This window comes from Streptococcus sp. k-628, assembly GCF_013277475.1.
GTDB lineage: Bacteria > Bacillota > Bacilli > Lactobacillales > Streptococcaceae > Streptococcus.
This window is the reverse complement of record NZ_VMMZ01000008.1, coordinates 57,672-115,342: the sequence shown is the minus strand read 5'-3', so window position 1 is coordinate 115,342 and position 57,671 is coordinate 57,672. Positions and strand designations below refer to the sequence as shown.

The 57,671-nt window shown below is 37.4% G+C and carries 53 protein-coding genes, 3 tRNA genes and 1 riboswitch (2 of these 57 cut by a window edge); of the genes, 41 read left to right on the top strand and 15 right to left on the bottom strand.

The window, feature by feature from the left end; genetic code table 11:
• The 3 genes from dnaA to HT730_RS01345 all read right to left on the bottom strand — a co-directional run.
• A protein-coding gene (gene dnaA / locus HT730_RS01355; RefSeq protein ID WP_173306575.1) for a chromosomal replication initiator protein DnaA crosses the window boundary here: on the bottom strand, positions 1-432 show its 5' portion. 930 nt of this gene lie to the left of the window's left edge; the window shows 432 of its 1,362 coding nt (coding positions 1-432); its start codon is at positions 430-432; the stop codon falls past the left edge of the window.
• Positions 433-644: 212 nt separating this feature from the next.
• Complete coding sequence (locus HT730_RS01350; RefSeq protein ID WP_173306574.1) at positions 645-1,403, bottom strand: ParB/RepB/Spo0J family partition protein; 759 nt, start codon at positions 1,401-1,403, stop codon at positions 645-647.
• 57 nt (positions 1,404-1,460) lie between these two features.
• Complete coding sequence (locus tag HT730_RS01345) at positions 1,461-2,642, bottom strand: S1C family serine protease (RefSeq protein WP_173306573.1); 1,182 nt, start codon at positions 2,640-2,642, stop codon at positions 1,461-1,463.
• A 183-nt stretch (positions 2,643-2,825) separates the two neighbouring features.
• Between HT730_RS01345 and rlmH the strand changes: the two genes are divergently transcribed.
• The 7 genes from rlmH (at position 2,826) to HT730_RS01310 (ending at position 6,003) form a co-directional block, all read left to right on the top strand.
• A complete protein-coding gene (gene rlmH / locus HT730_RS01340) occupies positions 2,826-3,305 on the top strand; it encodes a 23S rRNA (pseudouridine(1915)-N(3))-methyltransferase RlmH (protein WP_050252625.1) in 480 nt (159 codons plus the stop codon).
• A 40-nt stretch (positions 3,306-3,345) separates the two neighbouring features.
• Positions 3,346-3,419: transfer RNA gene (locus HT730_RS01335), tRNA-Arg, on the top strand.
• A gap of 163 nt (positions 3,420-3,582) precedes the next feature.
• A complete protein-coding gene (comC, locus tag HT730_RS01330; protein WP_061451077.1) occupies positions 3,583-3,714 on the top strand; it encodes a competence-stimulating peptide ComC in 132 nt (43 codons plus the stop codon).
• A 12-nt stretch (positions 3,715-3,726) separates the two neighbouring features.
• Positions 3,727-5,052, top strand: coding sequence for a competence system sensor histidine kinase ComD (gene comD, locus HT730_RS01325; protein WP_173306572.1), 1,326 nt, complete (start codon positions 3,727-3,729; stop codon positions 5,050-5,052).
• Positions 5,049-5,801, top strand: a complete 753-nt coding sequence (gene comE / locus HT730_RS01320) for a competence system response regulator transcription factor ComE (RefSeq protein WP_000866065.1) — start codon at positions 5,049-5,051, stop codon at positions 5,799-5,801. Before comD ends, comE begins: the two co-directional genes overlap by 4 nt.
• A gap of 51 nt (positions 5,802-5,852) precedes the next feature.
• A tRNA-Glu gene (locus tag HT730_RS01315) sits at positions 5,853-5,924 on the top strand.
• 5 nt (positions 5,925-5,929) lie between these two features.
• Positions 5,930-6,003, top strand: a tRNA-Asn gene (locus tag HT730_RS01310).
• A 40-nt stretch (positions 6,004-6,043) separates the two neighbouring features.
• On the opposite strand, the gene HT730_RS01305 is transcribed toward HT730_RS01310, so the two are convergent.
• Positions 6,044-6,586: a TetR-like C-terminal domain-containing protein gene (locus HT730_RS01305; RefSeq protein WP_001158275.1), complete on the bottom strand. Its 543-nt coding sequence runs from the start codon at positions 6,584-6,586 to the stop codon at positions 6,044-6,046.
• Between the two features lie 128 nt (positions 6,587-6,714).
• On the opposite strand from HT730_RS01305, the gene HT730_RS01300 reads away from it, so the two are divergent.
• Entirely contained in the window at positions 6,715-9,357 is a 2,643-nt protein-coding gene (locus tag HT730_RS01300) for a YhgE/Pip domain-containing protein (protein WP_173306571.1), read from the top strand.
• 28 nt (positions 9,358-9,385) lie between these two features.
• Here HT730_RS01300 and HT730_RS01295 read toward each other — a convergent pair whose 3' ends face one another.
• A complete protein-coding gene (locus HT730_RS01295; RefSeq protein ID WP_173306570.1) occupies positions 9,386-11,929 on the bottom strand; it encodes a YfhO family protein in 2,544 nt (847 codons plus the stop codon).
• A 61-nt stretch (positions 11,930-11,990) separates the two neighbouring features.
• On the bottom strand, positions 11,991-13,613 hold the full coding sequence (locus tag HT730_RS01290) for an ATP-binding cassette domain-containing protein (RefSeq protein ID WP_000958774.1): 1,623 nt from the start codon (positions 13,611-13,613) through the stop codon (positions 11,991-11,993).
• Between the two features lie 205 nt (positions 13,614-13,818).
• Between HT730_RS01290 and trpS the strand changes: the two genes are divergently transcribed.
• On the top strand, positions 13,819-14,844 hold the full coding sequence (gene trpS, locus HT730_RS01285; RefSeq protein ID WP_000165450.1) for a tryptophan--tRNA ligase: 1,026 nt from the start codon (positions 13,819-13,821) through the stop codon (positions 14,842-14,844).
• A 151-nt stretch (positions 14,845-14,995) separates the two neighbouring features.
• The gene (gene guaB, locus HT730_RS01280; RefSeq protein WP_000073418.1) at positions 14,996-16,474 is read left to right on the top strand and encodes an IMP dehydrogenase; all 1,479 of its coding nucleotides are present in this window, start codon (positions 14,996-14,998) and stop codon (positions 16,472-16,474) included.
• Between the two features lie 55 nt (positions 16,475-16,529).
• Here guaB and recF read toward each other — a convergent pair whose 3' ends face one another.
• Both recF and yaaA read right to left on the bottom strand, forming a co-directional pair.
• Entirely contained in the window at positions 16,530-17,621 is a 1,092-nt protein-coding gene (gene recF, locus HT730_RS01275; RefSeq protein WP_173306569.1) for a DNA replication/repair protein RecF, read from the bottom strand.
• A gap of 2 nt (positions 17,622-17,623) precedes the next feature.
• Positions 17,624-17,992, bottom strand: coding sequence for a S4 domain-containing protein YaaA (gene yaaA / locus HT730_RS01270; RefSeq protein WP_000455897.1), 369 nt, complete (start codon positions 17,990-17,992; stop codon positions 17,624-17,626).
• 158 nt (positions 17,993-18,150) lie between these two features.
• On the opposite strand from yaaA, the gene HT730_RS01265 reads away from it, so the two are divergent.
• The 12 genes from HT730_RS01265 to tsf all read left to right on the top strand — a co-directional run bounded on the left by HT730_RS01265 (position 18,151) and on the right by tsf (position 29,324).
• Complete coding sequence (locus HT730_RS01265) at positions 18,151-19,401, top strand: pitrilysin family protein (protein ID WP_173306568.1); 1,251 nt, start codon at positions 18,151-18,153, stop codon at positions 19,399-19,401.
• Positions 19,398-20,681 carry a pitrilysin family protein gene (locus tag HT730_RS01260; protein ID WP_173306567.1) on the top strand — a complete coding sequence of 428 codons (1,284 nt, stop codon included), beginning with the start codon at positions 19,398-19,400 and terminating at the stop codon, positions 20,679-20,681. The genes HT730_RS01265 and HT730_RS01260 overlap by 4 nt, the downstream gene beginning before the upstream one ends.
• 41 nt (positions 20,682-20,722) lie before the next feature.
• On the top strand, positions 20,723-21,565 hold the full coding sequence (rodZ, locus tag HT730_RS01255; RefSeq protein ID WP_173306566.1) for a cytoskeleton protein RodZ: 843 nt from the start codon (positions 20,723-20,725) through the stop codon (positions 21,563-21,565).
• Between the two features lie 10 nt (positions 21,566-21,575).
• Complete coding sequence (pgsA, locus tag HT730_RS01250) at positions 21,576-22,121, top strand: CDP-diacylglycerol--glycerol-3-phosphate 3-phosphatidyltransferase (RefSeq protein WP_000712138.1); 546 nt, start codon at positions 21,576-21,578, stop codon at positions 22,119-22,121.
• Complete coding sequence (locus tag HT730_RS01245) at positions 22,118-22,945, top strand: energy-coupling factor ABC transporter ATP-binding protein (RefSeq protein ID WP_173306565.1); 828 nt, start codon at positions 22,118-22,120, stop codon at positions 22,943-22,945. The genes pgsA and HT730_RS01245 overlap by 4 nt, the downstream gene beginning before the upstream one ends.
• Positions 22,930-23,769 (top strand): energy-coupling factor transporter ATPase, encoded by an 840-nt coding sequence (locus HT730_RS01240; RefSeq protein ID WP_173306564.1) that lies wholly within the window; start codon positions 22,930-22,932, stop codon positions 23,767-23,769. The genes HT730_RS01245 and HT730_RS01240 overlap by 16 nt, the downstream gene beginning before the upstream one ends.
• Positions 23,762-24,556 carry an energy-coupling factor transporter transmembrane protein EcfT gene (locus HT730_RS01235; RefSeq protein ID WP_042751848.1) on the top strand — a complete coding sequence of 265 codons (795 nt, stop codon included), beginning with the start codon at positions 23,762-23,764 and terminating at the stop codon, positions 24,554-24,556. Before HT730_RS01240 ends, HT730_RS01235 begins: the two co-directional genes overlap by 8 nt.
• 59 nt (positions 24,557-24,615) lie before the next feature.
• On the top strand, positions 24,616-25,434 hold the full coding sequence (gene mreC / locus HT730_RS01230) for a rod shape-determining protein MreC (RefSeq protein ID WP_173306563.1): 819 nt from the start codon (positions 24,616-24,618) through the stop codon (positions 25,432-25,434).
• A complete protein-coding gene (gene mreD, locus HT730_RS01225) occupies positions 25,434-25,928 on the top strand; it encodes a rod shape-determining protein MreD (RefSeq protein ID WP_083977808.1) in 495 nt (164 codons plus the stop codon). Before mreC ends, mreD begins: the two co-directional genes overlap by 1 nt.
• 93 nt (positions 25,929-26,021) lie before the next feature.
• Positions 26,022-27,200, top strand: a complete 1,179-nt coding sequence (locus HT730_RS01220) for a CHAP domain-containing protein (protein ID WP_173306562.1) — start codon at positions 26,022-26,024, stop codon at positions 27,198-27,200.
• A gap of 224 nt (positions 27,201-27,424) precedes the next feature.
• Entirely contained in the window at positions 27,425-28,204 is a 780-nt protein-coding gene (gene rpsB / locus HT730_RS01215) for a 30S ribosomal protein S2 (protein WP_000268466.1), read from the top strand.
• Positions 28,205-28,283: 79 nt separating this feature from the next.
• Positions 28,284-29,324, top strand: coding sequence for a translation elongation factor Ts (tsf, locus tag HT730_RS01210; protein WP_173234333.1), 1,041 nt, complete (start codon positions 28,284-28,286; stop codon positions 29,322-29,324).
• A gap of 121 nt (positions 29,325-29,445) precedes the next feature.
• Here tsf and cysK read toward each other — a convergent pair whose 3' ends face one another.
• Positions 29,446-30,372 (bottom strand): cysteine synthase A, encoded by a 927-nt coding sequence (gene cysK / locus HT730_RS01205; protein WP_050223248.1) that lies wholly within the window; start codon positions 30,370-30,372, stop codon positions 29,446-29,448.
• A 284-nt stretch (positions 30,373-30,656) separates the two neighbouring features.
• Positions 30,657-31,292, bottom strand: coding sequence for a YigZ family protein (locus HT730_RS01200; RefSeq protein WP_173228965.1), 636 nt, complete (start codon positions 31,290-31,292; stop codon positions 30,657-30,659).
• A 56-nt stretch (positions 31,293-31,348) separates the two neighbouring features.
• Between HT730_RS01200 and HT730_RS01195 the strand changes: the two genes are divergently transcribed.
• From HT730_RS01195 to HT730_RS01110, 18 genes are all read left to right on the top strand, one after another.
• The gene (locus HT730_RS01195; protein WP_173306561.1) at positions 31,349-32,647 is read left to right on the top strand and encodes a DEAD/DEAH box helicase; all 1,299 of its coding nucleotides are present in this window, start codon (positions 31,349-31,351) and stop codon (positions 32,645-32,647) included.
• Positions 32,644-33,306 (top strand): ComF family protein, encoded by a 663-nt coding sequence (locus HT730_RS01190; protein WP_173306560.1) that lies wholly within the window; start codon positions 32,644-32,646, stop codon positions 33,304-33,306. Before HT730_RS01195 ends, HT730_RS01190 begins: the two co-directional genes overlap by 4 nt.
• Before the next feature lie 79 nt (positions 33,307-33,385).
• A complete protein-coding gene (gene raiA / locus HT730_RS01185; RefSeq protein ID WP_050073478.1) occupies positions 33,386-33,934 on the top strand; it encodes a ribosome-associated translation inhibitor RaiA in 549 nt (182 codons plus the stop codon).
• 135 nt (positions 33,935-34,069) lie between these two features.
• Positions 34,070-36,043, top strand: coding sequence for a DHH family phosphoesterase (locus HT730_RS01180; protein ID WP_173306559.1), 1,974 nt, complete (start codon positions 34,070-34,072; stop codon positions 36,041-36,043).
• Complete coding sequence (gene rplI, locus HT730_RS01175) at positions 36,040-36,492, top strand: 50S ribosomal protein L9 (protein ID WP_000864214.1); 453 nt, start codon at positions 36,040-36,042, stop codon at positions 36,490-36,492. Before HT730_RS01180 ends, rplI begins: the two co-directional genes overlap by 4 nt.
• 43 nt (positions 36,493-36,535) lie before the next feature.
• Complete coding sequence (gene dnaB, locus HT730_RS01170; protein ID WP_000852490.1) at positions 36,536-37,888, top strand: replicative DNA helicase; 1,353 nt, start codon at positions 36,536-36,538, stop codon at positions 37,886-37,888.
• 1 nt (position 37,889) lies between these two features.
• On the top strand, positions 37,890-38,156 hold the full coding sequence (locus HT730_RS01165; RefSeq protein WP_001278169.1) for a Veg family protein: 267 nt from the start codon (positions 37,890-37,892) through the stop codon (positions 38,154-38,156).
• Between the two features lie 192 nt (positions 38,157-38,348).
• On the top strand, positions 38,349-39,467 hold the full coding sequence (gene cbpD, locus HT730_RS01160) for a choline binding-anchored murein hydrolase CbpD (protein WP_173306558.1): 1,119 nt from the start codon (positions 38,349-38,351) through the stop codon (positions 39,465-39,467).
• 82 nt (positions 39,468-39,549) lie between these two features.
• Positions 39,550-39,652, top strand: a riboswitch (TPP riboswitch).
• Between the two features lie 68 nt (positions 39,653-39,720).
• The gene (locus HT730_RS01155; RefSeq protein WP_173306557.1) at positions 39,721-40,011 is read left to right on the top strand and encodes a thiamine-binding protein; all 291 of its coding nucleotides are present in this window, start codon (positions 39,721-39,723) and stop codon (positions 40,009-40,011) included.
• A complete protein-coding gene (locus HT730_RS01150) occupies positions 39,974-40,732 on the top strand; it encodes an ABC transporter permease (protein WP_173306556.1) in 759 nt (252 codons plus the stop codon). The genes HT730_RS01155 and HT730_RS01150 overlap by 38 nt, the downstream gene beginning before the upstream one ends.
• A gap of 38 nt (positions 40,733-40,770) precedes the next feature.
• A complete protein-coding gene (locus tag HT730_RS01145; protein WP_173306555.1) occupies positions 40,771-41,778 on the top strand; it encodes an ABC transporter substrate-binding protein in 1,008 nt (335 codons plus the stop codon).
• Positions 41,778-42,506, top strand: coding sequence for an ABC transporter ATP-binding protein (locus HT730_RS01140; RefSeq protein WP_173306554.1), 729 nt, complete (start codon positions 41,778-41,780; stop codon positions 42,504-42,506). Before HT730_RS01145 ends, HT730_RS01140 begins: the two co-directional genes overlap by 1 nt.
• 118 nt (positions 42,507-42,624) lie before the next feature.
• Positions 42,625-43,083, top strand: a complete 459-nt coding sequence (locus tag HT730_RS01135; RefSeq protein WP_033689565.1) for a CtsR family transcriptional regulator — start codon at positions 42,625-42,627, stop codon at positions 43,081-43,083.
• A 1-nt stretch (position 43,084) separates the two neighbouring features.
• Entirely contained in the window at positions 43,085-45,517 is a 2,433-nt protein-coding gene (locus tag HT730_RS01130; RefSeq protein ID WP_173306553.1) for an ATP-dependent Clp protease ATP-binding subunit, read from the top strand.
• Positions 45,518-46,044: 527 nt separating this feature from the next.
• On the top strand, positions 46,045-46,698 hold the full coding sequence (gene rr06, locus HT730_RS01125; RefSeq protein WP_049513297.1) for a two-component system response regulator RR06: 654 nt from the start codon (positions 46,045-46,047) through the stop codon (positions 46,696-46,698).
• The gene (locus tag HT730_RS01120; protein ID WP_173306552.1) at positions 46,695-48,038 is read left to right on the top strand and encodes a HAMP domain-containing sensor histidine kinase; all 1,344 of its coding nucleotides are present in this window, start codon (positions 46,695-46,697) and stop codon (positions 48,036-48,038) included. Before rr06 ends, HT730_RS01120 begins: the two co-directional genes overlap by 4 nt.
• 167 nt (positions 48,039-48,205) lie before the next feature.
• A complete protein-coding gene (locus tag HT730_RS01115) occupies positions 48,206-48,733 on the top strand; it encodes an isoprenylcysteine carboxyl methyltransferase family protein (protein ID WP_173306551.1) in 528 nt (175 codons plus the stop codon).
• A 76-nt stretch (positions 48,734-48,809) separates the two neighbouring features.
• Positions 48,810-51,221, top strand: coding sequence for an RICH domain-containing protein (locus tag HT730_RS01110; RefSeq protein ID WP_173306584.1), 2,412 nt, complete (start codon positions 48,810-48,812; stop codon positions 51,219-51,221).
• Between the two features lie 75 nt (positions 51,222-51,296).
• Here HT730_RS01110 and dusB read toward each other — a convergent pair whose 3' ends face one another.
• Both dusB and hslO read right to left on the bottom strand, forming a co-directional pair.
• On the bottom strand, positions 51,297-52,277 hold the full coding sequence (gene dusB / locus HT730_RS01105) for a tRNA dihydrouridine synthase DusB (RefSeq protein ID WP_033678731.1): 981 nt from the start codon (positions 52,275-52,277) through the stop codon (positions 51,297-51,299).
• Positions 52,264-53,136 (bottom strand): Hsp33 family molecular chaperone HslO, encoded by an 873-nt coding sequence (gene hslO, locus HT730_RS01100; RefSeq protein ID WP_173306550.1) that lies wholly within the window; start codon positions 53,134-53,136, stop codon positions 52,264-52,266. The genes dusB and hslO overlap by 14 nt, the downstream gene beginning before the upstream one ends.
• Before the next feature lie 164 nt (positions 53,137-53,300).
• Between hslO and HT730_RS01095 the strand changes: the two genes are divergently transcribed.
• The gene (locus HT730_RS01095) at positions 53,301-54,728 is read left to right on the top strand and encodes a helix-turn-helix domain-containing protein (protein ID WP_173306549.1); all 1,428 of its coding nucleotides are present in this window, start codon (positions 53,301-53,303) and stop codon (positions 54,726-54,728) included.
• Positions 54,729-54,862: 134 nt separating this feature from the next.
• Here HT730_RS01095 and HT730_RS01090 read toward each other — a convergent pair whose 3' ends face one another.
• The 3 genes in view from HT730_RS01090 to HT730_RS01080 are tightly spaced (at most 12 nt apart) and all read right to left on the bottom strand, a layout consistent with a single transcriptional unit that may run on beyond the window.
• Positions 54,863-56,149 (bottom strand): DUF6161 domain-containing protein, encoded by a 1,287-nt coding sequence (locus HT730_RS01090; RefSeq protein WP_023941169.1) that lies wholly within the window; start codon positions 56,147-56,149, stop codon positions 54,863-54,865.
• Positions 56,150-56,161: 12 nt separating this feature from the next.
• Positions 56,162-57,148 carry an adenine-specific methyltransferase EcoRI family protein gene (locus HT730_RS01085; RefSeq protein ID WP_173306548.1) on the bottom strand — a complete coding sequence of 329 codons (987 nt, stop codon included), beginning with the start codon at positions 57,146-57,148 and terminating at the stop codon, positions 56,162-56,164.
• Positions 57,149-57,152: 4 nt separating this feature from the next.
• Positions 57,153-57,671: the 3' portion of an EcoRI family type II restriction endonuclease gene (locus tag HT730_RS01080; protein WP_023934038.1), read on the bottom strand. It continues 321 nt past the right edge of the window; 519 of the gene's 840 nt are visible here — the last part of the coding sequence; the start codon falls outside the window, past its right edge — the gene reads right to left on this strand; the stop codon is at positions 57,153-57,155.

Here is a 57,671-nt window from a genome sequence, read left to right as displayed (position 1 = left end):
CAAATCTTCAGAGACAGCCAAAGCGGCTGATACTGCCCAAACATTTCCATCCCCTTGAATAAAATTATCAAAGGTATACTTTTCTTTTAATCCCGTATCCGAATAAGGAATAGATGCTAACTTTGGACTATAATCATAAAGAGTTGAATTTGTAGCTTCTTCAACTTGTGAGATAGCCGTATCTTGAGGTTTAGTGAAAATATAGTGAGGAGTAATCTCAGCATCATAAATTTCAAATCCGGCAACTACAATAATATCTTTTAGTTGTTTTTCCCAGACCATCTCCATTTCAGATCGTGGTAAAAATATAGTGGCAACATTGTCCTCTACCTTGATGAGTTCAGCTTGAATAGCATAGAAATCATACATGGATCGAGTCAGTCTTTCTTGAGCAAATTCTAAGATACGATTCCAAAATTTTTTTTCTTTCAATCCGTTCTCCTCCTTTACTATTTAAAAGTTTAATGCTAGACTTATTTTACCATAGATAGTAAGAATTTTCCACAAGCTGTGAAAAATAATCCACAATGTTATCATCTTTTATCCACAGGTTGGGGATAAAAGTAAAAACTATTGATTTATTAAGCTTTTTATTGAAAAAAATAGTGGATAACCTTGTGAGATAAAAAAATAAAAGAACAGCCTTATTTCAGGCTGTTGATAATTCTACTGTATTCTTCTTGATTTGAGAAAGTAATAATGATTTTTCCACTATTTTTTTTAGACAGTTTGATTTCTACATCTAATCCGAGTAGTTTTTTTAACTGTTCTTCTTCATTTTGTATGAAATGATCATTTTTTTGCAGTTTCTTTTGTTTTTTCTCTGTCAGAAGAGCTTCTAATTTCCTTACAGAAATGTCTTCTTCTATAATCCGTTGAAAGAAATAGTCTTGTTGTTCCTTATTCAACCCAACTAGAGAACGCGCATGAGCTTGTGATAGTTTGCCATTTTCTACTTCTGAGAGGATAGCATCTGGCAAGGAAAGCAAGCGAATAGAGTTGCTGATATATGGACGAGACTTTCCCATTTTATCTGCAATTTCAGCATGGGTGAATCCTTTCTCTACGAGAGATTCATAAGCGCGTGCTTCTTCTATTGGATTTAAATTTTCTCTCTGCAAATTTTCAATAATGGACTGAACCATCATCTCTTGGTCTGAAAGCTGTTTAACAACAGCTGGGATAGACCTTAGACCAGCTAAAAGTGAAGCCCGATAGCGTCTCTCTCCTGCAAGGATTTCATAACCAATAACAGGAGATTGACGAACAATAATCGGTTGAATGACCCCATTTTCTTTGATAGACTGTGCTAGTTCATCTAGTTTTTCTCTATCAAATTCTTTTCGAGGTTGATAGGGATTTTTTTGTATATCCGTGATAGAAATCATTTCAAATTTTTCCATGATTCTACACTAACACATCTTTTCTCTTATGTAAAGCTTTCTTTACATAGATGTCAATTAAGATTCTAAATCACCTGAACTCTTGTCAAGTTTAATAGATGTAGTTTCTTCTTTACCGTTACGATAGTAAGTTATCTTAATGGTGTCTCCGATAGAATGATTGTAAAGAGCACTTTGTAAGTCTGTTGATGAAGCAATGTCTTTGTCATCTACTTTTGTAATAACATCGTATTTTTCAAGGTGACCATTGGCAGGCATATTACTTTGTACAGAACGAACAACGACACCAGATGTTACGTTACTTGGAATATTCAGTCTTCTAATGTCACTTGTATTAATATTTGAGAGATTGACCATTTGGATGCCCAAAGCTGGACGAGTCACTTTTCCGTTCTTTTCTAACTGTTCAATAATATTGATAGCATCATTTGCAGGAATTGCGAAACCAAGACCTTCTACAGATGTTCCTCCATTTGTGGCAATTTTACTTGAGGTAATTCCAATAACCTGCCCTTGAATATTGATCAGTGGGCCACCAGAGTTACCTGGGTTAATAGCAGTATCAGTTTGGATGGCTTTTGTAGAAATGGCTTGTCCATCTTCAGATTTTAAAGATACATTTCGATTAAGACTAGATACGATACCTTGAGTAACAGTATTTGCATATTCAGAACCTAACGGGCTACCAATGGCAATAGCAGTTTCTCCTACGGTTAACTTGCTAGAATCACCAAACTCAGCTACTGTTGTAACTTTTTCTGAAGAGATTTTGACGACAGCAATATCAGAGAAAGTGTCAGCTCCGACAATTTCTCCAGGTACTTTAGTTCCATCTGACAAACGAATATCTACTTTGCTGGCACCATTTATAACGTGATTATTGGTGACGATGTAAGCTTCTTTATCATTCTTTTTATAAATAACCCCAGATCCTTCACTAGAGATTTGCTGAGAATCTGTATCAGTCTCATCATTGCCAAATACGCTATTTTGTCTGTTAGCTGAATAAGTAATAACAGATACAACAGCATCTTTTACTTTGTTAACAGCCTGAGTTGTTGAGTTTTCGTTCTTATAGGCAGTCTGTGTAATAGTACTATTGTTGTTAGAGGTACTTACACTACTTTTTTGAGTTAGTTGAGCTATTGAAAAACTACCCAAGGCTCCACTAAAAAAGCTAATGACGATAACGACTAATAATTGAAACCCTTTTTTGTAAAATGTTTTTAAATGTTTCATATTTGCCTCCATATTTTTGAATTACTGAAAGTATAAACTGACTAGCTTAATTATAACTTAAACACAAAAAGTTTTACACAAACTGTGGATAACTTCCAAAAATCTGTGGTTTTCTCGGTTAAAATTAACCTTTTATTTTGTGAATAAGATGTGAAAAAATAGAGAATATGTTAGAATAGAGTCATGAAAATTAAAGTTGTAACAGTTGGGAAACTGAAAGAAAAGTATTTAAAAGATGGTATCGCGGAGTATTCAAAACGAATTTCTCGATTTGCTAAGCTTGAAATGATTGAGCTAGCAGATGAAAAAACACCAGATAAGGCCAGTGAGTCAGAAAATCAAAAGATTTTAGAAATAGAAGGTCAGAGAATTTTATCAAAAGTTGGTGACCGTGATTTTGTTATTGCGTTAGCTATTGAAGGGAAAACTTTCTCATCAGAAGAATTTAGTAAGCAGTTAGAAGAAGCTTCTATAAAAGGATTTTCTACTCTTACCTTTATTATTGGAGGGAGTCTGGGGTTAGCACAGGATGTAAAAAAGAGAGCCAATCTTTCTGTTAGTTTTGGCCGTTTAACCTTGCCCCATCAGTTAATGAGACTAGTCCTTGTTGAACAAATCTATCGCGCTTTTACGATTCAGCAGGGATCACCCTATCATAAATAAATTGACTTTTAATTGAATTTTTGGTAGAATAATTGTGTTAGGTCTCATAGCTCAGCTGGATAGAGCATTCGCCTTCTAAGCGAACGGTCGCAGGTTCGAATCCTGCTGGGATCAATATAGTAGCAAAGCTGGGAATTTTCCCGGCTTTTTTCTTAAAAAAGTACACTTGGGGAGAAAAAAATGACAGTTGAGAGAATTTTATCTAAAATGAAATTCCATTTTGTATAATAGTTTTTGTAAGTTAGCTTACAAGAAAAAACATTGAGGAGATTTTATTATGAAAAATACAGTTAAATTGGAACAGTTTGTAGCCTTGAAGGAAAAAGACTTGCAAAATATTCAAGGTGGGGAGATGAGGAAAATGAATGAAAAGTCCTTTAATATCTTTAATTTCTTTAGAAGAAGATAAAGGAGTAGCAGAATGGATTTTTTCGTATTAGTAGATTTGATATTATATTTTTTAATTATTAGTCATAGTTACCGTTTAATTTGTAAAGGTCAAATAAATAGAAAAGAATTATTCGTTTTTGTTGCTTATACATTACTAACAGAAATAGTATTTGATTTTCCCTTCTATCTTCTAAATTTAGATGGTTTAGGGATTGCAACATTTTTATTTCCCTTGGGCCTATATTCCTATTTTCGATGGATGAAACAGTATGGGAGGGATAGAGGACTATTTCTAAGTTTACTACTATCTCTTTTATTTGAGAGCACTCATAACTTTCTATCCGTAACTTTCTCCTCTATAACAGGAGACAATTTTGTTTTACAATATTATTACACATTCTTTTTCGTTGTAACGGTGTTGACCTATTTTGTTGTCTTAAAAATCATTCATTATTTCCACTTAGAACTAAACTATTTTGATAAGGACTACCTTTATCCCTTCTTGAAAAAAGTATTTTTTGCTTTACTACTGTTACATGTTGCATCTTTCGTTTCAGATATGGTAAGTACGATTAAACATTTGAATAGTTTTGGAAGTATTTTGTCATCTATTGTTTTTATTTCTCTCCTTTTGACCTTCTTTGCAATGAATTCGCATAAAGAACAAATGGAAAAAGAGATTGCTTTGAAGCAGAAGAAATTTGAACAGAAACATTTACAAAACTACACAGATGAAATTGTTGGACTGTATAATGAAATCCGTGGTTTTCGACATGATTATGCTGGAATGCTTGTCAGTATGCAGATGGCAATTGACAGTGGTGATTTACAGGAAATTGACAGAGTTTACAATGAAGTTTTGGTCAAAGCAAATCATAAATTGCGTTCAGATAAGTACACCTACTTTGATTTGAACAACATAGAAGATTCAGCTTTACGAAGCTTGGTTGCACAGTCCATTGTTTATGCTCGAAATAATGGTGTAGAGTTTACACTGGAAGTAAAAGATACGATTACCAAGCTCCCAATCGAACTATTGGATTTGGTTCGTATCATGAGCGTTTTATTGAACAATGCTGTCGAAGGATCGGCTGATAGCTATAAAAAGCAGATGGAAGTAGCAGTTATTAAGATGGAAACTGAAACAGTTATTGTGATTCAGAATTCATGTAAAATGACGATGACTCCTTCAGGAGATCTATTTGCTTTAGGATTCTCTACTAAGGGAAGAAATCGCGGAGTAGGATTAAATAATGTGAAAGAACTACTAGATAAGTACAACAACATCATTTTAGAAACAGAGATGGAAGGCAGTACATTTAGACAAATTATTAGATTTAAGAGGGAATTTGAATGAAAGTTTTAATTTTAGAAGATGTTATTGAACATCAAGTGAGACTAGAGAGAATATTGGATGAAATTTCGAAAGAATCGAATATTCCAATATCATACAAGACAACAGGAAAAGTCCGTGAATTTGAAGAATACATTGAAAACGATGAAGTAAATCAGCTTTATTTCCTAGATATTGATATTCATGGAATTGAGAAAAAGGGATTTGAAGTGGCTCAGCTCATTCGTCATTACAATCCTTACGCTATTATCGTCTTTATCACCAGTCGATCAGAGTTTGCGACTCTAACCTATAAATACCAGGTATCAGCCCTAGATTTTGTTGATAAGGATATCAACGATGAGATGTTTAAGAAGAGAATTGAGCAAAATATCTTTTACACGAAGAGTATGTTACTTGAAAATGAAGATGTGGTGGATTATTTCGACTATAATTACAAGGGAAATGATTTAAAAATTCCTTACCATGACATTCTGTATATTGAAACGACAGGGGTCTCTCATAAATTGCGCATTATTGGTAAGAATTTTGCAAAAGAGTTCTATGGAACAATGACAGATATTCAGGAAAAGGACAAACATACCCAGCGATTTTATTCTCCTCATAAGTCATTTTTGGTAAATATAGGCAATATTAGAGAAATTGATCGAAAAAACTTAGAAATTGTTTTCTATGAAGACCATCGTTGTCCTATTTCAAGATTAAAAATTAGAAAATTAAAAGATATTTTAGAGAAAAAATCTCAAAAGTGATTGACAATTAGCAAGAAATTGATATAATGGTTATATCTGCTACAGATAGAAGGTCCGTTGGTCAAGGGGTTAAGACACCGCCTTTTCACGGCGGTAACACGGGTTCGAATCCCGTACGGACTATTTTATCCGCCATAGCTCAGTTGGTAGTAGCGCATGACTGTTAATCATGATGTCGTAGGTTCGAGTCCTACTGGCGGAGTATAGATAAAAGGGAACACAGTGTTGTTCCCTTTTTTGCATCAATTTGTATCACCAAGCATTTTCATAAGGAAGTCTGTTATTTCTTGAGGACTTTCTTTTTTTCCATGTGCAATCCAAGTTTGACAGACACCAAAAAGTGCATGAGTTAGATAGATGCTACTGTATTCTAATTCAGTTGTATTGAGATTCAGTTGCATAAATCGCTTTTGTAAATCTGTACTGAGCATGATATGAAGTTTATTTCGTAAGAAATTTTGGATTTCTTTAGTTCCATTTTCAGAAAGAAGGGCAGCCAGAAGTGGTTCTGACTCTAGATATTCAAATACTTCTAGAATAGCATCTCTTTTGTGATGAGCATGTTTTTGAAAAATATATTCAAATGTATGGAATAGCTTGCTTTGATAATGCTCAATCATATCATACTTATCCTTATAGTGAGTATAGAAGCTGGAACGACTAATTCCGGCTTTTTCTGCTAGCTTGACAGTAGAAATTTGATCAAATGGCTGTTCCATCAGTAATTGTACCATAGCATTTTCAATAGTTCGCTTTGTTTTTAAGCGTTTGTTACTTTCTTGCATATTTCCTCCTTGTAGACAAATTAGACTATCTGTCTAAAAATAGATTTTTTTATCTTGTAATTTAGATTTTTTAATGTATAATCTATTATATCAAAATTTTAGACAATATGTTTAAAAAAGGAGAAGATATGTTTAAAGAATGGAAAGCAATTTTTAAAAAACCAACCTTTATTATTGTCATGATAGGGATTTCTCTTATTCCAGCTCTGTACAATATCATATTTTTGTCCTCAATGTGGGATCCATATGGTCAATTGTCTGACTTACCTGTGGCAGTTGTCAATAATGATAAAGAGGCTTCCTATAATGGTAATACTATGGCAATAGGAAAAGACATGGTGTCCAATTTAAAAGAAAATAAAACCTTGGATTTTCATTTCGTGGATGAAGATGAAGGAAAGAAGGGATTGGAAGATGGCGATTACTATATGGTAGTGACTTTACCCAGTGATTTATCTGAAAAAGCATCTTCTATTTTAACGGATCATCCAGAGCAAATGCAAATCGATTATCAGACTTCAAGTGGTCATAGTTTTATTGCCAGCAAGATGAGCGATTCTGCTATGACACAATTAAAGCAGAGTGTTTCTACAAATGTAACTGAGACCTATACTAAAGCTTTATTCAACAAAATGGTCGATTTAAAGGATGGTATGAGTCAAGCAGCTTCTGGTAGTGAAAAATTAACTGATGGAGCGAATCAGTTAGTGGCAGGAAGTCAAACATTAACTACTAACCTAAACTCTTTAGCAGATTCAAGTTTAACATTTTCAAATGGAACGGAACAGTTTACTAAAGGATTATCCTCTTATATCTCTGGTGTTGAACAACTTCATCTTGGCTTAGGGAATTTTAATAGTGGTTTAGTTACATATACTGGTGCAGTGAGTCAATTAGATAGCGGATTAGGTCAATTATCTTCTAAAAGTCCTGAATTAGCAAGAGGAATCAATCAGTTATATACTGGTGTAGAGTCCTATACTAGCGGTGTTTCTCAGCTCAATGCTGGCCTGAATCAATTTTCATCTGGTGTTAGTGCCTATACAAATGGAGTGGGAAATCTTGCAACAGGTGCTAATCAGTTATCTAATCAATCAGCTACACTTCGAATGGGGGTGGAGCAATTAAGTGAAGGGATTCAACAACTTTCTAGCAAGTTAGATGCTTCGTCTGGGAAAAAAGATCAAATTAATCAATTATCTTCTGGTTTGAATCAGTTAAATCAAGCTATTCAAAATATTGATGTTGGAGATACAAAAAAATTAGATTCTGTTTTATCAAGTATAGTATCTCTTTCTAATCAAATGTTAGCAAGTGCTCAGTCTGATAAAGCGACTACATTAGCTAATATTCAATCGACAGCAGCTTACCAATCATTGACAAGTGAGCAACAAGCTGAGATAAGTGCTTCTGTATCTCAAAATTCAACTGATAGTATTCAATCAGCTCAGTCAATTGTAGCTTTAGTACAAGGTTTACAGGGAAGTTTAGAAAACTTACAAAATCAATCTTCTAATCTTTCGACATTAAAAAATCAAGCTAATCAAGTATTACCTATTACTTTTACTTCTTTGACAGGATTGTCAAGTGGATTAACAGAGATACAAGGAGCTGTTACTAGTAAATTAGTTCCTGACAGTCAGTCGATTGTATCAGGTGTAAACGCATATACTATAGGTGTTGATAAAGTTTCTCAAGGCGCAAGTCAACTAAGTGAAAAAAATGCCACCTTGACAGGTAGTTTGGATCAACTAGTTTCAGGCTCAAACACCTTGACACAAAAATCTTATAGCTTGACAGCAGGAATTGGTCAATTAGTTGAAAAAACTCCAGAATTAGTATTTGGTATTGAAAAATTATCAACTGGCTCTAACCAATTGAATCAAAAGAGTCAAGAATTGATAGCAGGAGTTGATAAATTGCAGTCAGGCTCTAGCCAACTAGCTGACAAATCCAGTCAGTTAATTTCAGGTGCTTCTCAATTAGAAAGTGGAGCTAATAAATTGGCAGATGGAGCTGGGAAACTAGCAGAAGGTGGAACAAAGTTAACTTCTGGATTGGAAGGCTTACAGACAGGAGTTGCTTCTTTGGGACAAGGATTAGATAATGCTAGTGATCAACTCAAGTCAGCATCAACAGAATCTAAAAATGCAGAGATTTTGTCAAATCCTCTCAGTCTATCCAAAACTGACAATGACCAAGTTCCTGTAAATGGAATTGCAATGGCTCCTTATATGATATCAGTTGCTCTCTTTGTTGCAGCAATATCAACGAATATGATCTTTACGAAGTTGCCTTCAGGATGTCATCCGGAGAGCCGTTGGGCTTGGTTGAAATCTCGAGCTGAAATAAATGGTATTATAGCTGTTTTGGCAGGAATTTTGGTATATGGAGGAGTTCATCTTATTGGTCTAACTGCAAATCATGAGATGAGAACATTTATTCTCATTATCCTAACAAGTTTAGTATTCATGTCCATGGTGACCGCTTTAACAACATGGAATATTCGTATAGGAGCTTTCTTTTCTCTTATTTTGCTTTTATTACAGTTAGCATCAAGTGCAGGTACTTACCCACTTGCTTTGACAAATGCTTTCTTTAGAGCTATTAGTCCTTGGTTACCAATGAGTTATTCAGTTTCGGGATTACGACAAACCATCTCTATGACAGGAAATATTCATCATCAAGTCATTTTCCTTGCCGTTATATTAGTACTATTTATTTGTTTAGGTATGCTAGCCTATCAACCTAAGAAAATGGGAGAAGATTAAAAAATCGACCGATTAACTGGTCGATTTTTTAAGCCTTAGATAACTTTCGTTTGTGATTATAAATTCCAAATAGTAAAAGAGAAGTAAAGGAACAGATTGCTCCAGTAATAAAACCATTGGGAATAAAGGAAAGTGTAATAGTTCCTTTTCCCTTAGGAACGTCAACTTTCATAAAGCCAGTTTGAGCTTGTTTCATTTCTATTTTCTTATCATCTTGGTAGGCAGACCAACCTTTGTCATAAGGAATAGTGAAAAAAATAGATGTATCTTGTTGGACATCATATGTAGCAAAAACATTGTTTTTAGAAGTTGATACTGTGACAGGTTGTTCTTTAATTTTTTGAATTGCCTCAGTTAAAGTTTGGGTATCTAAACGGTAGAAGGTAGGAGATTCAAATGATACTTGTGAATTTCCAGGGAAACTAACATGAATATTAAAAGTTTTTGTATCTTTTGTATAGCCTAGATTAAAGAAGGAGAAGACATTATCAGTTGTAAAAGTTTTCTTTTCTCCATTTACAAGAATGTCAACCTTTTTTTGTTTGTCATTAGAAAAGTGAAGGTTTGTGAAAGAAAGATAAACTTGACTGTTTTCGGGAACCTCAATTTGATACTGGATTGCTGCATCCTCATTTGAAGAACTTGTAACACTAATCAAATCATTAGTATTTTCTGTTTTGTCATAAGGAATTGGAGAAAAATAATCAAAATCGACGTTAGCAAGTTGATTTAAAAACGAGGATTGATTATCCAAAGTGTGTTCATTGAACTTGACATCATTGTAAACAGATTGACTAGCAAATGCAATTGGAAGAGAGAATTGATTTTCATATAGGGTAAGATTATCTTTTTGATATACATCTTGGAAACCATACTTATCAATAGGGTTTTCTGAGATATTATACTGGATGCCAAATAAACTATCAGCCAAAATACTATTATTGGCATAACGGAGATTGAGATTAGTCCCAGAGGATTTAAACCCAAGTTTATCCAAAGTAGAGCTTGCTGAACGATTTCGAACAGATGAAAATTGAGAGATTCCATTGTAGTTGAATTTCATACTGTCATTTCCTGTCTGAGTCTCTAGTTTCTCAGTACGAGTAAATTGATTTCCAATATATGTTGAGAAAGATTCCATAGCTGGGATATCTCGATTATATGCACTTCGAGAAGCAAAGCCCCATTCTTTAGCAATTCCGTCCATTTGAGATGAAGCATTTAAACTTATTTCAACCATTATAAATAAAGAAATTAGAATGGCAAACAGATTCACAGAGATAAACTTTTTAATAACTGCAAGGAGTAAAAGCGAATAGACAACCAAAAATTCAAGAGTAAGCAGAATATTCAAATCTGTTAAAAAAGAATAATGTGATTTTAAATAGATGGTAGCTAAAAATCCTGTTACCACAAGCAAAAGAGAAACTAAAAAATTCCAGACTTTAAGTTCTTTCAGACGATTTAAGACTTCCGCTGCTGTGTAAATTAACAAGGTAGAGAAAATCCAAGAATAGCGATGTAAAAACATATTTGGAGTATGCATACCTTGCCAAAATAAATCAAGAGCTTCTATATAAAAGCTGGCAATTAGAAATGCAAAGAAGATTGCATAGATAAGTTTCACGTGAAACTTAATAGATTTCATCGTAAAAAATAAAATGGTCAAAATAAAGGGGAGTAGTCCGACAAAAATCATTGGAATAGCCCCATACTTGGTTGTATCAAAGGAACCGATGAATTGCTTAGCAAAGAGATCAAGATACCAGCTACTTTCAGTTTGAAACTTTGTAACTTCAGTCAATTTTTCCCCATGTGTCTGTAAATCAAATAGAGTGGGAAGAGTCATAATTAAACTAGCCATACCAGCTAAAAAGGAGGTGACAACAAAATCAAGAAAAGATGATTTTCGGGTTTTAAAGTCCCACGAAATTTGACAGAGATACCAGAAAATAAGAAACAATGCTGTCATATAGCCAAAATAATAATTTTGAATAAACAAAATTGACAGACTTGTAAAGTACAATAGGAATTTCTTTTCAGTTATCAGTAGATGTAAACCAGTGATAATTAAAGGAATCAAGATAAAAACATCTAGCCAGGTTTTTATCTCTAATTGACTGACAGAGAAACTCATCAGAGCATATGAAGTAGATAAGGCTAGTTTTAAAGGCTTAGGAATCGATTGAAATAAATTATTTAAACTAAAGTAAGTTGACAGTCCAATCAATCCAAATTTTAAGAGAGTTGTCATATAGACAGCATCTGGCATATTCGTTAGATCAAAAAAGTAAACTAGTGGTGAAAAGAAACTACCTAAGTAATAACTAGATAGGGCATAGAAATTTAATCCGAGGCCACTTGTAAAGGTGTAAAACAGACTACTATTTCCATGTAGGATATTTCGTAAGGATACATCAAAAATAACGTATTGATGAAACCCATCCCCTAATAGAGGAGAGTTGTCACTATTCCAGTAGATACCTTGAGATAGGTATACTCCTGTCATAATGACTACGGGAATGATGAAGGAAACAAAATAGGTCCAATATGTTTTAAAAAATAATTTCATGTTACCTCATAAAATGTTAGAAAACTCAGCTGGTTAACCCAACTGAGTTTTGAAGTTTTATTTAGTCTTTCCAAAGTTCTTTAACTTTTGCTTGTACTTCTGCATTTTCTAGGAATTCATCGTAGGTTTCATCGATACGGTCGATGACGCCATTTTTAGACAAGACAATGATATGGTTAGCCAAAGTTTGAATAAACTCGTGGTCATGGCTGGCAAAGATGATTGATTCTTTAAAGTTTTTCAATCCATCATTCAAGCTTGAGATAGATTCCAAGTCCAAGTGATTTGTTGGATCATCGAGGACAAGGACATTTGATTTTAAGAGCATGAGTTTTGAAAGCATGACACGAACTTTTTCTCCCCCTGACAAGACGTTGACAGGTTTGTTAACCTCATCTCCAGAGAAGAGCATACGGCCAAGGAAGCCACGTAGGAAAGTATTGTCATCTTCTTCTTTACTTGCGAATTGACGCAACCAGTCAAGGATTGACTCTCCCCCTGCAAAATCGGCCGAGTTATCTTTTGGCAAGTAAGAACGGCTAGTAGTAACTCCCCACTTGACAGTTCCTTCATAGTCAATGTCTCCCATGATTGCACGAATCAATGCAGTCGTTTGGATATCATTTTGTCCAATAAGCGCTGTTTTATCACCTGGACGCAAAATAAAGCTGATATTATCTAAAATAGTCTCACCATCAATCTTTACAGTTAGATTTTCTACTGTCAAGAGATCATTACCAATCTCACGCTCCGCTTTAAAGTTGATAAATGGATATTTACGACTAGATGGTACAATTTCTTCAAGTTCAATCTTATCAAGCATTTTCTTACGTGATGTTGCTTGTCTTGATTTAGAAGCATTAGCAGAGAAACGAGCAACGAACTCTTGCAATTGTTTAATTTTTTCTTCTGCTTTGGCATTACGGTCTGCTAGCAATTTAGCAGCGAGTTCAGAAGATTCCTTCCAGAAGTCATAGTTTCCGACATAGAGTTTGATTTTTCCGAAGTCAAGGTCGGCCATGTGAGTACATACTTTGTTTAAGAAGTGACGGTCGTGGGATACTACGATAACGGTGTTATCAAAGTCAATCAAGAAGTCTTCTAACCAAGTAATCGATTGGATATCCAAACCGTTGGTAGGCTCGTCCAAAAGAAGAACATCAGGTTTACCAAAAAGTGCTTTGGCAAGGAGAACCTTTACTTTCTCACCGTTGGCCAATTCGCTCATGTTTTGGTAGTGTAATTCTTCTGGAATGTTTAGGTTTTGAAGGAGTTGAGAGGCTTCGCTTTCTGCTTCCCAGCCTCCAAGCTCAGCAAACTCTCCTTCGAGTTCGGCAGCACGAACCCCGTCCTCGTCTGAGAAATCTTCCTTCATGTAGATAGCATCTTTCTCTTTCATGATGCTATAAAGTTTTTCATTTCCCATGATAACGACATCAATGGCACGTTCATCTTCATAGTCAAAGTGATTTTGACGGAGAACAGAGAGACGCTCATCTGGACCAAGAGAGATGTGACCAGTAGTAGGTTCGATATCTCCAGCTAAAATTTTTAAAAAGGTTGATTTTCCGGCACCATTAGCACCGATTAATCCATAAGTATTTCCTTCTGTAAATTTGATATTGACATCATCAAAAAGTTTGCGATCACTAAAACGTAGTGAAACATCAGATACTGTAAGCAATGTTTTTCTCCTATATGTGTAATATATTTATTCTACTAGAAAATACGGAAATATTCAAATTTTTATCTGTCAATTTTGTGTAAATTATATTTACATTATACTTTACACAAATCCGTGAATAGTAAGGTTGATTTATTTTGATAAATTGCGGTTATTTCATTAAAAAAATGCTATAATTGAAGGGACTATATCGAAGGAGAACAAAATGACTAAACCCATTATTTTAACAGGAGACCGTCCAACAGGAAAATTGCATATTGGACATTATGTTGGAAGTCTCAAAAATCGAGTATTATTACAGGAAGAGGATAAGTATGATATGTTTGTGTTCTTGGCTGACCAACAAGCCTTGACAGATCATGCCAAAGATCCTCAAACCATTGTAGAGTCTATCGGAAATGTGGCTTTGGATTACCTTGCAGTTGGATTGGATCCAAGTAAGTCAACTATTTTTATTCAAAGCCAGATTCCAGAGTTGGCTGAGTTGTCTATGTATTATATGAATCTGGTTTCATTAGCACGTCTGGAGCGTAATCCAACTGTCAAGACAGAAATTGCTCAGAAAGGATTTGGAGAAAGCATTCCGACAGGATTCTTGGTCTATCCAATAGCTCAAGCAGCTGACATCACAGCTTTCAAAGCTGATTATGTTCCTGTTGGGACAGATCAGAAGCCAATGATTGAGCAAACTCGTGAAATTGTTCGTTCTTTTAACAATGCATATAACTGTGATGTCTTGGTAGAACCGGAAGGTATTTATCCAGAAAATGAGAGAGCGGGTCGTTTACCTGGTTTAGATGGAAATGCTAAAATGTCTAAATCCCTTAATAATGGTATTTATTTAGCTGATGATGCGGATACTTTGCGTAAAAAAGTAATGAGTATGTATACAGATCCAGATCATATTCGGGTGGAAGATCCAGGTAAGATTGAGGGAAATATGGTTTTCCATTATCTAGATGTTTTTGGTCGTCCAGAAGATGCTCAAGAAATTGCTGACATGAAAGAACATTATCAACGAGGTGGTCTTGGTGATGTGAAGACCAAGCGTTATCTACTTGAAATATTAGAACGTGAACTGGGTCCTATTCGTGAGCGCCGTATTGAATTTGCTAAGGATATGGGAGAAGTTTATAATATGCTTCAAAAAGGTAGTGAAAGAGCGCGTGAAGTTGCAGGTCAAACCCTATCTGAGGTTAAAGGAGCAATGGGACTTCATTACTTTAACTAAGTTTATTTTACAAGAAACTATCATTTCTATCTCAAAGAAAAGATAGTTTTTTATTTACCCCTGTAACATTTGACAAATTTTTATAGAATGGTATGATAGATACAATATAAAAAGAGTCAAGCTCAAAAAGAAAGAAAAGAGGAAACTTCGAATGTCTAATTGGGACACTAAATTTTTGAAAAAAGGTTTTACCTTTGATGATGTATTGCTTATTCCAGCTGAAAGTCATGTGTTGCCTAACGATGCAGATTTAACAACTAAATTGGCAGATAATCTGACTTTAAATATCCCAATTATTACCGCTGCCATGGACACAGTTACAGAGAGTCAAATGGCCATTGCTATTGCTCGTGCAGGTGGTCTCGGAGTTATCCATAAAAACATGTCAATTGCTCAACAAGCAGATGAGGTTCGTAAGGTAAAACGTTCTGAAAATGGAGTTATTATTGATCCCTTCTTCTTAACGCCTGAACATACAATTGCTGAAGCTGATGAGCTTATGGGACGTTACCGCATCAGTGGTGTTCCAGTTGTTGAAACACTTGAAAATCGTAAATTGGTTGGTATTTTGACAAACCGAGATCTTCGTTTTATTTCAGATTATAACCAACCAATTTCAAACCATATGACTAGTGAAAATCTTGTGACTGCTCCTGTGGGTACAGACCTTGCAACAGCTGAGAGTATTCTTCAAGAACATCGTATTGAAAAACTTCCGTTGGTAGACGAAGAAGGCCGTCTTTCTGGTTTGATTACTATCAAAGATATTGAAAAAGTTATTGAGTTTCCAAATGCTGCTAAAGATGAGTTTGGTCGTCTTCTAGTTGCAGGTGCAGTAGGTGTTACTTCAGATACATTTGAACGTGCAGAGGCTCTTTTTGAAGCAGGAGCGGATGCGATTGTTATTGATACTGCACATGGTCATTCTGCAGGTGTCTTGCGTAAAATTGCTGAGATTCGCGCTCACTTCCCAGATCGTACTTTGATTGCTGGAAATATTGCTACTGCTGAGGGAGCGCGTGCCCTTTACGAAGCAGGTGTAGATGTTGTCAAGGTTGGGATTGGACCAGGTTCAATCTGTACTACTCGTGTGATTGCTGGTGTTGGTGTTCCGCAAGTAACAGCTATCTACGATGCTGCAGCTGTTGCGCGTGAATATGGTAAGACTATCATTGCTGACGGTGGAATCAAGTATTCTGGAGATATTGTAAAAGCCCTTGCTGCAGGTGGAAATGCAGTTATGCTTGGATCAATGTTTGCTGGAACAGACGAAGCACCAGGTGAAACTGAAATCTTCCAAGGACGTAAGTTCAAGACTTACCGTGGTATGGGATCAATTGCTGCTATGAAAAAAGGCTCAAGCGATCGTTACTTCCAAGGTTCTGTTAATGAAGCAAACAAACTTGTTCCAGAAGGAATTGAAGGTCGTGTTGCTTATAAAGGTGCGGCAGCTGATATTGTCTTTCAAATGATTGGCGGTATTCGCTCTGGTATGGGTTACTGTGGTGCAGCTAACCTTAAAGAACTACACGATAATGCTCAATTTATTGAAATGTCTGGTGCTGGTTTGAAAGAAAGTCACCCTCACGATGTACAAATTACTAATGAGGCGCCAAATTATTCTATGTAAAAGAAATGAAAAGAACTCCTGCAAAAACAGGAGTTCTTTTACAATGTTGTCAATTTTAATTTACACTAACTTTACCATCCTGAATAGTGAAAATACTTAGATTTTCTGGTAGATTTTGAAGATGATCTAAGCTTGTTGTCGTGATAAAGGTTTGGATTGACTGAGAAATCGTTTCTAATAATTTTAGTTGTCTAGTGTTGTCAAGTTCGCTCATCACATCGTCAAGCAGTAATATTGGAGATTCTGTAGTGATGCTTTCCATTAATTCGATTTCTGCTAATTTTATCGAGAGGACGAGACTACGATGTTGACCTTGACTTCCAAAACTAGCATCCATCCCATTTATATAAAAAGAAATATCATCTCGATGAGGACCAACACCAGTATTTCTTTTAAATAAATCTCTAGATTTACTTTTTTCTAAAGCAATTTTGAAAGATTCTGATAAGTCTTCCTTGTCAGTTATCTTTACAGAAGATTGATAGGATATTGACAACTCTTCAATCTGATTAGAAAGTTCAAAATGTTTCTTACGGCCAAAATGTTCTAGTTTTTTTATGAAATCTAAGCGGTGATTCATCACACGACATCCATAATCAACTAGCTGATCATCCAACACTGAAAGGAAGGTTTCATCTATTGTTTGAGCTGATTTTAGATAAGTGTTTCTTTGTTTTAGGATGTGATTATAATTGGTTAAATCTGATAAATAGATTGGCTTAATTTGCCCAAGCTCCATATCAATAAATTTTCGTCGAACCGAAGGTGCTCCCTTAATTAGTTGTAAATCTTCAGGAGCAAATAAGACAACATTCATGTGTCCTACATAATCTGAAAGTCGTGCCTGTTTTAAGTGATTAACTTTTGTCACACGCCCTTTTTGTGTTAGTTCAATTTCGAGAGGAATAGATCCCGTTTTTTTCTGAACAAGACCTGAAAGATGAAGTTGTTCCTCATCAAAATGAATGAGATTTTTATCTGTTCGAGTTCGATGGCTACGTGTTAAGGCTAAAAAATAGATAGCCTCTAACATATTTGTTTTACCTTGTGCATTACGTCCTAAAAAGACATTTAATTTAGGATTAAAGTCTATTTTCGTCTCTTTGTAGTTACGAAAAGTTTTGAGAGATAGGTGTTGTAGCCACATGATTATCTACCAGGGAATCGCGGAGCTTGTTTGCTTTTGGGTGATGAAGTAGGTTTTGATTTATCTTTTTTTACTCCTTTATTCATCTCCTTAACAAGTTTAGCGATTCGTTCTTTTTCAACTTTATCAGCTTGATATTCATCTTGCTCCTCAGAAGTAGGTTGTGTCAACAAGATGTCAATATTCATGTCAGGGATGTCAACTTTATCACCAATACGAAGTTTTTTACCGCGACGACTCTCTAATTCCCCATTAAAGTAAACAGAATGTTCAGAGAGAAAGGATTTGATAGCTCCTCCGCTATGTGTAATTCCAAGTTCTTTGAGTAGTGCTTGGAGGGTAATAAATTCTTCAAATAATTTGTATTCCATAATTCACCTCAATCTTTGGTATTATACCATATTTTCCTAAAAATAGTGAGAGAAACAGGGAGAAATGTAAGCGATTTTTATTTCAAAACTGTTACAGAGAACAAGAAAATTTCAGGTTTTCGTGATATAATAGAAGTCTGTATATAAGGAGGTGAATCATGGAGTTAGTGTATGGAATTTCAACACATTTTATCCAATCAAAGAAATTTAAAACGAACAAAATTACCGTGCGTTTTACAGCTCCATTATCCCTCGATACGATTGCAGGTCGCATGTTGAGTGCGAGTATGCTAGAGACTGCTAATCTGATGTACCCTACTTCTCAAGCTTTGAGGAGACACTTGGCCAGTCTATACGGTACAGATATGTCAACCAATTGTTTCAGAAGAGGGCAAAGTCATATTGTAGAATTGACATTTACCTATGTTCGTGATGAGTTTTTAAGTAGGAAAAATGTGCTAACTTCTCAGGTTTTGGAACTTGTAAAAGAAACTCTTTTTTCACCCGTAGTAGTTGATAATGGGTTTGATCCAGCCTTATTTGAAATTGAGAAAAAACAATTGCTAGCAAGTTTAGCAGCAGATATGGATGATTCTTTTTATTTTTCACATAAAGAATTAGACAAATTATTTTTTCATGACGAACGTCTCCAATTGGAGTATAGTGATTTACGAAATCGTATTTTAGCTGAAACTCCACAAAGTTCTTATTCTTGTTTCCAAGAATTTTTGGCCAATGATCGAATAGATTTCTTTTTCCTAGGTGACTTTAATGAGGTTGAAATTCAAAATGTATTAGAATCATTTGGCTTTAAAGGTCGAGAAGTGGATGTGAAGATTCAATATTGCCAACCTTATTCCAATATCTTGCAAGAAGGCATGGTTAGGAAAAATGTGGGACAGTCTATTTTAGAGTTGGGATATAATTGCCCTTCTGAATATGGTGATGAGCAACATTTACCTATGATTGTAATGAATGGTTTACTTGGTGGATTTGCTCACTCTAAACTATTTACAAATGTCCGTGAAAATGCTGGATTGGCTTATACTATTTCAAGTCAGCTTGATTTATTTAGTGGATTTTTGAGGATGTATGCTGGTATCAATCGAGAAAATAGGAATCAGGCTCGAAAAATGATGAATAATCAATTACTTGATTTAAAAAAAGGTTATTTTACAGAGCTTGAGCTAGAGCAGACCAAGGAAATGATTCGTCGGTCTTTGTTGCTTTCTCAAGATAATCAAGGTTCATTGATTGAACGTGCTTATCAAAATGCCTTACTTGGAAAATCTTCAGCAGACTTTAAAGGTTGGATTGCAAAACTCGAGCAAGTTGACAAAGATGATATTTGTAGAGCAGCTAATAATGTGAAACTACAAGCGATTTACTTTATGGAAGGAATAGAATGACAAAGGTTGTTTTTGAAGAAAAATACTATCCAGCTGTAAAAGAAATGGTTTATCGAACTCGTTTGTCGAATGGATTGACAGTTGCTCTTTTGCCTAAAAAGGAATTTAAAGAGGTTTACGGGAGTGTAACTGTCCAGTTTGGTTCGGTAGATACGCTTGTCACAGAAGTTGACGGAGATGTAAAACAATATCCTGCGGGAATTGCTCATTTTCTTGAACATAAATTATTTGAAAGAGAAGATGCTAGCGATTTGATGTCTGCTTTTACGAGTCTAGGTGCAGATAGTAATGCCTTTACAAGCTTTACAAAAACAAACTATCTTTTTTCAGCAACGGATTATCTCTTAGAGAATTTAGACTTACTTGATGAATTGGTAACATCAGCACACTTTACTGAAGATTCCATTTTGAGAGAGCAGGATATTATCCAGCAAGAACGAGAAATGTATCAAGATGATCCAGATTCGTGTTTATTCTTTTCAACCTTAGCGAATTTATATCCTGGCACACCTTTAGCAACGGATATAGTTGGAAGTGAGGAGTCCATTTCCCAAATCCATCTAACGAATTTGCAAGAAAATTTTACAAAGTTTTACAAACCTGTAAACATGTCTCTGTTTTTAGTTGGCAATTTTGATGTGGATCAAGTACAGGACTATTTTGAAAGAAAAGAATTGAAAGATTTAGATGTTCAGGAAGTAGCAAGAGAAAAGTTGCTTTTACAAGATGTAAAACCAACAGATAGTATGAGAATGGAAGTATCTTCTCCCAAACTAGCGATTGGAGTTAGAGGTAAGCGAGGAGTTTCTGAGGCGGATTGCTATCGACATCATATTTTATTAAAATTATTGTTTGCAATGATGTTTGGTTGGACTTCGGATCGTTTTCAAAAGTTATATGAATCAGGTAAAATAGATGCGTCCCTATCTCTTGAAATTGAAGTAACAAGTCGCTTTCATTTTGTTATGTTGACAATGGATACGAAAGAGCCAGTTGCTTTATCTCATCAATTTAGGAAGGCCATTCGTAATTTTACAAAGGATTTAGATATTACAGAGGAACATTTAGATATTATCAAAAGAGAGATGTTTGGCGAATTTTTCAGTAGCATGAACTCTCTTGAATTGCTTGCAACGCAATATGATGCTTTTGAACATGGTGAGACAATTTTTGATTTACCAAAGATTTTACAGGAAATTACTTTAGAGGATGTCCTTGATGCTGGACATCATTTAATAGATGATGGTGACATAGTTGATTTTACAATATTCCCATCGTAGTAACCTATCATAATAGACACTAGAAAGAAGGGATGACAAGTATGAGGAAAAAAACAATTGGTGAGGTTTTACGATTAGCTAGAATCAATCAGGGATTGAGTTTAGATGAATTGCAGAAAAAGACAGAAATCCAGTTAGATATGTTGGAAGCAATGGAAGCAGACGATTTCGATCAACTTCCAAGTCCTTTTTACACGCGTTCTTTCTTGAGAAAATATGCATGGGCTGTTGAGTTAGATGACCAAATTGTCTTGGATGCTTATGATTCTGGGAGTATGATTACTTATGAGGAAGTAGATGTTGATGAAGACGAGTTGACAGGTCGTAGACGTTCAAGTAAGAAAAAGAAGAAAAAAACATCATTTTTACCTTTATTCTATTTTATCCTTTTTGCTTTATCGATTTTAATTTTTGTGACCTATTATGTTTGGAACTATATTCAAACTCAACCAGAGGGGCCTTCTCTTTCTAATTACAGTGTGGTTCAATCAACAAGTTCAATAAGTTCAACTAGCTCTGTTCCTCACTCCTCAAGTAGTAGTTCATCTAGCAGTTCTTCTAGTGTAGAATCAGCTATAAGTGTATCAGGCGAAGGAAATCATGTAGAAATCGCTTATAAGACAGGTAAGGAGACAGTTAAATTGCAATTGGCAGTTTCAGATGTTACAAGTTGGGTCAGCGTTTCAGAAAGCGAACTTGAGGGCGGTGTGACCTTATCACCGGATAATAAAAGTGCAGAAGCAACAGTTGCAACTAAAAGTCCTGTAACCATTACATTAGGTGTTGTAAAAGGTGTTACTTTGACAGTAGATAATCAGACTGTTGATTTATCGAAGTTAACAGCGCAGACTGGACAAATCACTGTAACCTTTACTAAAAATTAAGGAAAAACGAATGAAAAAAGAACAAATTCCAAATCTCTTAACAATAGGTCGAATTCTTTTTATACCTATTTTTATCTTTATTTTAACAGTAGGAAATTCGATAGAGAGTCATATAGTAGCAGCTATTATCTTTGCTATTGCCAGTATTACCGACTATTTAGATGGATATTTAGCACGTAAATGGAATGTAGTCAGTAATTTTGGTAAATTTGCGGATCCTATGGCGGATAAGCTACTAGTTATGTCGGCTTTTATTATGCTGATTGAGTTAGGTATGGCTCCGGCTTGGATTGTTGCGGTGATCATCTGTCGTGAGTTGGCTGTGACAGGTTTGAGGCTTTTATTGGTTGAAACTGGTGGAACGGTTTTAGCAGCGGCAATGCCTGGAAAAATTAAAACTTTCAGTCAGATGTTTGCCATTATTTTCTTGCTATTACATTGGACTTTGCTTGGTCAAGTTCTACTTTATGTAGCCTTGTTTTTCACTATCTACTCTGGCTATGATTATTTCAAGGGTAGTGCTTATGTATTTAAAGGGACATTTGGTTCGAAATGAAATCAATAATTGATGTAAAAAATCTTTCTTTTCGCTATAAGGAAAGTCAGGAATACTATGATGTGAAAGATATTACGTTTCACGTGAAACGTGGAGAATGGCTTTCGATTGTAGGGCATAATGGTAGTGGTAAATCAACGACGGTTCGCTTAATTGATGGCTTACTGGAAGCAGAATCCGGAGAGATTGTAATTGATGGCCAACGGCTGACTGAGGAAAATGTTTGGAAAATACGTCGTCAAATCGGTATGGTTTTTCAAAATCCAGACAATCAATTTGTTGGAGCGACTGTTGAAGATGATGTTGCTTTTGGTTTGGAAAATCAGGGCCTTTCTCGTCAAGAAATGAAAAAGAGAGTGGAAGAAGCTCTGGCTTTAGTTGGCATGTTAGACTTTAAAAAGAGAGAGCCGGCGCGTCTATCAGGTGGCCAAAAGCAACGTGTGGCCATTGCAGGTGTTGTAGCCCTAAGACCAGCTATTTTAATCCTAGATGAAGCAACGAGTATGTTGGACCCTGAGGGTCGTAGAGAACTGATTGAGACAGTAAAAGGAATTCGGAAAGACTATGATATGACGGTCATTTCCATTACCCATGATTTGGAAGAAGTTGCCATGAGTGATCGTGTGTTGGTCATGAAAAAAGGGGAAATTGAATCAACCAGTAGCCCAAGAGAACTTTTCTCTCGAAATGATTTAGATCAAATTGGATTAGACGATCCTTTTGCCAATCAATTAAAACATTCTTTGAGCCAGAATGGCTATGATTTACCTGAAAATTATTTGACAGAAAGTGAGCTAGAGGATAAGCTATGGGAATTGCTCTAGAAAATGTGAATTTTATATATCAAGAAGGGACTCCCTTAGCTTCAACAGCTTTGTCGGATGTTTCTTTGACGATTGAAGATGGTTCTTATACGGCTTTAATTGGGCACACAGGTAGTGGTAAATCAACTATTTTACAACTCTTAAATGGTTTATTGGTTCCAAGTCAAGGGAGTGTGCGAGTTTTTGATACCTTAATCACCTCGACTTCTAAAAATAAAGATATTCGTCAAATTAGAAAACAAGTTGGCTTGGTATTTCAGTTTGCTGAAAATCAGATTTTTGAAGAAACGGTTTTGAAAGACGTTGCTTTTGGACCGCAAAATTTTGGAGTTTCTGAAGAAGATGCGGAGAAGATTGCGCGTGAGAAACTGGCTCTGGTTGGAATTGATGAATCACTTTTAAATCGTAGCCCGTTTGAGCTGTCAGGGGGACAAATGAGACGTGTGGCCATTGCAGGCATACTTGCCATGGAGCCAGCTGTATTAGTCTTAGATGAACCCACAGCAGGCCTGGATCCTCTGGGTAGAAAAGAGTTGATGAATTTGTTCAAAAAACTCCACCAGTCAGGGATGACCATTGTCTTGGTAACGCATTTGATGGATGATGTTGCTGAATATGCGAATCAAGTCTATGTGATGGAAAAGGGACGTCTAGTTAAGGGTGGTAAGCCAAGTGATGTCTTTCAAGATGTTGTCTTTATGGAAGAAGTGCAGTTGGGAGTACCTAAAATTACTGCCTTTTGTAAACGATTGGCGGATAGAGGCGTGTCATTTAAACGATTACCGATTAAGATAGAGGAGTTCAAGGAGTCGCTAAATGGATAGTATGATTTTGGGGCGTTATATCCCAGGGGATTCGATTGTTCACCGATTGGATCCACGTAGCAAATTACTGGCTATGATGCTACTGATTTTAATCGTTTTTTGGGCTAATAACCCTTTGACGAATCTAATTCTTTTTATAGCGACAGGGATCTTTATTGCCTTGTCCGGAGTATCTCTTTCATTCTTTATTCAGGGCTTGAAATCTATGTTTTTCTTGATTGCCTTCACAACTATTTTTCAACTGTTTTTCATTTCTAATGGGAATGTTTTATTTGAGTTTTCGTTTGTGAGAATCACGGATTATGCTTTGCAACAAGCTGGAATTATTTTTTGTCGCTTTGTATTGATTATTTTCTTTTCAACTTTGTTAACCTTAACAACCATGCCCTTAAGTTTGGCATCAGCTGTCGAAGCTTTGTTAGCGCCTTTAAAGCGTGTGAAAGTTCCAGTTCATGAAATCGGTTTGATGCTGTCCATGAGTTTGCGTTTTGTCCCAACCTTAATGGACGATACGACGCGGATTATGAATGCACAGAAAGCGCGTGGAGTGGATTTTGGTGAAGGAAGCATCGTTCAAAAAGTAAAGGCTATGATTCCCATTTTGATTCCTCTTTTTGCGACAAGTTTAAAACGTGCAGATTCCTTGGCTATCGCCATGGAAGCGCGTGGTTATCAGGGAGGAAAAGGTAGAAGTCAATACCGACAATTGGAATGGACTCGAAAGGATACGCTGACTATTCTTGTTATTATCGTACTTGGTTGTTGCTTATTTTTCTTAAAATCTTAGTAGCTTTCAGGAATTGATAAAAAAGTTACTGTAACAGTTCTTGATATAAAGGTAGGGATATGAACCGTTTTAAAAAATCAAAATATGTCATTATTGTTTTTGTCACTGTTCTGCTTGTATCAGCTCTCTTAGCGACGACTTATTCAAGTACAATTGTGACAAAATTAGGAGATGGAATCTCATTGGTTGATAGGGTTGTACAAAAACCTTTTCAGTGGTTTGATTCTGTCAAATCAGATTTGGCTCATTTGACACGAACATATAATGAAAATGAAAGTTTGAAGAAACAGATTTACCAGTTAGAAGTCAAATCAAATGAGGCGGAAAGTTTAAAGACGGAAAATGAACAACTGCGTCAATTGCTTGATATGAAGTCTAAATTGCAAGCCACAAAGACTTTAGCAGCAGATGTTATTATGCGTTCTCCGGTATCTTGGAAGCAGGAGTTGACCTTAGATGCAGGGAAATCAAAAGGTGCTTCTGAGAACATGTTAGCTATTGCAAATGGTGGCTTGATTGGGAGTGTTTCAAAAGTGGAGGACAACTCTACTATGGTCAACCTTCTGACAAATACGGAAAATACTGATAAGATTTCTGTTAAAATTCAACACGGCACTACTACAATTTATGGAATTATTGTTGGCTACGACAAGGAAAATGAAGTTCTTAAAATTAGTCAATTAAATAGTAATAGCGATATTAGTACAGGCGATAAGGTGACAACGGGTGGATTAGGAAACTTTAACGTTACGGATATTCCTGTTGGTGAAGTGGTTGCCACAACGCATAGTACAGACTATTTGACACGAGAAGTAACTGTTAAATTGAGTGCAGATACTCATAATGTGGATGTGATAGAATTAGTGGGGAATTCATAATGAGACAGTTGAAGCGGGTTGGAGTGTTTTTATTGCTCCCTTTCTTTGTTCTAATTGACGCCCATATTAGCCAGCTTCTGGGCTCATTTTTCCCCCATGTACATTTAGCTAGTCATTTTCTGTTTCTATTTCTCTTGTTTGAGACGATAGAAGTATCAGAGTATCTCTACCTAGTCTATTGTTTTGTGATAGGCTTGGTTTACGATGTTTACTTTTTCCATCTAATAGGGATTGCAACTCTCTTATTTATCTTATTGGGAGCCTTTCTTCATAAATTGAATAGTGTTATTTTGTTGAATCGTTGGACACGAATGCTCTCTATGATTGTCCTGACCTTCCTGTTTGAAATGGGTAGTTATCTTTTGGCTTTTATGGTAGGGCTGACAGTGGATAACATGTCGATTTTTATAGTCTATAGCTTGGTACCGACGATGATTTTAAATTTTTTATGGATTATTGTTTTTCAATTTATTTTTGAAAAATATTATCTATAAGAACGACATATAAATGTAACAAAGGCGTAATATTTATTGGAGTTTTTTTTGGTATACTAGTATTGTCTTAAACAGAAGGAGTATTTATTAACCATGAAGAAAAAAATCTTAGCCTCGCTTTTATTAAGTACAGTAATGGTTTCCCAGGCAGCAGTATTGACGACTGCCCATGCAGAAACGACTGATGACAAAATTGCTGCTCAAGATAATAAAATTAGTAACTTAACAGCACAACAAGAAGAAGCACAAAAACAAGTTGATCAAATTCAGGAGCAAGTATCTGCTATTCAAGCAGAGCAATCTAACTTGCAATCTGAAAATGATAGATTACAAGCAGAATCTAAGAAACTCGAGGGTGAGATTACAGAACTTTCTAAAAACATTGTTTCTCGTAACCAATCTTTGGAAAAACAAGCTCGTAGTGCTCAAACAAATGGAGCCGCAACTAGCTATATCAATACCATTGTAAACTCAAAATCAATTACAGAAGCTATTTCACGTGTTGCTGCAATGAGTGAAATCGTATCTGCCAACAACAAAATGTTGGAACAACAAAAGGCAGATAAAAAAGCTATTTCTGAAAAACAAGTAGCAAACAATGAAGCAATCAATACTGTAATTGCCAATCAACAAAAATTGGCAGATGATGCTCAAGCATTGACTACTAAACAGGCAGAACTAAAAGCTGCTGAATTGAGTCTTGCTGCTGAGAAAGCGACAGCTGAAGGGGAAAAAGCAAGTCTATTGGAACAAAAAGCAGCAGCTGAGGCAGAGGCACGTGCAGCTGCGGCAGCAGAAGCAGCTTATAAAGAAAAACAAGCTAGCCAACAACAATCAGTACTTGCTTCAGGTAATACAAACCTAACAGCACAGGTACAAGCAGTATCTGAATCTGTAGTAGCACCTGTTCAGGCTAAAGTACGTCCAACATATAACACGGATGCCTCAACTTATCCAATTGGAGAATGTACCTGGGGAGTTAAAACATTAGCACCTTGGGCTGGAGACTATTGGGGTAATGGAGCACAGTGGGCCACAAGTGCAGCAGCAGCAGGTTTCCGTACAGGTTCAACCCCTCAAGTTGGAGCAATTGCATGTTGGAACGATGGTGGATATGGACACGTAGCGGTTGTTACAGCTGTTGAATCAACAACACGTATTCAAGTATCAGAATCAAACTATGCAGGTAATCGCACACTTGGAAACCACCGTGGATGGTTTAATCCAACAACGACTTCTGAAGGTTTTGTGACATATATTTATGCAGACTAATTACAGAGGGACTCGAATAGAGCCCTCTTTTTCAGTTTTTACCAGGGACAATAACTATTAAAAATCCCATCAAAATAGCTTGAAAATATCGAAAAAGTATGGTAGAATAAAAATTGTCGTGTGAACGATAATAATCATTCTTGATGAATTGTGAAGCAGTTGCCCTTGGGTCGTTTTGCGAGTTGAAGTCAAGAAGAGGAAAAAAACAAAAAGGAGAAATACTCATGGCAGTAATTTCAATGAAACAACTTCTTGAGGCTGGTGTACACTTTGGTCACCAAACTCGTCGCTGGAACCCTAAGATGGCTAAATACATCTTTACAGAGCGTAACGGAATCCACGTTATCGACTTGCAACAAACTGTAAAATACGCTGACCAAGCATACGACTTCATGCGTGATGCGGCAGCTAACGATGCAGTTGTATTGTTCGTTGGTACTAAGAAACAAGCAGCTGATGCAGTTGCTGAAGAAGCAGTACGTTCAGGTCAATACTTCATCAACCATCGTTGGTTGGGTGGAACTCTTACAAACTGGGGAACAATCCAAAAACGTATCGCTCGTTTGAAAGAAATCAAACGTATGGAAGAAGATGGAACTTTCGAAGTTCTTCCTAAGAAAGAAGTTGCACTTCTTAACAAACAACGTGCACGTCTTGAAAAATTCTTGGGTGGTATCGAAGATATGCCTCGTATCCCAGATGTGATGTACGTAGTTGACCCACATAAAGAGCAAATCGCTGTTAAAGAAGCTAAAAAATTGGGAATCCCAGTTGTAGCGATGGTTGACACAAACACTGATCCAGATGATATCGATGTAATCATCCCAGCTAACGATGATGCTATCCGAGCTGTTAAATTGATCACAGCTAAATTGGCTGACGCTATCATCGAAGGACGTCAAGGTGAGGATGCAGTAGCAGTTGAAGCAGAATTTGCAGCTTCAGAAACTCAAGCAGATTCAATTGAAGAAATCGTTGAAGTTGTAGAAGGCGACAACGCTTAATTCATAATAAATAGTAATTACCTAGGAGGGCGGGGCTTAGCCCGGCTCTCCTATTTTTAAAAAATATAGGAGAATCAAAATGGCAGAAATTACAGCTAAACTTGTTAAAGAGTTGCGTGAAAAATCTGGTGCTGGTGTTATGGACGCTAAAAAAGCATTGGTTGAAGTGGAAGGCGATATCGAAAAAGCGATTGAATTGCTTCGCGAAAAAGGTATGGCAAAAGCAGCTAAGAAAGCTGACCGTGTTGCTGCAGAAGGTTTGACTGGTGTTTATGTTGACGGTAACATTGCAGCAGTTGTTGAAGTAAATGCTGAAACTGACTTCGTTGCGAAAAACGCTCAATTTGTTGAGTTGGTAAACGCAACAGCTAAAGCAATCGTTGAAGGAAAACCAGCTAATAACGAAGAAGCTCTTGCTTTGACAATGCCTTCAGGTGAAACTCTTGAAGCTGCATACGTATCTGCAACAGCGACTATCGGAGAAAAAATCTCATTCCGTCGCTTTGCTTTGATTGAAAAAACAGATGCACAACACTTCGGAGCCTACCAACACAACGGTGGACGTATCGGTGTTATCTCTGTAATCGAAGGTGGAGACGAAGCACTTGCTAAACAATTGTCAATGCACATCGCAGCGATGAAACCAACAGTTCTTTCTTACAAAGAATTAGATGAACAATTCGTTAAAGATGAGTTGGCACAATTGAACCACGTTATCGACCAAGATAACGAAAGCCGTGCAATGGTTAACAAACCAGCTCTTCCACACTTGAAATATGGATCAAAAGCACAATTGACTGATGATGTTATTGCTCAAGCTGAAGCTGACATCAAAGCTGAATTGGCTGCAGAAGGCAAACCAGAAAAAATCTGGGACAAAATCATCCCAGGTAAAATGGATCGCTTCATGCTTGACAATACTAAAGTTGACCAAGCTTACACACTTCTTGCACAAGTTTACATCATGGATGACAGCAAGACAGTTGAAGCATATCTTGAATCAGTTAACGCTTCAGTAGTTGAGTTCGCTCGCTTTGAAGTTGGTGAAGGTATTGAGAAAGCTGCAAACGACTTTGAAGCTGAAGTTGCAGCTACAATGGCAGCAGCCTTGAATAACTAATTATAGAAAGGAAGTAAATTTGCTTCCTTTTTTCTATGCAGTCGATCCTTATAGGGAGAACTTCCTATTTTCAAGGTAAAAATAAAAAGCCCTATAATAAGGGCCAATTGTATTTAGGAGACTAAACTTCAAATTCATAGAGTGCTGTAGAGAGATAACGTTCACCGTTATCTGGTGCTAGAGCAAGGACCTTTTTACCTGTACCTAATTTTTTGGCAACCTCGATGGCTCCGTAGATAGCTGCAGCTGAAGAAATCCCTACAAGGAAGCCTTCTTTTCCACCAATTTCACGTCCGAGTGCAAGAGCATCATCTGATGTTACACGAACAATACCATCATAGGCGTTTGTATCAAGTGTATCAGGAATAAATCCAGCTGAGATACCTTGAATTTTGTGAGGACCAGGTTTTTCACCAGATAGAATAGCAGATTCATCTGCTTCTACTGCAAAAACTTGAATACTTGAATTTGCTGATTTGAGTGCATGAGAAACACCAGAAATTGTTCCACCGGTACCCACTCCAGCAACAAAGGCATCTAGTCCATCTTTACCGAAAGCAGCTAGTATTTCAGCTCCTGTTGTTCTTTCGTGTACCTCTGGATTTGCTGGGTTGTCAAATTGAAGAGGAAGGAAACCATCACGTTCAGCAGCGATTTCTTGAGCTTTGGCAATAGCACCCTTCATTCCTTCGCTACCAGGCGTAAGGACGAGTTCAGCACCATAGGCTTGGATGATCTTACGTCGTTCTACACTCATAGTTTCAGGCATAACGATGACGACTTTATACCCTTTAGCAGCACCTACCCATGAAAGTCCAATACCAGTGTTTCCACTTGTTGCTTCAACAATAGTAGAACCAGGTTTTAGAATACCGTCTTGTTCAGCTTTTTCAATCATGCTAAGAGCAATACGGTCTTTTACAGAAGAACCAGGGTTAAATGCTTCAAGTTTTACATAGACATCTGCAGCACCTTCTGGCACAATGTTGTTGAGTTTAACAATCGGAGTTTGACCGATTAGTTCAGTAATGTTGTTATAAATAGACATATGAATACCTCTTTGTATAAGATATTTCTAGTATAACGCTAACTATACCATTTGTAAAATATAGAAATCCTATCGGAGCGATAGGATTTTTTTATATCATAGGTCTAAGCCGTTAATTTTAAGAGATTGTGTTAGGCTAATTCTAGTAAATAGGTGTAAAGGAGAACGCTATCCATTTTCTTTTTGAATTGCTTCATTTTCTAGTATATTTTGGTACGCATCTTTTTATTTTGCTAATTAAAGTAGCGGTGGAAACATCAGTGAAACACTGTATTATCCATTGTTTACACTAAGTTTACAGGAACTTCAACTTCTCGTAAACCTTGATCAGTTAAAGTGACTTTTCCATTAAAAAACTCCACAAGTGCAGATTTAATAGTTTCTTTTTCTTCTTTATCAACATAAATCATCGTATCGACTTGATCTGTAAAGTTTGTATCCAGCTCCATGAGATTATGTTCTTTAAGAAAGTTACTGTACTCTTGGTACTGAGCATAAGACATTTGAATAGCAATGCCAGCCTGTTCTTTTATTTCAATAATACCAATTTCTTTGACAGATAAGGCAACACTGCCGGCGTAAGCACGAATGAGTCCTCCAGCGCCTAGTTTAATACCACCAAAGTAGCGTGTCACGACCACACAGACATTGGTGAGATTGTGATTTTCTAGTACCCCAAGCATGGGAACACCAGCAGTGCCACTAGGCTCACCATCATCACTTGTCCGTTTAATTTCACTACGTTCCCCAATAATAAATGCAGAGCAGTTATGCGTCGCTTTGTAGTGTTCTTTTTTGATGGCAGTAATGAAGTCACGAGCCTCTTCTTCGCTATAAACACGCTTGGCATGACAGATAAAGCGGGATTTTTTGATTTCTTCTTGGACTTGTCCGTCCTCTTTAATTGTTCTAAATTCCATGATTTAATTGTACTAAAAAATCATCTAAAGCGCTAGGTTTTTACGAATAAAGAAGTATGAAAGTAAATCCTAATTATCTCGGTCGTTTGTTTACTGAGAATGAATTAACTAAAGAGGAACGTCAGTTGGCGGAGAAACTTCCAGCAATGAGAAAGGAGAAAGGGAAACTTTTCTGTCAACGTTGTGATAGTGCTATTTTAGATGAATGGTATTTGCCCATCGGTGCTTACTATTGTAGGGAGTGTTTACTGATGAAGCGAGTCAGGAGTGATCAAGCTTTATACTATTTTCCACAGGAGGATTTTCCGAAGCAAGATGTTCTTAAATGGCGTGGTCAATTAACTCCTTTTCAAGAGAAGGTGTCAGAGGGACTGATTCAAGCAGTAGACAAGCAGGAGCCAACCTTAGTTCATGCGGTGACAGGGGCTGGAAAGACCGAAATGATTTATCAAGTAGTAGCTAAAGTGATCAATGCGGGTGGTGCAGTATGTTTGGCTAGTCCTCGCATAGATGTTTGTTTGGAGCTGTATAAGCGCCTGCAAAAGGATTTTTCTTGCGAGATAGCCCTCCTACATGGAGAATCAGAGCCGTATTTTCGAACACCATTAGTTGTTGCGACGACCCATCAGTTATTGAAATTTTATCAAGCTTTTGATTTGCTGATAGTGGATGAAGTAGATGCTTTTCCTTATGTTGACAATCCCACGCTTTACCACGCTGTCAAGAATAGTGTAAAGGAGAATGGATTGAGAATCTTTTTAACAGCGACTTCGACCGATGAGTTAGATAGGAAGGTTCGCATAGGAGAACTAAAACGATTGAGTTTGCCAAGACGGTTTCATGGAAATCCGTTGATTATTCCTAAACCTGTCTGGTTATCGGATTTTAATCACTGTTTAGATAGGAATCGTTTGTCACCAAAGTTAAAGACTTATATTGAGAAACAGAGAAAGACAGCTTATCCGTTACTCATTTTTGCTTCAGAAATTAAGAAAGGGGAGCAGTTAAAAGAAATCTTACAGGAGCAATTTCCAAATGAGAAAATTGGCTTTGTATCTTCTGTAACAGAGGATCGATTAGAGCAAGTACAAGCTTTTCGAGATGGAGAACTGACAATACTTATCAGTACGACAATCTTGGAGCGTGGAGTTACCTTCCCTTGTGTGGATGTTTTCGTAGTAGAGGCCAATCATCGCCTTTTTACCAAGTCTAGTTTGATTCAGATTGGTGGACGAGTTGGACGAAGCATGGATAGACCGACAGGAGATTTGCTTTTCTTCCATGATGGGTTAAATGATTCAATCAAGAAGGCGATTAAGGAAATTCAGATGATGAATAAGGAGGCTGGTCTATGAAGTGCTTGTTATGTGAGCAGACTATGAAGACTGTTTTAACTTTTAGTAGTCTCTTGCTTCTGAGGAATGATGATTCTTGTCTTTGTTCAGACTGTGATTCTACTTTTGAAAGAATTGGGGAAGAGAACTGTCCAAATTGTATGAAAACAGGTTTGTCAACAAAGTGTCAAGATTGTCAACTTTGGTGTAAAGAAGGAGTTGAAGTCAGTCATAGAGCGATTTTTACTTACAATCAAGCTATGAAGGATTTTTTCAGTCGGTATAAGTTTGATGGAGACTTCCTGTTAAGAAAAGTTTTCTCTTCATTTTTAAGTGAGGAGTTAAAAAAGTACAAAGAGTATCAATTTGTAGTCATTCCCCTAAGCCCTGAAAGATTGCTTGAGAGGGGATTTAACCAGGTTGAAGGTTTGGTAGAGGCAGCAGGCTTTGAGTATCTGGATTTATTAGAGAAAAGAGAAGAGCGAGCCAGTTCTTCTAAAAATCGTTCAGAGCGCTTGGGGACAGAACTTCCTTTCTTTATTAAAAGTGGAGTCACTATTCCTAAAAAAATCCTACTTATAGATGATATCTATACTACAGGAGCAACTATAAATCGTGTTAAGAAACTGTTGGAAGAAGCTGGTGCTAAGGATGTAAAAACATTTTCCCTTGTAAGATGAGGAAAAAATTTGCAAAAATAGAATGAAAGCGTTATAATAAAATCATAAAAACAAAAATGTTTAGAAAGAAGGTACTCATATGATTAAATATAGTATCCGTGGTGAAAACCTAGAAGTAACAGAAGCAATTCGTGATTATGTAGTTTCTAAACTCGAAAAGATCGAAAAGTACTTCCAGCCAGAACAAGAGTTGGATGCCCGAATTAACTTAAAAGTTTATCGTGAAAAAACGGCTAAAGTGGAAGTAACGATTCCGCTTGGATCTATTACTCTCCGCGCAGAAGATGTATCTCAAGATATGTATGGTTCAATTGACCTTGTAACTGATAAAATTGAACGTCAGATTCGTAAAAATAAAACAAAAATCGAGCGTAAAAATAAAAATAAGGTAGCAACTAGTCAATTATTTACAGATGCTTTGGTGGAAGATTCAAATGTTGTCCAGTCTAAAGTTGTTCGTTCAAAACAAATTGATTTAAAACCAATGGATTTGGAAGAAGCTATTCTACAAATGGATTTGTTAGGACATGATTTCTTTATCTATGTGGATGTTGAAGATCAGACAACCAATGTGATTTATCGTCGTGAGGATGGCGAAATTGGTTTGTTAGAGGTTAAAGAATCTTAATTTCAATATGTGTAAAGGTAGGTTTACTGAATTGTAAACCTCTTTTTTCTTATAATTGATAGAATTACTGATTACACTTTTAAAAAGTCGCTTTTTGAGGGGTATTATGGTATAATGAGTCCCAAGAGGTTTGGAATGAAAAAATTTTATGTAAGTCCAATTTTTCCTATTCTAGTAGGATTGATTGCATTTGGAGTCTTATCCACTTTCATTATTTTTGTTAATAATAATCTGTTGACGCTTTTCATTTTGTTTCTTTTTGTAGGAGGCTATGTTTTTTTATTTAAGAAACTGAGAGTGCATTATACAAGGAGTGATGTAGAACAGATACAGTATGTAAACCACCAAGCGGAAGAAAGTTTGACAGCTCTATTGGAACAGATGCCTGTAGGTGTTATGAAATTGAATTTATCTTCTGGAGAGGTTGAGTGGTTTAATCCCTATGCTGAATTGATTTTGACCAAGGAAGATGGTGATTTTGATTTGGAAGCTGTTCAAACGATTATCAAGGCTTCAGTAGGAAATCCGTCTACTTATGCTAAGCTGGGTGAGAAGCGTTATGCTGTTCATATGGATGCTTCTTCCGGTGTTTTGTATTTTGTAGATGTATCCAGGGAGCAAGCCATAACAGATGAATTAGTAACAAGTCGACCAGTGATTGGAATTGTATCTGTGGATAATTATGATGATTTGGAGGATGCAACTTCTGAGTCAGATATTAGTCAAATCAATAGTTTTGTAGCTAATTTTATATCAGAGTTTTCAGAAAAATACATGATGTTTTCTCGTCGGGTAAGTATGGATCGATTTTATCTATTTACTGACTACACGGTGCTTGAGGGCTTGATGAATGATAAATTTTCTGTTATTGATGCTTTCAGAGAAGAGTCGAAACAGAGACAGTTGCCCTTGACCTTAAGTATGGGATTTTCTTATGGCGATGGAAATCATGATGAGATAGGGAAAGTTGCTTTGCTCAACTTGAACTTGGCTGAAGTACGTGGTGGCGACCAGGTGGTTGTCAAGGAGAATGATGAAACGAAAAATCCAGTCTACTTTGGCGGTGGGTCGGCTGCGTCCATCAAGCGCACTCGTACCCGTACTCGATCAATGATGACAGCCATATCTGATAAGATTCGTAGTGTGGATCAAGTGTTTGTAGTTGGGCATAGAAATTTAGATATGGATGCCTTGGGCTCTGCTGTAGGTATGCAGTTGTTCGCCAGCAATGTGATTGAAAATAGCTATGCTCTTTATGATGAAGAACAAATGTCTCCAGATATTGAACGTGCTGTTTCATTCTTAGAAAAAGAAGGAGTTACGAAGTTGTTGTCTGTTAAGGATGCAATGGGGATGGTGACCAATCGTTCTTTGTTGATTCTTGTAGACCATTCAAAGACAGCCTTAACATTATCAAAAGAATTTTATGATTTGTTTACACAGACCATCGTTATTGACCACCATAGAAGGGATCAGGATTTCCCAGACAATGCGGTTATCACTTATATCGAAAGTGGTGCAAGCAGTGCCAGTGAGTTGGTAACGGAATTGATTCAGTTCCAAAATTCTAAGAAAAATCGTCTGAGTCGTATGCAGGCCAGTGTTTTGATGGCTGGTATGATGCTGGATACTAAAAATTTCACCTCACGAGTGACTAGTCGGACATTTGATGTTGCTAGCTATCTCAGAACGAGAGGAAGTGATAGTATTGCTATCCAAGAAATCGCTGCGACAGATTTTGAAGAATATCGTGAGGTCAATGAACTGATTTTACAGGGGCGTAAATTAGGTTCAGATGTACTGATAGCAGAGGCTACGGACTCGAAATGCTACGATACAGTTGTTATTAGTAAGGCAGCAGATGCCATGTTAGCTATGTCAGGTATTGAAGCGAGTTTTGTTCTTGCGAAGAATACACAAGGATTTATCTCCATCTCAGCTCGAAGTCGTAGTAAACTGAATGTGCAACGGATTATGGAAGAGTTAGGCGGTGGAGGCCACTTTAATTTAGCTGCAGCTCAAATTAAAGGTTTAACCTTGTCAGAAGCAGGTGAAAAACTGACAGAAATTGTATTAAATGAAATAAAGGAAAAGGAGAAAGAAGAATGAAAGTAATCTTTTTAGCAGATGTTAAAGGAAAAGGTAAAAAAGGCGAAATTAAGGAAGTACCAACAGGGTATGCGCAAAACTTTCTTATCAAAAAGAACCTAGCAAAAGAAGCGACTGCTCAAGCTGTAGGTGAACTTCGTGGTAAACAAAAATCGGAAGAAAAAGCTCATGCTGAGATGATTGCAGAAGCAAAAGCAATTAAAGCCCAACTTGAAGCAGAAGAAACTGTTGTAGAATTTGTTGAAAAAGTTGGTCCAGATGGTCGTACCTTTGGTTCTATTACCAATAAGAAGATTGCAGAAGAATTGCAAAAGCAATTTGGAATTAAGATTGATAAACGTCATATTCAAGTACAAGCTCCGATTCGAGCGGTTGGTTTGATTGATGTGCCAGTGAAAATCTATCAAGATATCACAAGTGTAATCAATCTTCGTGTGAAAGAAGGATAAGTTTACACCTTCTTGACAAGATTGTAAAAGGAAGGGAAGTCTGATGGCAGAAGTAGAAGAGTTACGAGTACAACCTCAAGATATCTTAGCTGAGCAATCCGTTTTAGGGGCTATCTTTATTGATGAGAGTAAGCTTGTTTTTGTGCGAGAATATATTGAGTCTCGGGACTTTTTTAAGTATGCCCATCGTTTGATTTTCCAAGCTATGGTTGATTTATCCGATCGTGGTGATGCTATAGATGCAACAACGGTTCGTACTATCCTTGATAATCAAGGTGATTTGCAGAATATTGGTGGCCTGTCTTACCTAGTTGAGATTGTCAATTCTGTGCCCACTTCTGCTAATGCGGAGTATTATGCTAAAATCGTTGCAGAAAAAGCAATGCTACGTCGTTTAATCGCCAAGTTGACAGAGTCTGTCAACCAAGCTTACGAAGCGTCACAACCAGCTGATGAAATTATTGCTCAGGCAGAAAAAGGCCTGATTGATGTCAGTGAAAATGCTAATCGAAGCGGATTTAAGAACATTCGAGATGTGTTGAATGTCAACTTTGGAAATCTGGAAGCTCGCTCGCAACAAACGACCGATATTACAGGTATTGCGACAGGCTATCGTGATTTAGATCATATGACGACTGGTCTTCATGAGGAGGAGTTGATTATCTTAGCAGCTCGTCCGGCGGTTGGTAAGACAGCTTTTGCTTTGAATATTGCTCAGAATATTGGGACTAAGTTGGACAAGACGGTAGCTATTTTCTCACTGGAAATGGGTGCGGAAAGTCTAGTGGACCGTATGCTTGCGGCAGAAGGGTTGGTTGAATCGCATTCTATCCGTACGGGGCAATTGACCGATGAGGAATGGCAAAAGTATACCATTGCTCAAGGGAATCTAGCGAATGCAAGTATCTATATCGATGATACGCCAGGGATTCGGATTACAGAGATTCGTTCTCGTTCTCGTAAACTGGCTCAAGAAACGGGCAATCTTGGTTTGATTTTGATAGACTACCTTCAATTGATCACGGGAACTGGGCGAGAAAACCGTCAACAGGAAGTTTCAGAAATTTCACGTCAGTTGAAAATCCTAGCCAAGGAATTGAAGGTTCCAGTAATCGCTCTTAGTCAGCTTTCTCGTGGGGTAGAACAACGTCAGGATAAGAGACCGGTCTTGTCTGATATTCGTGAATCTGGGTCTATTGAGCAGGACGCTGATATCGTAGCCTTTCTTTATCGCGACGATTACTATGAGCGTGGTGGTGAAGAAGAGGAAGGCATACCGAATAATAAGGTAGAAGTTATTATCGAGAAAAACCGTAGTGGAGCTCGTGGAACGGTGGAATTGATTTTCCAAAAAGAATACAATAAATTTTCAAGTATCTCAAAGAGGGAGGCATAAGATGTCAGATGCATTTACAGATGTAGCCAAGATGAAAAAAATCAAAGAAGAAATCAAGGCACATGAGGGACAAGTCGTAGAAATGACTTTGGAGAATGGTCGTAAGCGCCAAAAAAATAGATTGGGTAAGCTAATTGAGGTTTATCCATCCCTATTTATCGTTGAATTTGGGAACGTTGAAGGAGATAAACAAGCTAATGTTTACGTTGAATCCTTTACTTACTCAGATATCCTTACTGAAAAGAATTTGATTCATTATCTGGACTAAAGTGAGAAATTTTCTCACTTTTTCTTTTTTCTCCGAATAGTTTAAGTGAAGGCAATCTTCGATTTATACTCTTCGAAAATCAAATTCAAACCACGTCAGCTTCGCCTTGCCGTACTCAAGTACAGCCTGCGCCTAGCTTCCTAGTTTGCTCTTTGATTTTCATTGAGTACTATACTATTTCAAGGAGGAAGAATGAAAAGTTCATCATTTAAAGTAATAGAGACAGGATTTTCTTTTAGAAAGTCGGTTAAAAAGGTTGTTCCTTTTTTAGTAGTAGGATTGATGCTAGCAGCGGGTGATAGTGTCTATGCCTATTCTGGCGGAAATGGATCGATTGCGCGTGGGGATGATTATCCTGTTTATTATAAAAATGGGAGTCAGGAAATTGATCAGTGGCGCATGTACTCTCGTCAGTGTACTTCTTTTGCAGCCTTTCGTTTGAGTAATGTCAATGGTTTTGAGATTCCAAGGGCTTATGGAAATGCGAATGAATGGGGGCATCGTGCTCGTCGTGAAGGCTATCGTGTAGATAATACACCGACGATTGGCTCTATTGCTTGGTCTACTGCAGGAACTTATGGGCATGTTGCCTGGGTGTCAAATGTAATGGGAGATCAGATTGAGATCGAGGAATATAACTATGGTTATACAGAAGCCTATAATAAACGAAGTATAAAAGCAAATACGATGACAGGATTTATTCATTTTAAAGATTTGGCTGGTGGCAGTGTTGGGAATAGTCAAACCTCAGTTTCAACAGGAGGAACACATTATTTCAAGGCTAAGTCTGCTATCAAAAATCAGCCACTAGCTAGCGCAACTGCGATTGATTACTATTATCCTGGGGAGAAGGTTCATTATGATCAAATTCTCGAAAAAGATGGATACAAGTGGTTGAGTTATACAGCTTATAACGGAAGTCGTCGTTATATCCAGCTAGAGGGAGTGACTTCTTCACAAAATTATCAGAACCAATCAGGGAATAGCTCTAATTATAGCTCAAATACTGGATTGACTGTCGGTTGGAAGAAGATAAATGGTAGTTGGTATCATTTCAAATCAAATGGTTCTAAATCAACGGGATGGCTGAAAGATGGTTCTAGCTGGTATTATTTGAAATCATCTGGTGAAATGCAGACAGGATGGTTAAAGGAAAATGGCTCGTGGTATTATCTGGATAGTTCAGGGGCAATGAAAACAGGCTGGTATCAAGTTTCTGGTAAGTGGTATTATTCTTACTCTTCAGGTGCCTTAGCTGTTAATACGACGGTGGATGGCTATAGAGTAAACAGTGATGGAGAACGAGTATAGAAAATTGGAGTAGGAAATGTTTCCTGCTCTTTTCTGTAAGCAGTTTCCTTGACATTTTTCTTAATTTGCGCTATCATATGTCCATGTAATATATGGGAGTCTGTGTACAGTCTGAGAGGAAGTGTTAAACTTCGACCGCACCTGATCTGGGTAATGCCAGCGTAGGGAACGATACTTAGTCTATTCTGCACCTTTTCCATATATGGTAAAGGTTTTTCTTTTTGTCAAAGGAAAACGAGAAGAGGAGGTTTTTATGAAAGCAAGCATTGCCTTGCAAGTTTTACCCCTATCGCAGGGGATTAATCGGATAGCTGTTATCGATCAGGTCATTGCTTATCTGCAAGCTCAAGAAGTGACCATGGTGGTGACACCATTTGAAACGGTCTTGGAAGGGGAGTTTGATGAGCTTATGCGTATTCTCAAAGAAGCGCTGGAAGTGGCCGGGCAGGAGGTAGATAATGTCTTTGCCAATGTCAAAATAAATGTAGGAGAGATTTTAAGTATTGATGAGAAACTTGAAAAGTATACTGAGACGACACATTAGTCTATTGGGCTTTATGGGGGTCTTGTCAATCTGGCAGTTAGCAGGTTTTCTTAAACTTCTCCCCAAGTTTATCCTGCCGACACCTTTTGAAATTCTCCTGTCCTTTGTTCGTGATAGAGAATTTCTCTGGCACCATAGCTGGGCAACCTTGAGAGTGGCTTTACTGGGGTTGGTTTTGGGAGTCTTGATTGCCTGTCTCATGGCTGTACTTATGGACAGTTTGACTTGGCTCAATGACCTGATTTACCCTATGATGGTGGTTGTTCAGACTATCCCGACTATTGCTATAGCTCCTATCTTGGTCTTGTGGCTAGGTTATGGGATTCTGCCCAAGATTGTCCTGATTATCTTGACGACAACCTTTCCTATCATCGTCAGCATTTTGGACGGTTTTAGGCATTGTGACAAGGATATGCTGACCTTGTTTAGTCTGATGCGGGCCAAGCCTTGGCAAATCCTGTGGCATTTTAAAATTCCAGTCAGCCTGCCCTACTTTTATGCAGGTCTGAGGGTCAGTGTCTCCTACGCCTTTATCACAACAGTGGTATCTGAGTGGTTGGGAGGCTTTGAAGGACTAGGTGTCTACATGATTCAGTCCAAGAAACTGTTTCAGTATGATACTATGTTTGCTATTATTATCCTGGTATCGATTATCAGTCTTCTGGGTATGAAGTTGGTCGATATTAGTGAAAAATATGTTATTAAATGGAAACGTTCGTAGAATAAGAATGTTTCTGAAAAAGAAAAGAGGAAATCAAAATGAAGAAAACATGGAAAGTGTTTTTAACTGTTTTAACAGCTCTTGTAGCTGTTGTGCTTGTGGCCTGTGGTCAAGGAACTGCTTCTAAGGATAATAAGGAAGCAGAACTTAAGAAAATCGACTTTATCCTAGACTGGACACCAAATACCAACCACACAGGGCTTTATGTGGCTAAGGAAAAAGGTTATTTCAAAGAAGCTGGAGTGGATGTTGATTTGAAATTGCCACCAGAAGAAAGTTCTTCTGACTTGGTTATTAACGGTAAGGCACCATTTGCAGTCTATTTCCAAGACTATATGGCTAAAAAATTGGAAAAAGGCGCAGGAATCACTGCAGTTGCAGCTATTGTTGAACACAATACATCAGGAATCATCTCTCGTAAATCTGACAATGTAGCTAGTCCAAAAGACTTGGTTGGTAAGAAATACGGAACTTGGAATGATCCAACTGAACTTGCTATGTTGAAAACCTTGGTAGAATCACAAGGTGGGGACTTTGATAAAGTCGAAAAAGTACCAAACAACGACTCAAACTCAATCACACCAATTGCTAATGGAGTATTTGACACTGCTTGGATCTACTACGGTTGGGATGGAATTCTTGCTAAATCTCAAGGTGTAGATGCTAACTTCATGTATTTGAAAGACTATGTCAAGGAGTTTGACTACTATTCACCAGTTATCATCGCAAACAACGACTATCTGAAAGACAATAAAGAAGAAGCTCGTAAAGTCATCCAAGCTATCAAAAAAGGTTACCAATATGCCATGGAACATCCAGAAGAAGCTGCGGATATTCTCATCAAGAATGCACCTGAGCTCAAGGAAAAACGTGACTTTGTCATCGAATCTCAAAAATACTTGTCAAAAGAATACGCAAGCGACAAGGAAAAATGGGGTCAATTTGATGCAACACGCTGGAATGCCTTCTACAAATGGGATAAAGAAAATGGTATCCTTAAAGAAGACTTGACAGACAAAGGCTTCACCAACGAATTTGTAAAATAATGACAGAAATTAGACTAGAACACGTCAGTTATGCTTATGGTCAGGAGAGGATTTTAGAGGATATCAATCTGAAAGTGACTTCAGGTGAAGTGGTTTCTATCCTAGGTCCAAGTGGTGTAGGAAAGACCACCCTCTTTAATCTAATCGCTGGGATTTTAGAAGTCCAGTCAGGGCGAATTGTTCTGGACGGTGAGGAGAATCCCAAGGGGCGGGTGAGTTATATGTTGCAAAAGGACTTGCTCTTGGAGCACAAGACGGTGCTTGGCAATATCATTCTGCCCCTCTTGATTCAAAAGGTGGATAAGGCAGAAGCTATTGCTCGCGCAGATGAAATTCTTGCGACCTTTCAGTTGACAGCTGTACGAGACAAGTATCCCCATGAACTTAGTGGTGGGATGCGCCAGCGTGTAGCCTTACTTCGTACCTATCTTTTCGGGCACAAGCTCTTTCTCTTAGATGAAGCCTTTAGCGCTTTGGATGAGATGACCAAGATGGAACTCCACGCTTGGTACCTTGAGATTCATAAGCAGTTACAATTGACGACCCTGATCATCACGCATAGTATCGAGGAGGCTCTCAGTCTCAGCGACCGCATCTATATCTTGAAAAATCGCCCTGGGCAGATTGTTTCAGAAATTAAACTAGATTGGTCTGAAGGTGAGGACAAGGAAGTCCAAAAGATTGCCTACAAACGTCAAATTTTGGCAGAATTAGGCTTAGATAAATAGAAAAATAGGGAGTTGGTGAAGATTATCCTTTACCAGCGCCCTTTTTCTTTTAAAAATGAGAAAATTTCGGTATAATAGTCAAAGATAGTCAAGGTTTAAAGAGAGAGGTGGGTTTGTAATGAGATTTAAAAATACATCGGATCATATTGAGGCCTACATCAAGGCGATTTTAGATCAATCTGGAATTGTGGAGTTGCAACGGAGTCAGTTGGCGGATACCTTTCAGGTTGTTCCTAGTCAGATTAACTATGTGATCAAGACACGCTTTACGGAAAGTAGAGGCTACTTGGTTGAAAGTAAGCGTGGTGGCGGAGGCTATATTCGTATAGGACGGATTGAGTTTTCTAGTCATCATGAAATGCTCCGAGAACTGCTTTACTCGATTGGTGAGCGGGTCAGTCAAGAAATTTATGAGGATATTCTACAGCTTTTGGTTGAGCAGGAATTGATGACCAAGCAGGAGATGAATTTGCTGATGACAGTAGCTTTGGATCGCGTTCTAGGAGAAGAAGCTCCAGTCCTTCGTGCTAATATGCTACGACAGGTCATACAAGAGGTAGATAGAAAAGGGAAGTAAGATGAACTATTCAAAAGCATTGAATGAATGTATCGAAAGTGCCTACATGGTGGCTGGCCATTTTGGAGCTCGTTACCTAGAGTCTTGGCACTTGTTGATTGCTATGTCCAATCACAGTTATAGTGTGGCAGGGGCAACTTTAAATGATTATCCATATGAGATGGACCGTTTAGAAGAGGTCGCTTTGGAACTGACTGAAACGGACTATAGCCAGGATGAAATCTTTACGGAATTGCCGTTTTCTCATCGTTTGCAGGTCCTTCTTGATGAAGCAGAGTATGTAGCGTCAGTGGTCCATGCTAAGGTGCTAGGGACAGAGCACCTCCTCTATGCGATTTTGCATGATGGCAATGCCTTGGCGACTCGTATCTTGGAGAGGGCTGGTTTTTCTTATGAAGACAAGAAAGATCAGGTTAAGATTGCTGCCCTACGTCGAAATTTAGAAGAACGTGCAGGCTGGACTCGTGAAGACCTCAAGGCCCTACGCCAACGCCATCGTACAGTAGCTGACAAGCAAAATTCTATGGCTAATATGATGGGCATGCCCCAGACTCCGAGTGGTGGTCTCGAGGACTATACGCATGATTTGACAGAGCAAGCTCGTTCTGGCAAGTTAGAACCAGTCATCGGTCGGGACAAGGAAATCTCACGTATGATTCAAATCTTGAGCCGGAAGACTAAGAACAACCCTGTCTTGGTTGGGGATGCTGGTGTCGGGAAAACTGCTTTGGCGCTTGGTCTTGCCCAGCGTATTGCTAGTGGTGATGTACCTGCGGAAATGGCTAAGATGCGCGTGTTAGAGCTTGACTTGATGAATGTCGTGGCAGGGACACGCTTCCGTGGTGACTTTGAAGAACGCATGAACAATATCATCAAGGATATTGAAGAAGATGGTCAAGTTATCCTCTTTATCGATGAACTTCACACTATCATGGGTTCTGGTAGTGGGATTGATTCGACCCTGGATGCGGCTAATATCTTGAAGCCAGCCTTGGCGCGTGGAACTTTGAGAACGGTTGGTGCGACTACTCAGGAAGAATATCAAAAACATATCGAAAAAGATGCAGCCCTTTCTCGTCGATTCGCCAAAGTGACGATTGAAGAGCCAAGTGTGGCAGATAGCATGACCATTTTGCAAGGTTTGAAGGCGACTTATGAGAAACATCACCGTGTGCAAATCACAGATGAAGCGGTTGAAACAGCCGTCAAGATGGCTCATCGTTACTTGACTAGTCGCCATTTGCCAGACTCTGCTATCGACCTCTTAGATGAGGCGGCAGCAACAGTGCAAAATAAGGCAAAGCATGTAAACGCAGACGATTCTGGCTTGAGTCCAGCTGACAAGGCCTTGATGGATGGTAAGTGGAAACAGGCTGCTCAACTAATTGCAAAAGAAGAGGAAGTGCCTGTCTATAAAGACTTGGTGACAGAGTCTGATATTTTGACTACCTTGAGTCGCTTATCAGGTATTCCAGTTCAAAAACTGACTCAAACGGATGCCAAGAAATACCTGAATCTGGAAGCTGAATTGCACAAACGTGTTATCGGGCAAGATCAAGCTGTTTCAAGCATTAGCCGTGCGATTCGCCGCAATCAGTCAGGGATTCGCAGTCACAAGCGTCCGATTGGTTCCTTTATGTTCTTAGGGCCTACAGGTGTCGGTAAGACCGAATTGGCTAAGGCTCTGGCAGAAGTTCTTTTTGACGACGAATCAGCTCTTATCCGCTTTGATATGAGTGAGTATATGGAGAAATTCGCAGCCAGCCGTCTCAATGGAGCTCCTCCGGGTTATGTGGGTTATGAAGAAGGTGGGGAGTTGACCGAGAAGGTTCGCAACAAACCATACTCCGTTCTTCTCTTTGACGAGGTAGAAAAGGCCCACCCAGACATCTTTAATGTTCTCTTGCAGGTTTTGGATGACGGTGTCTTGACAGATAGCAAGGGACGCAAGGTTGACTTTTCAAATACTATTATCATCATGACGTCAAACCTTGGTGCGACAGCCCTTCGTGATGACAAGACTGTCGGATTTGGGGCTAAGGACATTCGTTTTGACCAGGAAAATATGGAAAAACGAATGTTTGAAGAGCTTAAAAAAGCTTATAGACCTGAGTTTATCAACCGTATTGATGAAAAGGTGGTCTTCCATAGCCTGTCTAGTGACCATATGCAGGAAGTGGTGAAGATTATGGTCAAACCTTTAGTGGCAAGTTTGGCTGAAAAAGGCATTGACTTGAAATTACAAGCTTCAGCACTGAAATTGTTGGCAAATCAAGGATATGACCCAGAGATGGGAGCTCGTCCACTTCGCAGAACCCTGCAAACAGAAGTGGAGGACAAGTTGGCAGAACTTCTTCTTAAGGGAGAATTAGAGGCAGGCAGCACACTTAAGATTGGTGTCAAAGCAGGCCAGTTAAAATTTGATATTGCATAAAAGAATAAAAGTATCAGCATCTGACCGTAAGTCACAGTGGAGTGATACTCAATGAAAATCAAAGAGCAAACTAGGAAGCTAGCCACAGGTTGCTCACAACACTGTTTTGAGGTTGCAGATAGAGATGACGTGGTTTGAAGAGATTTTCGAAGAGTATGAAACTAAAACCTATAGCTTCTAAAGGATCCGTGGTTTTCACTATTCAACCTAAAATTCATATGTTTATTACCCTCCATCGTATTTGTCTTAGAGCGTGTGTAGTAGAAAAAGAGCAGTCTTATCTGAAATTTTTATCCTTTCAAAAGAGACCTGTTTCTTTTTTGCCTGTCAAATCCGTTCTAGCTTGTATTTGAAAAATCAAACTAAGCTGCAAGATGAATGATTTTCTTGTATTGACGTTGTTGTTGACAACAAGTAGCGAGTAAATGAAATCCATTCCATTAGCATAGATGATAGGCTGGTAGAAAATTTTCAAATAGCATACAGGAAATAGATGTGTGAAGTTCCGGTAGTAGAAAGGGAGAAAGATGAACATTTTAGTTGCAGATGACGAGGAAATGATTAGAGAAGGAATTGCAGCATTTCTGACAGAAGAGGGTTATCATGTCATTATGGCTAAGGATGGACAAGAGGCCTTGGAAAAATTTCAAGATCTCCCTATCCATCTCATGGTACTGGATTTAATGATGCCTAGGAAGAGTGGTTTTGAAGTGTTAAAAGAAATCAATCAAGAGCACGATATTCCTGTCATCGTCTTGAGTGCTCTGGGAGATGAAACTACTCAGTCACAGGTATTTGATCTCTATGCTGATGATCATGTGACAAAGCCTTTTTCTTTGGTACTGCTTGCCAAGCGTATTAAAGCGCTTATCAGACGTTACTACGTCATAGAGGATCTTTGGCAATATCAGGATGTAACAGTGGATTTTACCTCTTACAAAGCACATTATAAAAATGAAGAAATTGATCTCAAACCAAAGGAATTATTGGTACTAAAGTGTTTGATTCAACATAAAAATCAAGTTTTAAGTAGAGAGCAGATATTGGAAGAAATTTCAAAAGATGTAGCTGATTTACCTTGTGATAGGGTCGTTGATGTCTATATTCGTACTCTTCGCAAAAAATTAGCTTTAGATTGCATTGTGACTGTGAAAAATGTTGGGTATAAGATTAGCTTATGATAAAAAATTCTAAATTATTAACCAAGTCTTTTTTAAGAAGTTTTGCAATTCTAGGTGGTATTGGTCTAGTTATTCATATAGCTATTTATTTGACCTTTCCTTTTTATTATATTCAATTGGAGGGGGAAAAGTTTAATGAGAGTGCAAGAGTGTTTACGGAGTATTTAAAGACTAAGACAGCTGATGAAATTCCAAGCTTACTCCAGTCTTATTCAAAGTCCTTGACTATATCTGCTCACCTTAAAAGAGATATCTTAGATAAGCGGCTTCCTCTTGTGCATGACTTGGATATTAAAGATGGGGAGCTATCAAATTATATCGTGATGTTAGATAAGCCTGTTAGTACAGCAGATGGTAAACAGGTAACGGTGCAGTTTGTGCAGGGAGTGGATATCTACAAAGAAGCAAAGAATATTTTGCTTTTGTATCTCCCATATACATTTTTGGTTACAATTGCTTTTTCCTTTGTTTTTTCTTATTTTTATACGAAACGCTTGCTCAATCCTCTTTTTTACATTTCAGAAGTGACTAGTAAGATGCAAGATTTGGATGACAATATTCGTTTTGATGAAAGCAGAAAAGATGAAGTTGGTGAAGTTGGAAAGCAGATTAATGGTGTGTATGAGCACTTGTTGAAGGTTATTCATGAGTTGGAAAATCGTAATGAGCAAATTGTAAAATTGCAAAATCAAAAGGTTTCCTTTGTCCGTGGAGCATCACATGAATTAAAGACACCTCTAGCTACTCTCAGGATTATCTTAGAAAATATGCAATATAATGTGGGAGATTATAAAGATCATCCTAAGTATCTTGAAAAGAGTATTGATAAAATTGATCAGATGAGTTTCTTGCTAGAGGAAGTGTTGGAATCTTCTAAATTTCAAGAATGGACAGAGTGCAGTGAGATTTTAATGGTAAATACCGTTTTGACAGATGTTTTGTCTCGATATCAGGAATTGGCATTTTCTAAAAATCTTGTGATTGATAATCAGTTGACTACTGATACAAAAGTAAGGATGAGTTTGAAGGCTTTGGATAAAGTCTTGACAAATCTTATCAGTAATGCTATCAAATACTCAGATCAATCTGGCATTGTGACTATTTCTGAGCAAGATGGTTATCTTTCTATTAGGAATACATGTGCTCCTTTGAATCAGGAAGAGTTAGAACATTTATTTGATATTTTTTACCATTCACAAATTGTAACAGATAGAGAAACAGGATCAGGATTGGGTCTTTATATTGTTAAGAATATCTTAGAGAGTCATCGTATGTCCTATAGTTTCTTGCCTTATGAACAAGGGATGGAATTTAAAATCTGCTTGTTACCAGATAGTTAGCTTTAGTAAGACTCTTTTCTTACTTGAGGATAATTTAAGGAAGCATAGTTTGAATGGTAGTGATAGAGTAAATCAAAGAACGGAATCAGTTTTCGTTCTTTTTCTTTTTCAATTCATATTGGGTTAACATAGAGATGTTACAGTAGTGGTAAAGAAAGGGGATCGTGATGATAGCAATAATCATTATCTGTGTATTTTTAATTCGCTTGTTGTTCCTAAAGAAATCAATTGCAAATGAAAAACGGCTTCGTAGGGATGGTGGGCGAGAATTTGGCATTAAAAATACCAAACGTCTTACCTTGGTTCATATTGTTTTTTATCTGGCTTGTTTTATGGAAGCCCTAGTCTATCGACCGTCTTTCAATATGATGAGTGTTGTGGGTTTGGTGCTCCTGATATTTTCTATGTTGATGTTGCTACTTGTTATTCATCTGCTTGGGGATATTTGGACAGTCAAGTTGATGTTAGCACCGAATCATAAGTTTGTGGATCATGTCTTATTTAGGACAGTAAAACATCCCAATTACTTTTTAAATATCCTTCCTGAGTTGATTGGCTTGACCTTGCTGAGTCATGCCTATATGACTTTTGTTTTAGTTTTTCCAGTTTATGCAGTTGTTTTGTATCGACGAATAGCTGAAGAGGAAAAGTTATTACATGAAGTTATAATCCCAAATGGAAGCATAAAGAGATAAATACAAGATTCAATTCATATACAGTTCATATTGAAATGATATAGTAGTGTTAAGAAAAATATTGGAGGAAATAATTATGTTTGCATCAAAAAGTGAAAGAAAAGTACGTTATTCAATTCGTAAATTTAGTATTGGAGTAGCTAGTGTAGTAGTTGCTAGTCTGTTCTTAGGAGGAGTAGTCCATGCAGAAGGGGTTGGAGGTGGAAATAGCCCCATGGTTACATCTAGTGGGCAAGATAGGTTGAAGGAATATAGACAGCAGTTGATAAAAGAGTTGGAAGATACGGATTTATCTAGTAGTCGAAAAACTTATTACCAAAAACAAATTGAAACAGAGACAGATGCTTCAAAGTTGACGGAACTAGGGAATAATTTTCATAATGAAAGTCGGATAGATCATGATCAAGCTGTTGACCAAGCTAGCACTAGTTTGTCTATGTATATGACTAACCTTCTAAATGAATTAGATAGTTCTGCTTCTGGATTTGAAGGGGTTCTCAAGCAAGCTATGGAAATTGTAAAAGAGTATCAACGTAAATTTGGTGAAGATCACAATAGAAAAGAAATAGAGCAACTGCAACAAGAGGGGCAAACGAAGCTAGATAAATTGGTAGGGGACTTTAAGAATAGTTTATCAAATCAACAAAGTAAACCATCAGGAAATTCTAATTCTTCTAATGGTAGAGGTGATACGACTAAGCCTGCGAATCAAGGATTAGATTCTGATTCACCTTCTGGAAAAGAACATAATAATCTAACTCCACCAAAAGTAGAAAATCAAGGAGGAAATATAGTTTCTACTGAAAAAACTACGGAGACAAATCTTAAAGAAGCTAAAGAAACAGCTAAAACAACTTTGGATAATTATAGAAAAAGTCGTTTAACAAAATTAAATCCAGCTGCTTTTTGGTTTGGAGACCTCTTGTTGGCGTCTCAAAAGACTTTATCCGAATATAGTGCGCAATTTGATAGTGCTTCGAGTAAAGAAGAAGTGGAAGCTCTGATAGAAAAATCTAAACAGGCAATTGATGAACTGATAGCTACTCATCAAAATAGAGAAATCAGCTTAGAGCGAAATAAGGCAAAGGAAGCGGTCACTAAACATCTAACAGGTTTATTGGATGACATCAAGAAAAATTTAGAAAAAGAGCAACATATCAATACTGTAGAGCTAATTAAAAATCTAAAAGATATTGAAAAAACGTATTTGCATAAATTAGATGAATCAACCCAAAAAGCCCAACTACAGAATCTGGTTACAGAAAGTCAATCAAAACTAGATGAAGCTTTGTCTAACTTTAAAAAGGGCTTATCTTCTTCGTCAAATTCAGGATCTTCCACTAAACCAGAAACTCCAGAAAAACCAGAGGAACCTACTCCAAGCAAACCTGCGGAAAAAGAGCAGAACCCATCAGGATCCACTGCAGGAAGTCAATCCGGTTCTACCAGCTCTTCAGGAAGTTCTAGTGCTTCCACTAAACCAAAATCTCCAGAAAAACCAGAGCGACCTGCTCCAAGCAAACCTGCGGAAAAGGAGCAGAACCCATCAGGTTCAACCACAGGAAGTCACTCCGGTTCCACCAGCTCTTCAGGAAGTTCTAGTGCTTCCACTAAACCAAAATCTCCAGAAAAATCAGAGCGACCTGCTCCAAGCAAACCTGCGGAAAAGGAGCAGAACCCATCAGGTTCAACCACAGGAAGTCACTCCGGTTCCACTAGCTCTTCAGGAAGTTCTAGTACTTCCACTAAACCAAAATCTCCAGAAAAACCAGAGCGACCTGCTCCAAGCAAACCATCAGGAAACGAGACAGATTCTTCATCTCCTACAAGATCTAACAGTCTTTCTCCTACTCTCTCATCTCAACCGACATCTCCTGTTCAAAAGGTATTTACAGCTCAAAATGGAAATGCCAAGATTACTGTTATGTTTGAAACTGCTACAGAAGCAGACTCTGTCAATCTTAAAGAGGTAACAACAAAAGAAATGATTGATAATGTTACCCGTCAAATAGGGCAAGGAACAGTGCGCATATTTGATATTTCTCTTTCAAAAGATGGAAAAGAAACCCATGTGAAGGGAGAAAGAGTAGTTCGTCTTGCAATTGGTAATATTGATTCTGAGATTCAAGTTTACCATGTGAAGGAAAATGGAGAATTGGAGTTGCTCCCATCAACAGTTGAAAATGGGCAAGTCGTTTTCAAAACGAGTCATTTCAGCTTATTTGCGATTAAAACACTTCCTAAAAAACAAATGGCTACAGAGCCAGAGGCAAATAGGGAAGGAAAAACTCAATCTGATGATAAGGAAATGGTTCTTCTTGCTGATAAAGCAAATCAAATGAGTGAAAATCGTTCAAATTCAGATAAAAAAGATAAGCAAGCGCTCCCATCAACTGGAACAATGTCAACGTTGCTTATGGAATTCTTGGGTCTTATATCTCTAGTAGGTGTTTATCTATTAAAAGGAAAAAAGACGGAGAATGACTAATTTCATATAGATATTGCTTGCTTATATAAATCAAAGAAACCCGTAAACTTTAAGATAGTTACGGGTTTTGGTCTATTAAGCCTTATCCAATTGCAAGAGGGCTTCAATCTCTGCTAGGGTGCTAGCTTGTGAAATGGCTCCACGGAGTTTGGCAGCGCCAGAAGTTCCACGGAGGTAGTGGGGAGCGAGGCCACGGAATTCACGAACTGCGACGTTTTCTCCTTTGAGGTTAATCAAGCGTTTCAAGTGTTCGTAGGCGATTTTCATCTTGTCTTCAAAGGTCAAATCAGGGAGGATTTCTCCTGTTTCAAAGTAATGGTTGATTTGGTTGAAGAGGTAAGGATTCCCCATGGCAGCGCGGCCAATCATGACTGCGTCAGCACCGACTTCTTCGATACGTTGTTTGGCTTCTTGAACAGTACGGATGTCACCGTTGGCGATAAATGGAATCTTGGTCAAAGCTTGAGCTACGTCGTGCAGGGTCTCAAGGTCTGCGTGACCTGTATACATTTGCTCACGGGTACGGCCATGCATAGCAAGGGCAGAAACACCTGCAGCTTCAGCAGCGAGGGCATTTTCTACTGCCAGAGATGGGTCAGCCCAGCCGGTACGCATTTTGACAGTAAGTGGAATATCAAGGACAGATTGAACCTTGTTGATGATAGAGTAAATCTTATCTGGATCCTTGAGCCACATAGCGCCAGCTTCGTTCTTCACAATTTTGTTAACTGGGCAGCCCATGTTGATATCGACGATATCGGTTTTGGTGTTTTCTTGGATGAATTCTGCTGCGCGTGCGAGGCTGTCTTCATCACTACCAAAAAGTTGGATAGAGACAGGGTTTTCGCCCTCATCGATATGAAGCATGTGCAGGGTTTTTTCGTTGTTGTATTGGATTCCCTTGTCAGAGACCATTTCCATGACAACGAGTCCAGCTCCGAGCTCTTTTGCGATGGTACGAAAGGCTGAGTTGGTCACACCAGCCATGGGTGCTAAAACGGTACGATTGGGAATCTCAACATTGCCAATCATAAAAGGTGTATTAAGATTTGTCACGAATGAGTTCCTCCAGGTCGTTTTCATCAAAGTTGTAAGTAGTTTGGCAGAATTGACAAGTGATTTCTGCCCCGTGGTCTTCCTCTTTCATTTCCTGTAGGTCTGAGCTTGGAAGGCTGGCAAGAGCGTTCATAAAGCGCTCATGGCTACAGTCACATTGGAAACGGATTTCTTCTTCAGAAAGACTCTTGTAGGCCTCGTCACCGTAGATAGCCTTGAGGAGGGCTTCGATATGGTCTTCACTTTCGAGAAGCGTTGAGATAGCTGGCATTTCTTGGATGCGTTTTTCAAAGCGAGCAATCTCTTCTTCCTTGGCTCCTGGTAAGACTTGGACTAGGAAACCGCCAGCAACCTTAACCTTGTCTTCTTCGTCCAAAAGGACATTGAGACCGACTGCAGAAGGGGTCTGTTGGCTTTCAGTTAGGTAAAAGGCAAGGTCTTCACCAATCTCTCCAGAGATGAGTGGGGTCAAGGAAGTATAAGGATTTCCAATGCCGTAGTCTGTGATAACGAGAAATTGACCATTTCCAACAAAAGGTCCGACTAGAACTTCACCAGTTGCAGTCTTTTTGATGTCAACACCGGGATTTTGAACGTAACCTTTGACGTTCCCCTTGGTATCAGCAACGGTGATAATGGCTCCTAGAGAGCTAGTTCCCAGTACCTTCACTGTTAGTTTGGTATTTCCTTTTTCATTGGCTGCGAGAATCTGGCTAGCGATAAGAGTTCGACCAAGCGCTACAGTTGAGCTAGCTTGGGTTTTGTGTTTTTCTTGAGCAGTGCGGACGGTTTCTGTGCTATCAAGGACAAAAGCACGAAAGGCTCCGCTTTCTGATATTGTTTTAATAATTTTATCCATAGCTACTATTTTAGCATAAAAATGCCCAAAGGGGGAGCCGTGTGTTTGTTGATTTTTAGGATAATGGACTAGGAAATCAGCATGAAAATAAAAAGAGAAACAGATTATTTCAGCATTTGTAAGATTTATGCTATGCTTAAGATAGAAAATGAAAGGGGTAACAAATGTATTTAGGAGATTTGATGGAGAAAGCCGAGTGTGGTCAATTTTCAATCCTTTCCTTTCTATTACAAGAGTCTCAGACGACCGTCAAGGCTGTAATGGAAGAAACAGGATTTTCAAAAGCAACCCTAACCAAATATGTCACCCTGCTCAATGATAAGGCTTTGGACAGTGGCTTAGATCTGATTATTCATTTAGAAGATGAAAATCTGCGTCTATCAATCGGTGCAGCTACCAAGGGGAGAGAGATTCGGAGCCTGTTTTTGGAGAATGCTGTTAAATACCAGATTGTGGTCTATCTTCTCTACCACCAACAGTTTTTAGCCCATCAGCTGGCTCAAGAATTGATGATTAGTGAGGCAACGCTTGGTCGTCACTTAGCTGGTTTAAATCAGATTTTGTCAGAATTTGATTTATCCATCCAAAATGGACGTTGGCGAGGTCCAGAGCATCAGATTCGCTATTTCTATTTCTGTCTTTTCCGCAAGGTCTGGTCGAGTCAGGAATGGGAAGGTCATATGCAGAAACCAGAGAGAAAGCAGGAAATTGCTACACTAGAAGAAATCTGCGGTGCAAGCTTGTCTTCGGGGCAGAAATTGGACTTGGTTCTCTGGGCTCATATCAGTCAACAACGTCTTCGGGTTAATGCCTGTCAGTTCCAAGTGATAGAAGAAAAAATGCGAGGGTATTTTGACAATATCTTTTATCTTCGTTTGCTGAGAAAGGCTCCGTCCTTTTTTGCTGGGCAACACCTTCCTCTAGGAACTGAGGATGGTGAGATGATGATATTCTTCTCTTTCCTCTTGTCTCATCGCATTCTTCCTCTTCATACTATGGAGTACATCCTTGGTTTTGGAGGGCAGTTGGTAGATTTGCTGACGCAATTGATTCAAGAAATGAAGAAGGAGGAGCTGCTGGGGGACTACACAGAGGACCATGTCACCTATGAACTTAGCCAGCTTTGTGCTCAAGTCTATCTCTATAAGGGTTATATTTTACAGGATCGCTACAAGTATCAGTTAGAGAATCGTCATCCTTATTTGTTGATGGAACATGATTTTAGGGGAACGGCAGAGGAGATTTTTCATGCTCTACCGGCCTTTCATCAGGGGACAGATTTAGATAAGAAAATTCTCTGGGAATGGCTCCAGTTAATCGAATATATGGCTGAAAATGGTGGCCAGCATATGCGGATTGGTCTGGATTTGACATCTGGTTTTCTTGTCTTTTCAAGAATGGCCGCCATTTTGAAACGGTATTTGGAATACAATCGTTTTATCACCATTGAAGCCTATGACCGAACTCGGCATTATGATTTGCTGGTTACCAATAATCCGATTCATAAGAAGGAACAGACCCCAGTTTATTATTTAAAAAACGACTTGGATATGGAAGATTTGGCAGGGATTCGTCAGATATTGTTTAGTTAAAGAAGATGGCAAAAAAAACTCAATTTTAGGAGAAAAAGAAGTAAAATTTTCTGCAATAAAACGCATATTATCGAGTCTTTTCAACACTTGACAATATGCGTTTGTTTGACTTTAAATTCTTTTTGCTCAGCCTTTTATTTTATATTCTTAGACAAAATTGCTAGAATTACCTCGTTATCATTTGTGTTATCTACTTTAATAAGACCTGTATCAATTCTACTAAATAATGAATTAATAATGATTAGTCTTTCCTCTTTATCAATATTTGTACCAGCATAAGTCAAAGATTGATAAAATCTAGTTAAAGCTGCTTTCTGTTTGTATTCGGTGGCTAAATGATGATTTGACATTACGATTTTTACCAGTATTCTAATTATATAGATAAAGAAAGAAATAACAGAAATAAATACGAATGATTCTGAAAGAAAAGGAATTTCTTTGATGATATCTAAAGAATAATTATGTATAACTGTAATTAATTTTGTCGAAGTAAAAATTAAAGCTAGTACAGTTACAATAAGGATGATAGTCCAATTTCTAGCCTGCTTTATATATTCTGTAGCACGTTTATTCCAGAGTTGTTCGGGTGCCTCCAATGATAGTTTATTCTTATAAGTCTCCTCTAAATGTTCAAGTTTATCTTTCTTTTCCTTTTGCCAACGATTTATTGAGCTTTGAAACTCTTTTAATTCTATGGCCTTATCATCAAATTGTTGTTGAATATCATTGTATCTGTTTTCGATAAAAGAGGTAATTTCTTTATATTGTTCATTAGAATTATCAGAAATTTCTTGTAACTTACTGGTTAATGGATATATAATATTTTTTTCAAAGTCGAATATATTTTCCCTAATATTAGAGAACTGTTTTCTAAGTAAATACAGAGCCGGATAGAATTGGTATGGATAAGAGCTTGAAAAATAATTGCCTATAGAACTTATATTCTTAGAGAGATAGATGTAACTTCTTATCGCTTCTGTAAGATTGTCTGTTGTTTGCTCTATATAGAATGAAACAAAACTCTTTATTTTTCGAATTTCTAAATCTTTATCAATAGGTGAATCAATTGATAGTATGTAAACAAGCTTCCCTTGCTCAGTAGTTTCACGACTACTTGACAAGTTATAATAAAGATAGTTATTTATAGTATCTGTATTTAGGTCGTCAATCTCAGAAAGAAATTTCCTTATGCCATTTATCTTATTATTCATGATTTGCCAATTTGAATAATAATTAGATGGTGCTTTTTCTGAAACAATCTTCCAATAGTCAAAATTAGTTTTTATTACTTTTTCAATTTGATCAAAAGTAAACATCGCTTCACGTTCGTTGAAGTTTATAGTATTGTTACTGTTAATTGTAAATCGAAATAAAATTTTATCATCCAAAAAATTAGATATTTGTTTGCTCGTAAAACTCATCATACTACCAGCCTATTTAGTCGTTTGAAACTTCTTATTTTTAATTAATATCCTAAAATAAGTGCTCTTACCATTTATTGATAAATCTTTTCCGTCATCTCCTTTTCGGAATCCAACAATTTCAAATTGATTTGGATTAAACTTATGAAGAAAAGTTATTGGAACTCCCATAACTCCTCGATAATCATAAGGAATATCTACTGTTTTATTGATATTGATACCGTTGTAATTATCGTAGGTTAAATATTGGTCTTCATTATTTTTATACTTTTTGGTAAGAATAATGTCCTCGTGCCTTTTGAAATTATCTAAATTTGTTAGCCATAAACAGTTATTAGGGGAAACAATTCTTTCACCACGTTCATTTATAGTGGTTTCTGTCCCATAGAGTTCATAGTGGTCTGGAACGATAAATCCAGAAATACCACGTCCCATATTTATCCCCATCCAAATTTTATTGTTTTCTATGAGTTTAAAAGTTTCTTTGTAAGTAATAGCATTAATATTGCCAATGATTAAAAATTGTTTATCATATTGAACAACTTGTGCAAGGAAGTCTCTGAAAAGTGAAAATGGTGGATTTGTTACCACTATATCTGCTTCTTTTAATAGTTTCATACTTTCCTCACTGCGGAAATCACCGTCACCTTTAAAAAATGTCACGTCATTTAGACTGGGAATAATGACCTCTTCTTTTTTCCCAGTGTATTCATAGTAAAAGCCATTTGAAATTTCTGAATTTAAGCTAAATAAATCAAATTGTTGTTCGATATAACAGGATGCAATCAGCTTTTTCAAACCAAGTTCATTAAAATTTTGAGCAAAATATCTATAAAAATTGCTAGTTCTGGGGTCATCACAATTGCAAAATATAATTTTGTTTTTGAAATGTACCTTGTAATGATGTAACTCCCTATCTATATCTTGTAGTTGAGTATAGAACTCATCATTTTTATTTTTTTTTGCCTTTCTTAAAAAATCATTTTCGTTTTTTCTCATTATCTTATTCCATACTCCTTGTTAATTGGTTAAAAATATCGCTTCCCAAAACTTTAAGAGACGTCTTAGCAACATCTAACATTATATTAAACATTTCCTGAGGATTCCAGTGACTTCCATCACCAGTTGTATAGATAGAGGTTGCTTGAAGCATTATTGATTTGTCTTTATTTTTTATAAATTTATTTTTGCACAAATTAGTATTGATTGGCATGCCGTAATTGGCAGCAGTTAGTCTGTCTAAGCGGTTTAGTATTCCTGAGTCATGTTCAAGTATAACAGACCGTCCGTCTGGCCGTATTACAGAGATAGTTTGCGTTAAAAAATTAGAACCTTCTAGAAAAATAATATAAGGGAAGTGTTCCTCGGATAGCATAAAATTTGCTATTTCAGCAATATTTTTATGTGAGCGTTCAATAGCATTTCCGGCAGCCATTAAATCTTGGTCGTTGTTTTTTCCTACTAGTTTACCTGATTTAATATTTTCAATATCTTTTCCTTGATGTTTAGCTTCTGTTACTAG

Excerpts from the sequence above, each read along its gene's own strand:
- pgsA (WP_000712138.1), top strand. The coding sequence starts at position 21,576 with ATGAAAAAAGAACAAATTCCAAATCTCTTAACAATAGGTCGAATTCTT.
- comD (WP_173306572.1), top strand. The coding sequence starts at position 3,727 with ATGGATTTTTTCGTATTAGTAGATTTGATATTATATTTTTTAATTATT.
- HT730_RS01130 (WP_173306553.1), top strand. The coding sequence starts at position 43,085 with ATGAACTATTCAAAAGCATTGAATGAATGTATCGAAAGTGCCTACATG.
- HT730_RS01120 (WP_173306552.1), top strand. The coding sequence starts at position 46,695 with ATGATAAAAAATTCTAAATTATTAACCAAGTCTTTTTTAAGAAGTTTT.
- HT730_RS01145 (WP_173306555.1), top strand. The coding sequence starts at position 40,771 with ATGAAGAAAACATGGAAAGTGTTTTTAACTGTTTTAACAGCTCTTGTA.
- HT730_RS01140 (WP_173306554.1), top strand. The coding sequence starts at position 41,778 with ATGACAGAAATTAGACTAGAACACGTCAGTTATGCTTATGGTCAGGAG.
- HT730_RS01235 (WP_042751848.1), top strand. The coding sequence starts at position 23,762 with ATGGATAGTATGATTTTGGGGCGTTATATCCCAGGGGATTCGATTGTT.
- raiA (WP_050073478.1), top strand. The coding sequence starts at position 33,386 with ATGATTAAATATAGTATCCGTGGTGAAAACCTAGAAGTAACAGAAGCA.
- HT730_RS01150 (WP_173306556.1), top strand. The coding sequence starts at position 39,974 with ATGAGAAACTTGAAAAGTATACTGAGACGACACATTAGTCTATTGGGC.
- dnaB (WP_000852490.1), top strand. The coding sequence starts at position 36,536 with ATGGCAGAAGTAGAAGAGTTACGAGTACAACCTCAAGATATCTTAGCT.
- HT730_RS01085 (WP_173306548.1), bottom strand. The coding sequence starts at position 57,148 with ATGAGAAAAAACGAAAATGATTTTTTAAGAAAGGCAAAAAAAAATAAA.
- HT730_RS01295 (WP_173306570.1), bottom strand. The coding sequence starts at position 11,929 with ATGAAATTATTTTTTAAAACATATTGGACCTATTTTGTTTCCTTCATC.
- HT730_RS01220 (WP_173306562.1), top strand. The coding sequence starts at position 26,022 with ATGAAGAAAAAAATCTTAGCCTCGCTTTTATTAAGTACAGTAATGGTT.
- mreD (WP_083977808.1), top strand. The coding sequence starts at position 25,434 with ATGAGACAGTTGAAGCGGGTTGGAGTGTTTTTATTGCTCCCTTTCTTT.
- HT730_RS01350 (WP_173306574.1), bottom strand. The coding sequence starts at position 1,403 with ATGGAAAAATTTGAAATGATTTCTATCACGGATATACAAAAAAATCCC.
- HT730_RS01260 (WP_173306567.1), top strand. The coding sequence starts at position 19,398 with ATGACAAAGGTTGTTTTTGAAGAAAAATACTATCCAGCTGTAAAAGAA.
- HT730_RS01300 (WP_173306571.1), top strand. The coding sequence starts at position 6,715 with ATGTTTAAAGAATGGAAAGCAATTTTTAAAAAACCAACCTTTATTATT.
- guaB (WP_000073418.1), top strand. The coding sequence starts at position 14,996 with ATGTCTAATTGGGACACTAAATTTTTGAAAAAAGGTTTTACCTTTGAT.
- HT730_RS01165 (WP_001278169.1), top strand. The coding sequence starts at position 37,890 with ATGTCAGATGCATTTACAGATGTAGCCAAGATGAAAAAAATCAAAGAA.
- HT730_RS01090 (WP_023941169.1), bottom strand. The coding sequence starts at position 56,149 with ATGAGTTTTACGAGCAAACAAATATCTAATTTTTTGGATGATAAAATT.
- HT730_RS01115 (WP_173306551.1), top strand. The coding sequence starts at position 48,206 with ATGATAGCAATAATCATTATCTGTGTATTTTTAATTCGCTTGTTGTTC.
- rpsB (WP_000268466.1), top strand. The coding sequence starts at position 27,425 with ATGGCAGTAATTTCAATGAAACAACTTCTTGAGGCTGGTGTACACTTT.
- cbpD (WP_173306558.1), top strand. The coding sequence starts at position 38,349 with ATGAAAAGTTCATCATTTAAAGTAATAGAGACAGGATTTTCTTTTAGA.
- HT730_RS01135 (WP_033689565.1), top strand. The coding sequence starts at position 42,625 with ATGAGATTTAAAAATACATCGGATCATATTGAGGCCTACATCAAGGCG.
- rplI (WP_000864214.1), top strand. The coding sequence starts at position 36,040 with ATGAAAGTAATCTTTTTAGCAGATGTTAAAGGAAAAGGTAAAAAAGGC.
- HT730_RS01190 (WP_173306560.1), top strand. The coding sequence starts at position 32,644 with ATGAAGTGCTTGTTATGTGAGCAGACTATGAAGACTGTTTTAACTTTT.
- HT730_RS01180 (WP_173306559.1), top strand. The coding sequence starts at position 34,070 with ATGAAAAAATTTTATGTAAGTCCAATTTTTCCTATTCTAGTAGGATTG.
- rodZ (WP_173306566.1), top strand. The coding sequence starts at position 20,723 with ATGAGGAAAAAAACAATTGGTGAGGTTTTACGATTAGCTAGAATCAAT.
- HT730_RS01245 (WP_173306565.1), top strand. The coding sequence starts at position 22,118 with ATGAAATCAATAATTGATGTAAAAAATCTTTCTTTTCGCTATAAGGAA.
- HT730_RS01345 (WP_173306573.1), bottom strand. The coding sequence starts at position 2,642 with ATGAAACATTTAAAAACATTTTACAAAAAAGGGTTTCAATTATTAGTC.
- yaaA (WP_000455897.1), bottom strand. The coding sequence starts at position 17,992 with ATGGAATACAAATTATTTGAAGAATTTATTACCCTCCAAGCACTACTC.
- recF (WP_173306569.1), bottom strand. The coding sequence starts at position 17,621 with ATGTGGCTACAACACCTATCTCTCAAAACTTTTCGTAACTACAAAGAG.
- HT730_RS01155 (WP_173306557.1), top strand. The coding sequence starts at position 39,721 with ATGAAAGCAAGCATTGCCTTGCAAGTTTTACCCCTATCGCAGGGGATT.
- hslO (WP_173306550.1), bottom strand. The coding sequence starts at position 53,136 with ATGGATAAAATTATTAAAACAATATCAGAAAGCGGAGCCTTTCGTGCT.
- tsf (WP_173234333.1), top strand. The coding sequence starts at position 28,284 with ATGGCAGAAATTACAGCTAAACTTGTTAAAGAGTTGCGTGAAAAATCT.
- HT730_RS01095 (WP_173306549.1), top strand. The coding sequence starts at position 53,301 with ATGTATTTAGGAGATTTGATGGAGAAAGCCGAGTGTGGTCAATTTTCA.
- HT730_RS01200 (WP_173228965.1), bottom strand. The coding sequence starts at position 31,292 with ATGGAATTTAGAACAATTAAAGAGGACGGACAAGTCCAAGAAGAAATC.
- HT730_RS01110 (WP_173306584.1), top strand. The coding sequence starts at position 48,810 with ATGTTTGCATCAAAAAGTGAAAGAAAAGTACGTTATTCAATTCGTAAA.
- HT730_RS01265 (WP_173306568.1), top strand. The coding sequence starts at position 18,151 with ATGGAGTTAGTGTATGGAATTTCAACACATTTTATCCAATCAAAGAAA.
- comC (WP_061451077.1), top strand. The coding sequence starts at position 3,583 with ATGAAAAATACAGTTAAATTGGAACAGTTTGTAGCCTTGAAGGAAAAA.
- HT730_RS01195 (WP_173306561.1), top strand. The coding sequence starts at position 31,349 with ATGAAAGTAAATCCTAATTATCTCGGTCGTTTGTTTACTGAGAATGAA.
- cysK (WP_050223248.1), bottom strand. The coding sequence starts at position 30,372 with ATGTCTATTTATAACAACATTACTGAACTAATCGGTCAAACTCCGATT.
- trpS (WP_000165450.1), top strand. The coding sequence starts at position 13,819 with ATGACTAAACCCATTATTTTAACAGGAGACCGTCCAACAGGAAAATTG.
- rlmH (WP_050252625.1), top strand. The coding sequence starts at position 2,826 with ATGAAAATTAAAGTTGTAACAGTTGGGAAACTGAAAGAAAAGTATTTA.
- mreC (WP_173306563.1), top strand. The coding sequence starts at position 24,616 with ATGAACCGTTTTAAAAAATCAAAATATGTCATTATTGTTTTTGTCACT.
- HT730_RS01305 (WP_001158275.1), bottom strand. The coding sequence starts at position 6,586 with ATGCAAGAAAGTAACAAACGCTTAAAAACAAAGCGAACTATTGAAAAT.
- rr06 (WP_049513297.1), top strand. The coding sequence starts at position 46,045 with ATGAACATTTTAGTTGCAGATGACGAGGAAATGATTAGAGAAGGAATT.
- HT730_RS01240 (WP_173306564.1), top strand. The coding sequence starts at position 22,930 with ATGGGAATTGCTCTAGAAAATGTGAATTTTATATATCAAGAAGGGACT.
- comE (WP_000866065.1), top strand. The coding sequence starts at position 5,049 with ATGAAAGTTTTAATTTTAGAAGATGTTATTGAACATCAAGTGAGACTA.